This is a genomic window from Amycolatopsis sp. cmx-8-4 (assembly GCF_046548675.1).
In the GTDB taxonomy this organism is placed as follows: domain Bacteria; phylum Actinomycetota; class Actinomycetes; order Mycobacteriales; family Pseudonocardiaceae; genus Amycolatopsis.
This window is the reverse complement of sequence record NZ_JAEBDZ010000007.1, coordinates 57,672-113,872: the sequence shown is the minus strand read 5'-3', so window position 1 is coordinate 113,872 and position 56,201 is coordinate 57,672. Positions and strand designations below refer to the sequence as shown.

The 56,201-nt window shown below is 71.7% G+C and carries 52 protein-coding genes and 1 pseudogene (2 of these 53 cut by a window edge); 33 read left to right on the top strand and 20 right to left on the bottom strand.

Annotated features, from left to right (window positions below; translation table 11 throughout):
- Positions 1-225, bottom strand: the beginning of a protein-coding gene (locus ACLJQZ_RS16725) for an AMP-binding protein (RefSeq protein ID WP_410620898.1). The gene continues 399 nt to the left of window position 1, outside the view; the window shows 225 of its 624 coding nt (coding positions 1-225); its start codon is at positions 223-225; its stop codon lies beyond the left edge, outside the window.
- Between the two features lie 43 nt (positions 226-268).
- The gene (locus tag ACLJQZ_RS16720) at positions 269-859 is read right to left on the bottom strand and encodes a hypothetical protein (RefSeq protein WP_410620897.1); all 591 of its coding nucleotides are present in this window, start codon (positions 857-859) and stop codon (positions 269-271) included.
- 71 nt (positions 860-930) lie between these two features.
- Here ACLJQZ_RS16720 and ACLJQZ_RS16715 point away from each other — a divergent pair, with 71 nt between their 5' ends.
- On the top strand, positions 931-1,293 hold the full coding sequence (locus ACLJQZ_RS16715) for a DUF488 domain-containing protein (protein WP_410620896.1): 363 nt from the start codon (positions 931-933) through the stop codon (positions 1,291-1,293).
- 11 nt (positions 1,294-1,304) lie between these two features.
- Here the strand turns inward: ACLJQZ_RS16715 and ACLJQZ_RS16710 are convergent, their stop codons facing one another.
- Positions 1,305-3,695, bottom strand: a complete 2,391-nt coding sequence (locus tag ACLJQZ_RS16710; protein WP_410620895.1) for a glycoside hydrolase family 2 TIM barrel-domain containing protein — start codon at positions 3,693-3,695, stop codon at positions 1,305-1,307.
- A 107-nt stretch (positions 3,696-3,802) separates the two neighbouring features.
- The gene (locus ACLJQZ_RS16705) at positions 3,803-4,840 is read right to left on the bottom strand and encodes a LacI family DNA-binding transcriptional regulator (RefSeq protein WP_410620894.1); all 1,038 of its coding nucleotides are present in this window, start codon (positions 4,838-4,840) and stop codon (positions 3,803-3,805) included.
- A 174-nt stretch (positions 4,841-5,014) separates the two neighbouring features.
- Here ACLJQZ_RS16705 and ACLJQZ_RS16700 point away from each other — a divergent pair, with 174 nt between their 5' ends.
- From ACLJQZ_RS16700 to ACLJQZ_RS16655, 10 genes and pseudogenes are all read left to right on the top strand, one after another.
- Entirely contained in the window at positions 5,015-6,532 is a 1,518-nt protein-coding gene (locus ACLJQZ_RS16700) for a sugar ABC transporter ATP-binding protein (protein ID WP_410620893.1), read from the top strand.
- On the top strand, positions 6,529-7,569 hold the full coding sequence (locus ACLJQZ_RS16695; RefSeq protein WP_410620892.1) for an ABC transporter permease: 1,041 nt from the start codon (positions 6,529-6,531) through the stop codon (positions 7,567-7,569). The genes ACLJQZ_RS16700 and ACLJQZ_RS16695 overlap by 4 nt, the downstream gene beginning before the upstream one ends.
- Positions 7,562-8,575 (top strand): ABC transporter permease, encoded by a 1,014-nt coding sequence (locus ACLJQZ_RS16690; RefSeq protein WP_410620891.1) that lies wholly within the window; start codon positions 7,562-7,564, stop codon positions 8,573-8,575. The genes ACLJQZ_RS16695 and ACLJQZ_RS16690 overlap by 8 nt, the downstream gene beginning before the upstream one ends.
- A gap of 5 nt (positions 8,576-8,580) precedes the next feature.
- Positions 8,581-9,642: a rhamnose ABC transporter substrate-binding protein gene (rhaS, locus tag ACLJQZ_RS16685; RefSeq protein ID WP_410620890.1), complete on the top strand. Its 1,062-nt coding sequence runs from the start codon at positions 8,581-8,583 to the stop codon at positions 9,640-9,642.
- A 63-nt stretch (positions 9,643-9,705) separates the two neighbouring features.
- A complete protein-coding gene (locus ACLJQZ_RS16680) occupies positions 9,706-10,050 on the top strand; it encodes an L-rhamnose mutarotase (protein ID WP_410620889.1) in 345 nt (114 codons plus the stop codon).
- A gap of 14 nt (positions 10,051-10,064) precedes the next feature.
- On the top strand, positions 10,065-11,222 hold the full coding sequence (rhaI, locus tag ACLJQZ_RS16675) for an L-rhamnose isomerase (protein WP_410621189.1): 1,158 nt from the start codon (positions 10,065-10,067) through the stop codon (positions 11,220-11,222).
- Positions 11,223-11,224: 2 nt separating this feature from the next.
- Positions 11,225-13,243, top strand: a complete 2,019-nt coding sequence (locus ACLJQZ_RS16670) for a bifunctional aldolase/short-chain dehydrogenase (protein WP_410620888.1) — start codon at positions 11,225-11,227, stop codon at positions 13,241-13,243.
- 20 nt (positions 13,244-13,263) lie between these two features.
- The gene (locus tag ACLJQZ_RS16665) at positions 13,264-14,685 is read left to right on the top strand and encodes an arabinose isomerase (RefSeq protein WP_410620887.1); all 1,422 of its coding nucleotides are present in this window, start codon (positions 13,264-13,266) and stop codon (positions 14,683-14,685) included.
- Positions 14,686-14,729: 44 nt separating this feature from the next.
- Entirely contained in the window at positions 14,730-16,085 is a 1,356-nt protein-coding gene (locus ACLJQZ_RS16660) for a rhamnulokinase (protein ID WP_410621188.1), read from the top strand.
- Positions 16,086-16,277: 192 nt separating this feature from the next.
- Positions 16,278-16,991: pseudogene (locus ACLJQZ_RS16655) on the top strand (NPP1 family protein); the annotation flags it as partial.
- Between the two features lie 51 nt (positions 16,992-17,042).
- Here the strand turns inward: ACLJQZ_RS16655 and ACLJQZ_RS16650 are convergent.
- The 4 genes from ACLJQZ_RS16650 to ACLJQZ_RS16635 form a co-directional block, all read right to left on the bottom strand.
- Positions 17,043-17,624, bottom strand: coding sequence for a disulfide bond formation protein DsbA (locus ACLJQZ_RS16650; RefSeq protein ID WP_410621187.1), 582 nt, complete (start codon positions 17,622-17,624; stop codon positions 17,043-17,045).
- A 107-nt stretch (positions 17,625-17,731) separates the two neighbouring features.
- Positions 17,732-18,340, bottom strand: a complete 609-nt coding sequence (locus ACLJQZ_RS16645; RefSeq protein ID WP_326949436.1) for a response regulator transcription factor — start codon at positions 18,338-18,340, stop codon at positions 17,732-17,734.
- Positions 18,337-19,443 (bottom strand): sensor histidine kinase, encoded by a 1,107-nt coding sequence (locus ACLJQZ_RS16640; RefSeq protein WP_410620886.1) that lies wholly within the window; start codon positions 19,441-19,443, stop codon positions 18,337-18,339. Before ACLJQZ_RS16640 ends, ACLJQZ_RS16645 begins: the two co-directional genes overlap by 4 nt.
- A 25-nt stretch (positions 19,444-19,468) precedes the next feature.
- Entirely contained in the window at positions 19,469-19,867 is a 399-nt protein-coding gene (locus tag ACLJQZ_RS16635; RefSeq protein ID WP_410620885.1) for a hypothetical protein, read from the bottom strand.
- A 165-nt stretch (positions 19,868-20,032) separates the two neighbouring features.
- Here ACLJQZ_RS16635 and ACLJQZ_RS16630 point away from each other — a divergent pair, with 165 nt between their 5' ends.
- Positions 20,033-21,082, top strand: a complete 1,050-nt coding sequence (locus ACLJQZ_RS16630) for a LacI family DNA-binding transcriptional regulator (protein WP_410620884.1) — start codon at positions 20,033-20,035, stop codon at positions 21,080-21,082.
- 399 nt (positions 21,083-21,481) lie between these two features.
- On the opposite strand, the gene ACLJQZ_RS16625 is transcribed toward ACLJQZ_RS16630, so the two are convergent.
- Both ACLJQZ_RS16625 and ACLJQZ_RS16620 read right to left on the bottom strand, forming a co-directional pair.
- On the bottom strand, positions 21,482-22,087 hold the full coding sequence (locus ACLJQZ_RS16625; RefSeq protein ID WP_410620883.1) for a DUF305 domain-containing protein: 606 nt from the start codon (positions 22,085-22,087) through the stop codon (positions 21,482-21,484).
- Positions 22,084-23,016, bottom strand: a complete 933-nt coding sequence (locus tag ACLJQZ_RS16620; RefSeq protein WP_410620882.1) for a DUF1996 domain-containing protein — start codon at positions 23,014-23,016, stop codon at positions 22,084-22,086. Before ACLJQZ_RS16620 ends, ACLJQZ_RS16625 begins: the two co-directional genes overlap by 4 nt.
- A gap of 219 nt (positions 23,017-23,235) precedes the next feature.
- Here ACLJQZ_RS16620 and ACLJQZ_RS16615 point away from each other — a divergent pair, with 219 nt between their 5' ends.
- The 6 genes from ACLJQZ_RS16615 to ACLJQZ_RS16590 all read left to right on the top strand — a co-directional run bounded on the left by ACLJQZ_RS16615 (position 23,236) and on the right by ACLJQZ_RS16590 (position 28,868).
- Positions 23,236-25,368, top strand: a complete 2,133-nt coding sequence (locus ACLJQZ_RS16615) for a discoidin domain-containing protein (protein WP_410620881.1) — start codon at positions 23,236-23,238, stop codon at positions 25,366-25,368.
- 113 nt (positions 25,369-25,481) lie between these two features.
- Entirely contained in the window at positions 25,482-26,255 is a 774-nt protein-coding gene (locus ACLJQZ_RS16610; RefSeq protein WP_410620880.1) for a hypothetical protein, read from the top strand.
- 104 nt (positions 26,256-26,359) lie between these two features.
- Positions 26,360-26,536, top strand: a complete 177-nt coding sequence (locus ACLJQZ_RS16605; RefSeq protein WP_410620879.1) for a hypothetical protein — start codon at positions 26,360-26,362, stop codon at positions 26,534-26,536.
- 214 nt (positions 26,537-26,750) lie between these two features.
- Complete coding sequence (locus ACLJQZ_RS16600) at positions 26,751-27,185, top strand: XRE family transcriptional regulator (protein WP_326949443.1); 435 nt, start codon at positions 26,751-26,753, stop codon at positions 27,183-27,185.
- Between the two features lie 27 nt (positions 27,186-27,212).
- Positions 27,213-27,803 carry a hypothetical protein gene (locus ACLJQZ_RS16595; RefSeq protein ID WP_410620878.1) on the top strand — a complete coding sequence of 197 codons (591 nt, stop codon included), beginning with the start codon at positions 27,213-27,215 and terminating at the stop codon, positions 27,801-27,803.
- A 9-nt stretch (positions 27,804-27,812) separates the two neighbouring features.
- On the top strand, positions 27,813-28,868 hold the full coding sequence (locus ACLJQZ_RS16590; RefSeq protein ID WP_410620877.1) for a hypothetical protein: 1,056 nt from the start codon (positions 27,813-27,815) through the stop codon (positions 28,866-28,868).
- A 1-nt stretch (position 28,869) separates the two neighbouring features.
- On the opposite strand, the gene ACLJQZ_RS16585 is transcribed toward ACLJQZ_RS16590, so the two are convergent.
- Both ACLJQZ_RS16585 and ACLJQZ_RS16580 read right to left on the bottom strand, forming a co-directional pair.
- Positions 28,870-29,382 (bottom strand): 2'-5' RNA ligase family protein, encoded by a 513-nt coding sequence (locus ACLJQZ_RS16585; protein ID WP_410620876.1) that lies wholly within the window; start codon positions 29,380-29,382, stop codon positions 28,870-28,872.
- 89 nt (positions 29,383-29,471) lie between these two features.
- Positions 29,472-29,891, bottom strand: a complete 420-nt coding sequence (locus tag ACLJQZ_RS16580) for a hypothetical protein (RefSeq protein WP_410620874.1) — start codon at positions 29,889-29,891, stop codon at positions 29,472-29,474.
- A gap of 154 nt (positions 29,892-30,045) precedes the next feature.
- Between ACLJQZ_RS16580 and dinB the strand changes: the two genes are divergently transcribed.
- Positions 30,046-31,236, top strand: coding sequence for a DNA polymerase IV (dinB, locus tag ACLJQZ_RS16575; RefSeq protein WP_328648499.1), 1,191 nt, complete (start codon positions 30,046-30,048; stop codon positions 31,234-31,236).
- Positions 31,237-31,268: 32 nt separating this feature from the next.
- On the opposite strand, the gene ACLJQZ_RS16570 is transcribed toward dinB, so the two are convergent.
- Positions 31,269-32,156, bottom strand: a complete 888-nt coding sequence (locus tag ACLJQZ_RS16570) for a class I SAM-dependent methyltransferase (protein WP_410620873.1) — start codon at positions 32,154-32,156, stop codon at positions 31,269-31,271.
- A gap of 209 nt (positions 32,157-32,365) precedes the next feature.
- On the opposite strand from ACLJQZ_RS16570, the gene ACLJQZ_RS16565 reads away from it, so the two are divergent.
- Together ACLJQZ_RS16565 and ACLJQZ_RS16560 are read left to right on the top strand one after the other, a co-directional pair.
- Entirely contained in the window at positions 32,366-32,776 is a 411-nt protein-coding gene (locus ACLJQZ_RS16565; RefSeq protein WP_328648497.1) for an Lsr2 family protein, read from the top strand.
- An 856-nt stretch (positions 32,777-33,632) separates the two neighbouring features.
- Positions 33,633-34,934: an MFS transporter gene (locus tag ACLJQZ_RS16560; RefSeq protein ID WP_410620872.1), complete on the top strand. Its 1,302-nt coding sequence runs from the start codon at positions 33,633-33,635 to the stop codon at positions 34,932-34,934.
- Positions 34,935-34,974: 40 nt separating this feature from the next.
- On the opposite strand, the gene ACLJQZ_RS16555 is transcribed toward ACLJQZ_RS16560, so the two are convergent.
- The 6 genes from ACLJQZ_RS16555 to sucC form a co-directional block, all read right to left on the bottom strand.
- Positions 34,975-36,132: an NAD-dependent formate dehydrogenase gene (locus ACLJQZ_RS16555; RefSeq protein ID WP_410620871.1), complete on the bottom strand. Its 1,158-nt coding sequence runs from the start codon at positions 36,130-36,132 to the stop codon at positions 34,975-34,977.
- Positions 36,133-36,234: 102 nt separating this feature from the next.
- Entirely contained in the window at positions 36,235-37,170 is a 936-nt protein-coding gene (locus tag ACLJQZ_RS16550; protein WP_410620870.1) for a LysR family transcriptional regulator, read from the bottom strand.
- 4 nt (positions 37,171-37,174) lie between these two features.
- Positions 37,175-38,017, bottom strand: coding sequence for a LysR family transcriptional regulator (locus tag ACLJQZ_RS16545; protein ID WP_410620869.1), 843 nt, complete (start codon positions 38,015-38,017; stop codon positions 37,175-37,177).
- Positions 38,017-38,187, bottom strand: a complete 171-nt coding sequence (locus ACLJQZ_RS16540) for a hypothetical protein (protein WP_410620868.1) — start codon at positions 38,185-38,187, stop codon at positions 38,017-38,019. Before ACLJQZ_RS16540 ends, ACLJQZ_RS16545 begins: the two co-directional genes overlap by 1 nt.
- Positions 38,187-39,068 (bottom strand): succinate--CoA ligase subunit alpha, encoded by an 882-nt coding sequence (gene sucD / locus ACLJQZ_RS16535; protein WP_410620867.1) that lies wholly within the window; start codon positions 39,066-39,068, stop codon positions 38,187-38,189. Before sucD ends, ACLJQZ_RS16540 begins: the two co-directional genes overlap by 1 nt.
- A gap of 3 nt (positions 39,069-39,071) precedes the next feature.
- Positions 39,072-40,217, bottom strand: coding sequence for an ADP-forming succinate--CoA ligase subunit beta (gene sucC / locus ACLJQZ_RS16530; RefSeq protein WP_410620866.1), 1,146 nt, complete (start codon positions 40,215-40,217; stop codon positions 39,072-39,074).
- Between the two features lie 258 nt (positions 40,218-40,475).
- Between sucC and ACLJQZ_RS16525 the strand changes: the two genes are divergently transcribed.
- From ACLJQZ_RS16525 to ACLJQZ_RS16510, 4 genes are all read left to right on the top strand, one after another.
- Positions 40,476-42,206, top strand: a complete 1,731-nt coding sequence (locus tag ACLJQZ_RS16525) for a thiamine pyrophosphate-binding protein (RefSeq protein ID WP_410620865.1) — start codon at positions 40,476-40,478, stop codon at positions 42,204-42,206.
- A gap of 11 nt (positions 42,207-42,217) precedes the next feature.
- Positions 42,218-43,447 carry a formyl-CoA transferase gene (gene frc / locus ACLJQZ_RS16520; protein WP_410620864.1) on the top strand — a complete coding sequence of 410 codons (1,230 nt, stop codon included), beginning with the start codon at positions 42,218-42,220 and terminating at the stop codon, positions 43,445-43,447.
- A complete protein-coding gene (locus tag ACLJQZ_RS16515) occupies positions 43,448-45,574 on the top strand; it encodes an acetate--CoA ligase family protein (RefSeq protein WP_410620863.1) in 2,127 nt (708 codons plus the stop codon).
- A 102-nt stretch (positions 45,575-45,676) separates the two neighbouring features.
- A complete protein-coding gene (locus ACLJQZ_RS16510; RefSeq protein WP_410620862.1) occupies positions 45,677-47,056 on the top strand; it encodes an OFA family MFS transporter in 1,380 nt (459 codons plus the stop codon).
- Between the two features lie 95 nt (positions 47,057-47,151).
- Here ACLJQZ_RS16510 and ACLJQZ_RS16505 read toward each other — a convergent pair whose 3' ends face one another.
- Positions 47,152-47,889 carry a GntR family transcriptional regulator gene (locus ACLJQZ_RS16505; RefSeq protein WP_410620861.1) on the bottom strand — a complete coding sequence of 246 codons (738 nt, stop codon included), beginning with the start codon at positions 47,887-47,889 and terminating at the stop codon, positions 47,152-47,154.
- A gap of 248 nt (positions 47,890-48,137) precedes the next feature.
- On the opposite strand from ACLJQZ_RS16505, the gene ACLJQZ_RS16500 reads away from it, so the two are divergent.
- The 8 genes from ACLJQZ_RS16500 to pucD all read left to right on the top strand — a co-directional run.
- A complete protein-coding gene (locus ACLJQZ_RS16500; protein WP_410620860.1) occupies positions 48,138-49,127 on the top strand; it encodes a 2-dehydropantoate 2-reductase in 990 nt (329 codons plus the stop codon).
- Positions 49,124-49,636 carry an NAD(P)H-dependent oxidoreductase subunit E gene (locus ACLJQZ_RS16495; protein ID WP_410620859.1) on the top strand — a complete coding sequence of 171 codons (513 nt, stop codon included), beginning with the start codon at positions 49,124-49,126 and terminating at the stop codon, positions 49,634-49,636. The genes ACLJQZ_RS16500 and ACLJQZ_RS16495 overlap by 4 nt, the downstream gene beginning before the upstream one ends.
- A gap of 161 nt (positions 49,637-49,797) precedes the next feature.
- Positions 49,798-50,616, top strand: coding sequence for a hydroxypyruvate isomerase family protein (locus ACLJQZ_RS16490; protein ID WP_410620858.1), 819 nt, complete (start codon positions 49,798-49,800; stop codon positions 50,614-50,616).
- The gene (locus tag ACLJQZ_RS16485; RefSeq protein WP_410620857.1) at positions 50,613-51,500 is read left to right on the top strand and encodes a 2-hydroxy-3-oxopropionate reductase; all 888 of its coding nucleotides are present in this window, start codon (positions 50,613-50,615) and stop codon (positions 51,498-51,500) included. Before ACLJQZ_RS16490 ends, ACLJQZ_RS16485 begins: the two co-directional genes overlap by 4 nt.
- A gap of 1 nt (position 51,501) precedes the next feature.
- On the top strand, positions 51,502-53,193 hold the full coding sequence (gcl, locus tag ACLJQZ_RS16480) for a glyoxylate carboligase (RefSeq protein ID WP_326953410.1): 1,692 nt from the start codon (positions 51,502-51,504) through the stop codon (positions 53,191-53,193).
- Between the two features lie 256 nt (positions 53,194-53,449).
- Positions 53,450-54,319: an FAD binding domain-containing protein gene (locus tag ACLJQZ_RS16475; protein ID WP_410620856.1), complete on the top strand. Its 870-nt coding sequence runs from the start codon at positions 53,450-53,452 to the stop codon at positions 54,317-54,319.
- A complete protein-coding gene (locus ACLJQZ_RS16470) occupies positions 54,310-54,780 on the top strand; it encodes a (2Fe-2S)-binding protein (RefSeq protein WP_410620855.1) in 471 nt (156 codons plus the stop codon). Before ACLJQZ_RS16475 ends, ACLJQZ_RS16470 begins: the two co-directional genes overlap by 10 nt.
- Positions 54,777-56,201: the 5' portion of a xanthine dehydrogenase subunit D gene (gene pucD / locus ACLJQZ_RS16465; protein WP_410620854.1), read on the top strand. 867 nt of this gene lie beyond the right edge of the window; only the first 1,425 of its 2,292 coding nucleotides appear in the window; its start codon is at positions 54,777-54,779; its stop codon lies off the right edge, out of view. The genes ACLJQZ_RS16470 and pucD overlap by 4 nt, the downstream gene beginning before the upstream one ends.

Here is a 56,201-nt window from a genome sequence, read left to right as displayed (position 1 = left end):
GCAGTTGTGGCTCAGCAGCGCGAGCCGGTCGCCCTTGCGGAGGCCGCGCGCGGCGAGGGCGTGGGCGCAGCGGTTGGCGGCGGCTTCGAACTCGGCGAAGGTGAGCCGCGTGTCCCCGGAGACGACGGCGAGCTTGTCCGGCAGCCGCAGCGCGGTGCGGCGGAGGAGATCGCCCAGCGCGTGCTGCCGGGCGCGGTCGACGAGGGCGGCGGTGACCTGGTCCATCCCGGCAGTCTCGGTCGGGACGGACCGGCCCGCAAGCCTCGGTTCAGCGCGCGGTGTCGTCGATCTGCACGGGGTAGCCGGCGCGCAGCACGGCGATCGTCGCCGGGGGAGTGAGGACTTGGGCCGTGCCGGTGGTGGGACGCGGCCGCCGGGTGCCGTACCCCGTGGTCGTCCACTCCGTGAGGTGGTCGCCGAGGACGAGTTCCGGGTGGTCGCCGCCGAGGACGAACACGCCGTCCGGCAGGCCGGCCCAGCTCAGCTCGTGCAGCCGGCGGCGGTGGGTGCCGCGGTGGAGGCGTTCGCGGTGCAGCTGCCGGTTCATCGCCGTCGCGGACGGCTCGCCGCCCCAGGCGTCGCGGTAGGCGGTGTAGTCGCTGCGGCGGCACTCGCCGCACGGCCGGTGCCCGGCGGCGAACGAGACGGCCTCGTCGTGGAAGTACAGGTGCGTGTAGCGGCCCGGCAGCCACTGCTCGCGCCACCGGCCGCGGAACTCGAGCACGCAGGTGATCCACAGGTCACCGGCGTGGAAGCGGACGATGTCGTGGCCCTCGTGCAGCACCCCGCGGTTGCCGGTCCACGCGCCGCGCAGGGGGACGTCGACGATCCCGCCGGTCGGCGTCACGCGGTTGCGCACGGCGTTCTCCCAGGTCTCGGGCGGTGGCGTCCGGAGTGGCGGAGCGGGCGGGCGAGACGCAGAATGCGCGCATGCACCCCACGCCGGTCCGCGTGGCGCGCCTGACCGACCCGGCCGGGCCCGCCGACGGTACCCGTGTGCTCGTGGAACGGCTCTGGCCCCGGGGCGCGTCCCAGGCGGTCGAGCTGGACGGCTGGTACCGCCAGCTGGCGCCCTCGGACGAGCTGCGCACCTGGTACGGCCACGACCCGGACCGCTTCCCCGAGTTCGCGCGGCGCTACCGCGCGGAACTGCGCGAGCCGGACCGGCTGGCGGCCCTGGCGAGGCTGGTGGACCTCGCGGCGGGCGGCCCCCTGACGCTGCTGACGGCGAGCCCGACGTTGCCGCTGAGCCAGGTGGCCGTCCTCGCCACCGTGCTCACCGGCGAGGCCTGACCCGCGGGCCGTCACGGTCGGGTCGCGGCGGTGGGGGCCGGGCCCGGGGCGCGGGTCGTCACCGTGGCCGTCGTGGTGCCCAGCGTGTCGTGGCGGGCCGTCAGCGTGAGCGTTCCCGCCGGTCCCGCGAACGGGCGCAGCCACACCGCCGCCGCGCCGCCGGTCGCGGCGAGGTCGAGCGTGGTGTCGCCGACCAGCTCGGCCGGGCCCGTCAGCGCCAGCGTCACCTTGCCGCCCGCCGACGCGCGCAGGGTGCCGTAGCGGTCCGTCACCGCGACGACGACGCGGGTCGCGTCGGCGCCGTCGGACCGCAGGTCCGTGTCGTCCGGGACGCAGCTCAGCACGTCCCGGCTCCGGTCGCCGCTGTAGCGCCGGGTCACGACCAGGCGGTCACCCAGGTAGCCGTCGATCCGCAGCTCGGCCCGGGTCAGCGGGAAGTCCACCGCGAACGGCGGGTGCGCCAGGTGCGGGAAGTCCGCGCGGCGGCTGCGGGCCGTGCCCGCGTGCCGGCCGCCGAGGAACAGCTCCAGGCGGTCGCAGTTCGACCAGATCGTCGCGCCCGGCCCCGGCAGCGGCGTCCCGTTGTCCCACGCGAACCCGGCCTCGACGACCGCGCGCACCCGCGGGTCGCCCTGCGCGGCGTAGAACGCCGCGGCCGGCTTCGGGATCCGGAAGATGTCGGACACCCCGGCGAACTTCGAGCCGCCCATCGAGCGCTGCCAGCCCGACGGGTAGTCGAACGCGCACCAGGCCAGCAGCCCGCTGTAGTGGTCGTCGGCCGCGGCCAGGTCGTGAGCCTTCGCGTGCAGCTCGGCCTGCAGCTGCTGGGTCGCGTTCGGGTCGGTCCGGCGGTAAGCGCGGACGCCGGCGAGCGTGCCGATCGACTCCGTCACCAGGTACGGCACACCGGGGCGCGGCGCCTTGAGCTGGAACGGCGCGCCGCGGTGCGCGGTGTAGTCGTTGTAGGCCAAGACCTGCTCGTCGGTGCCCGGCGGCAGCGCCAGCCGCGCACCGGTGGTGCTGGCCAGCGCCCCGCTGGTCGGGCGCGACGGGTCCAGCTGCTTCGCGAGCTTGCCGGTCTTCAGGTACATCTCGGTCGTCCCGGCGGCCTCGTTGACGCGGGTGCCCCAGACGACGACGCTCGGGTGGTTGCGGTCCCGGACGACCATCGCCGAGACGTCACGCAGGTTCTGCTGCTGCCAGGCGGCGTCGCCGACGCGGCCCCAGCCCGGGATCTCCTCCCACACCAGCAGGCCCAGCTCGTCGCAGGCGTCGAGGAACGCGCTCGACTGCGGGTAGTGCGAGCAGCGGACCATCGTGCAGTTCAGCTCGCGGCGCAGGATCTCGGCGTCGCGCCGCTGGACGCGGTCGGGCATCGCGCCGCCGGCGAACGGGTACCACTGGTGGCGGTTGAGGCCGAAGAGCTTGAGCCGGCTGCCGTTGAGGAAGAAGCCGTCCGGGGTGAACTTGGCTTCGCGGAACCCGACGCGCACCACGCGCTGGTCGAGCCGCCGCGGTCCGGAGCGCACGCTCACCGTGACGTCGCACAGCGCGGGGTCCGCGACGTCCCACAGCCGGACCGCGCCGAGCCCGCCCACCTCGAACGTGACGGTCTTCGTGCCGACCGGCAGCGGCCCGACGGTCGTCGCGGCCTGGGCCAGCTCGCGCCCGGCCTGGCTCACCGACGCCGTGAGCTGCAGCGGTTCGGTGATCGCGGCCGTCGTGTCCAGTTCGCAGGTCAGGCGCAGCGATCGGGCCGGCGTGAGGACGTCGGCCGGGCAGGCGAAGACGTCGGTCAGCCGGGTGCGCGGCACCGTGCCGATCGTGGCCGGGCGGTAGATCCCGGCCGGCTGGTAGAAGTCGATCACCGACGGACCGGCCATCCGCGGCAGGTTGGGCGGGACGTCGAGCTGCCACCGTCCGTCGACCACCACGGCGAGGATGTTGTCGCCCGCCGTGACCTGCGGCAGTTCCACTTCGAAGGGCAGGTAGCCGCCGTTGTGGGAGGTGACGAGCGTGCCATTGAGGTAGACGGCCGCGTTGGTCATGACGCCGTCGAACCGGGCCCGGACGCGTTCCGACGCCATCGCCGGGGACACCGTGAAGTGCTTGCGGTAGATCCACCGGTCCTGCCACGACGCCGGGTCCCAGCCGGTCCACGACAACGGCGTCACGCAGTGGGGGAGCTGCACGGGCGAAAGGTCTTCTTCGTCGAAGTCGGCGTCGGCACAGCCGTCCTCGTACCGCCCGAACAGCCAGAAATCGCCCAGCCGCACGGCATCCGGGTCCGGTTCCCCCATCCCGGCGGACCCGGCGACGGTGGCCCCCACGACGGCGGCGCCGAGCGCGGCCCCGCTCGCGGCGAGGAATCCGCGCCGCGAGAGCCGCCGTTCGTCCGCCATGCCGACCTCCGTGCCCGGGCGAGCACCGCGGCTCGTCGGCTCCAGTGTGTCCCCACCGGACCCACTGTGGCATCGCACCTGATCAACACGCCATTACGGGGGCCAGGTCAGCGCAGGGTCGAGGTGCGCACCACCAGTTCCGGGGTGAAGACGACCTGCCGGTGCTCGTGGGCGGTTTCGGTGGTTTCGGCCAGCAGCAGCTCCGCGGCGGTGCGGCCGAGGCGGTGGCGGGGCTGGCGGACCGAGGTGAGCGGGACCGCGGCCGCCGCGGCGAACTCGATGTCGTCGTAGCCGACTATCGCCAGGTCCTCCGGGACGCGCATGCGCAGGGTGGCGCACGTCTGCAGCAGGCCGAGGGCGACCAGGTCGTTGGCGCAGAACGCGGCGGTCGGACGGATCGCCGCCGGCAGGCCCGCCAGGCGCTCGCCGGCGCCGCGGCCGTCGGCGACCGTCAGCGCCGTTGTCGTGAGGTCGACCAGGCGGTCCGGGGCCAGACCGGCGGCGGCCAGCGCGCGCAACGCGCCCTGACGCCGGTCGCGCACCTGGCCGACCGTCGTGTGGTTGCCGATGAACGCGATCCGCTCGTGGCCCTGCTCGATCAGGTGCCGGACGGCGATCTCGCCGCCGTAGACGTCGTCCACCGCGACGGAACAGTGCTCGGTGCCGTCCGGCGTGCGGTCCACGACGACCACCGGCGTCCCGCGCCGGGCGATCTCCCGCAGCAGCGGCGCGTCCGGGTCGACCGGCGTGATGAGGATGCCCTGCACGCGCTGCTGTTCGAGGCGGCCGAGGTAGGCCTCTTCCCGGGACGGCTGGTGCGCGCTGTTGCAGAGGAACAGGGAAAGGTCGCTCTCGTCGGCGGCGTCTTCCATGCCGGCCGCGACGTCGGTGAAGAACGGGTTGCTGCCGTCGAGCATCACGTAGGCCAGCACGCGGCTGCGGCCCGCCCGGAGCTGCCGCGCGGATTCGTTGCGCACGAAGCGGAGTTCGGCCATCGCGGCCTCGACCTTCGCGCGCGTGGCGGGGCTGACGCGGTCGGGCCGGTTCAGCACGTTGGACACCGTGCCGAGGGAGACGCCCGCGGCCGCGGCGACGTCCTTCATGCCCGCCGCCCTCGGCTCGGCGCCGGACTCCTGGACCGTCATCTGACCCCCTCCTGAGCACGCACCGTTGAAACGTAACATCGCCACCAACTACGTGGTCCCGAAGACGTTTGGCCACGGTTCGGTGGATGCATTGACTTGTTCTTCGGCTGCATAGTAGCGTCACCGCGCCAGGTTTGTGAAACCTTTCAATAGCCCTTCGAACCGGAGGTCGCGATGACGCGGCAGGACCCGGGCCGAGCCCCTCTGCTGGAGGTGCGCGGCGTGAGCAAGTCGTTCGGCGCCGTCGCGGCGGTCGCCGGAGTGTCGTTCCCCCTGCACGCCGGAGAGGCCCACGCGCTGGTCGGGGAGAACGGCGCCGGCAAGTCGACGATCGTCAAGATGCTGGCCGGCGTGCACAAGCCCGATGACGGCACGCTGCTGCTCGACGGCGAACCGGTCACGTTCGGCTCCCCGGCCGACGCCAAGGCCGCCGGCATCGCGGTGATCTACCAGGAACCCACGCTGTTCCCCGACCTTTCGGTCGCGGAGAACATCGTCATGGGCCGCCACCCGCGCAAGAGCCTCGGCCGCATCGACCGGGCCGCGATCCGCGCCGAAGCCGACCGGCTGTTCACGCGGCTCGGCGTCCGGATCGACCCGGCCCGCCCGGCCCGCGGGCTGTCGATCGCCGACCAGCAGATCGTCGAGATCGCCAAGGCGCTCAGCGCGGACGCCCGCGTGCTGATCATGGACGAGCCGACCGCCGCGCTCAGCCGCGTCGAGGTCGAGCGGCTGTTCACGGTCGCGCGCACACTGCGCGAGGAAGGTGCGGCGATCATGTTCATCTCGCACCGCTTCGAGGAGATCACCGAGCTCTGCCAGCGCGTCACGATCATGCGCGACGGCAAGCACGTCTCCACCGACCTCGTCGCCGACCTCACCGTCGACGAGATGGTCCACCGCATGGTCGGGCGTGACCTCGACGCGCTGTTCCCCAAGCAGGACGTCGAACCCGGCGCCGTGGTCCTCGAAGTCGAAGGCCTGGCCCGGGAAGGCGTCTTCCGCGACATCTCCTTCTCCGTGCGCGCCGGCGAGATCGTCGCGTTCGCCGGGCTCGTCGGGTCCGGCCGCTCCGAGGTCGTGCAGGCCGTGTTCGGGGTGGACGAACGCGACGCCGGAGTCGTGCGGGTGAACGGGAAGAAGCTCAAGGCGCACTCGTCGCGCGCGGCGATGAACGCCGGGATGGCGCTGGTCCCCGAGGACCGGCGCCAGCAGGGCCTGATCATGGACCTCTCGATCGAGCGCAACGTGACGCTGCCGCGCTCCGGCGCGCTCGCGAACTTCGGGTTCCTCGGCGGCGGGAGCGAACGGCAGGAGGCGCGGCACTGGACCGAGCGGCTGCGCACCAAGTACCGCCGCCTCGGCGACCCCGTCGGCACGCTGTCCGGCGGCAACCAGCAGAAGGTCGTGCTGGCCAAGTGGCTCGCGATGGCGCCGAAGGTGCTGATCGTGGACGAACCGACCCGCGGCATCGACGTCGGCACGAAGGCCGAGGTGCACCGGCTGATGTCGTCGCTCGCGGCCGAAGGCGTCGCCGTCGTCATGGTGTCGTCCGAACTGCCGGAGGTGCTGGGCATGGCCGACCGCGTGCTGGTGATGCGGGAGGGGCGGATCGTCGCCGAGCTCCCGCGCGCCGAAGCCACCGAAGACTCGGTCATGTTCGCCGCGATGGGACAGGGGGCCGCCGCGTGAACGCGACCAAGGTGGCCGCACCGCCTCGCGGACCGGTGACCGGGGACCGCCAGTCGTGGACCGCGAACGTCTTCAAGGCCCGCGAGTCCGGGATCGTGCTGGCCCTGATCGTGCTGGTCGTGTTCACCGCGACGCAGAACTCCCGGTTCCTGTCCGGGCAGAGCATCCGCGACATCCTGCTCGGCACGGCGATCCTCGCGGTGCTGGCCGTCGGGCAGGCGGTGGTGATCATCACCCGCAACATCGACCTGTCGGTCGGGTCCGTGCTCGGGCTCTCGGCGTTCGCCGTCGGCTCGCTGATGCGCGACAACCCCGGCCTGCCGGTGATCGTCGCGGTGCTCGCCGGGATCGTCGTCGGCGCGGTCTGCGGCCTGCTCAACGGCGTGCTCGTCCGGTTCGGCCAGGTGCCGGCGCTGGTCGTCACCCTCGGCACGCTCTACGCCTTCCGCGGGGTCAGCTTCTTCTGGGCCGGCGGCCAGCAGATCAACGCCGACAAGCTGCCGCAGTCCTTCCTGGACTTCGGCACGGCGTCGATCCTCGGGATCCCGTGGCTGGTGCTGATCGCGCTGGTCGTGCTGGTGCTCGCCGGGATCGTGCTGCGCAGCTACCGCGCCGGCCGCGAGCTGTACGCCATGGGCTCCAGCCCGCAGGCGGCCCAGCTCGCGGGCATCAAGGTCGGCCGCAACACCAGCGCCGCGTTCCTGGTCAGCGGCGCGCTCGCCGGCCTGGCCGGGGTTCTGTTCGCCGCGCGCTTCGGCACCGTCGACGCGGCGGCGGGCACCGGCTACGAGCTGAACGTCGTCGCCGCGGCCGTCGTCGGCGGGGTCGCGGTGTTCGGCGGCAGCGGCTCGGTCTGGGGTGCCGGTCTCGGCGCGCTCCTGCTCACGGTCATCGGCAGCGCCCTGGCCGTGCTCGACATCAATCAGTTCTGGCAGCAGGCGATCGTCGGCGCGCTGATCCTGCTCGCGATCGGCGCCGACCGGCTGGTCGCCGTCCGGGTCGCCAAAGCACTGAAGAAGAGGGATTCCCATGTCTGACACCGGGAACCGGTTCGGCAGGCTGCTCAGCTGGGACGCCGCGGTCGTGCTCGTGACGGTCGTCGTGGTGCTGGTGGCCTCCGGCGCCGTCGAGAACTTCGGCACCAGCCGCAACTTCACCTTCCTGCTGCTCGACCTGCTGCCGATCGCGCTGATCGCGCTGCCGATGACGTTCATCATCGTCACCGGCGAGATCGACCTCTCGGTGGCGAGCACGCTCGGGCTGACGTCCGCGGTGATGGGCTCGCTGTGGGACGCGGGCCTCTCGATCGAGATGATCATCCCGCTGTGCATCGTGCTCGGCGCGGTCCTCGGCGCGGTGAACGGCTTCTTCGTCACCGTCCTGAAACTGCCCGCCCTCGCCGTCACGATCGGCACGCTCGCGCTGTACCGCGGCCTGGCGTTCGTCGTCCTCGGTGACGGCGCCGTGGCCGACTTCCCGCGCGACTACACGAGCTGGGTCACCGGGACCATCGGCGACGGCCCGATCCCGAACGTCCTGATCCCGCTGATCGTGGTGGCGGCGCTGTTCGGCCTCGTGCTGCACGCGACGCCGATCGGCCGCAGCGTCTTCGCGGCCGGCGCGGGCGAGCAGGCCGCGCGGTTCGCCGGGATCCGCACCGGACGGCTGAAGTTCTGGCTCTACGTCGTCAGCGGCGCGGTCGCCGGCGTCGCCGGGGTGCTGTGGACGCTGCGCTACTCCAGCGCCCGCGCGGACAACGGCTTCGGCCTCGAACTCGCCGTCGTGGCCGCGGTCCTGCTGGGCGGCGTGTCCATCTTCGGCGGCAAGGGCACCCTGCCCGGCGTCCTCGCCGGCGTGGTGCTGCTGGCCTCCCTGCAGAACGCCCTGCGCCTGCAGGACGTCTCGAACGAAGCGCTCAACATCGTGACCGGCGTCCTCCTGATCGTGTCGGTCCTGCTCCCCAACATCGTGTCCTCGGCCCGAACGGCGCTCCGGCGGCGGAACCGGGCCACAGCTTCCGGCGCGGTATCCCCAGAAAGGTGACGAAGATGTCCCGACGGTTCATCACCGGCGCAGTGTCGGCCGGGCTGGTGCTCGTGCTGGCCGCCTGCAGCGGCACGACGAAGAACGACAGCACCGATGCCGGTGCCCAGCAGTCCACGGCGGCGGCGAACCCGAACGCTGCGGCCAAGGAGGGCGTCAAGATGGCGTTCCTCCCCAAGCAGCTCAACAACCCCTACAGCGACATCGAGGTCAGTGGCGGCAAGACCGCGCTCGACGAGCTGAAGGGCGAGTACAAGCTGGTCGGCCCGAACGACGCGAGCGCGTCGTCGCAGGTCAGCTACATCAACACGCTGATCCAGCAGCAGCAGAACGTGATCGGCATCGCCGCGAACGACCCGAACGCGGTCTGCCCGTCGCTCAACCAGGCTCGCAGCGCCGGCATCAAGGTCGTCGCCTTCGACTCCGACGCCGCCAAGGACTGCCGCGACGTCTTCATCAACCAGGCCACCACCCAGGGCATCGGCGAGGCGCTGGCCAAGCAGGCCAAGGACCTCTCCGGCGGCTCCGGCGAGATCGCGGTCCTGTCCGCGACGCCGAACGCCACCAACCAGAACGCCTGGATCGAGGTCCTCAAGAAGGAGCTCGCCAAGCCGGACTACGCGGGCCTGAAGCTGGACAAGATCGCCTACGGCAACGACGACGACCAGAAGTCGTTCCAGGAGGCCCAGGGCCTGCTGCAGTCGTTCCCGAACCTCAAGGTGATCGTCTCGCCGACCACCGTGGGTATCGCGGCCGCCGCGCGCTACGTCAGCTCGTCGAGCTACAAGAACAAGGTCGCGGTGACCGGGCTCGGCACGCCGAACCAGATGCGCGCGTTCGTCAAGGACGGCACCGTGAAGCAGTTCGCGCTGTGGAACCCGGCCGACATCGGCTACCTCGCCGCGTACGCCGGCGTCGCGCTCAGCTCCGGCCAGATCACCGGCGCCGAGGGCCAGAAGTTCAAGGCCGGCAAGCTCGGTGAGTACACCATCGGCGCGAGCGGTGAGATCGTCCTCGGCCCGCCGACGACCTTCGACGCGAACAACATCGACAAGTTCAACTTCTGAGAAGCTCCCGCGGCCGGGCCGATCGCCGCCCGGCCCGGCCGCGGGGTCCACAAAGGACAAAGAATGCCCCGTTACTGCTTCTGCCTGCAGGTGAAGCCGGACCGCGCGGCCGAGTACGCCGAACGGCACCGCGCGGTGTGGCCGGAGATGCGCCAGGCCCTGCACGACACGGGCTGGCGCAACTACTCGCTCTTCCTGCGCGAGGACGGCCTGCTCATCGGCTACGTCGAAGCCGACGACCTCGCCGCCGCGCAGGCCGCGATGGCCCGCACCGAGGTCAACACCCGCTGGCAGGCGGCGATGGCGGAGTTCTTCACCGGCCTCGACGGCGGCCCACCCGACGAGGGATTCCGGCTGCTCCCCGAGGTCTTCCACCTCGAAACCCCCTCCGTCCGGGAAGGACAGTGATCGTCTTGCGCGACATGACGGCCGTGAAACAGGCCCTGCGGGCGCAGCGCATCGAGACGCCGTCGTGGGCATACGCCAACTCGGGCACCCGCTTCAAGGTGTTCCCGCAGCCCGGCGTCCCGCGCACGGCCGAAGAGAAGATCGCCGACGCCGCGACCGTGCACCGGTTCACCGGCATCGCGCCGAGCGTGGCGCTGCACATCCCGTGGGACCGCGTCGACGACTACGGCGCCCTCACCGCGTACGCGCGCGACCTCGGCGTCGAGATCGGCGCCATCAACACCAACGTCTTCCAGGACGAGGACTACAAGCTCGGCTCGGTGACCAACCCCGAGGCCGGGATCCGCCGCAAGGCGACCGACCACCTGCTCGAGGCGATCTCCATCATGGACGCCACGGGCTCCCGCGACCTGAAGCTGTGGTTCTCCGACGGCATCAACTACCCGGGCCAGGACGACATCCGCGACCGCCAGGACCGCCTCGCCGCGGCCCTCAAGGAGACGTACGACCGGCTCGGCGACGACCAGCGGATCCTGCTGGAGTACAAGCTGTTCGAGCCCGCGTTCTACGCCACCGACGTCCCCGACTGGGGCACGTCCTACGCGCACTGCATGGAGCTGGGCGAGAAGGCCACGGTCTGCATCGACACCGGCCACCACGCGCCCGGCACGAACATCGAGTTCATCGTGGCGTTCCTGCTGCGCGCCGGGAAGCTCGGCGCGTTCGACTTCAACTCCCGCTTCTACGCCGACGACGACCTGATGGCCGGCGCGGCCGACCCGTTCCAGCTGTTCCGGATCATGTACGAGATCGTCCGCGGCGACGCCCTCGACCCGGCCTACGGCATCGCGTTCATGCTCGACCAGTGCCACAACATCGAGGCCAAGATCCCGGCGATCATCCGCTCGGTGCTCAACGTCCAGGAGGCGACGGCCAAGGCGCTGCTCGTCGACCGCGACGACCTGCGCGCCGCCCAGCAGGCGGGTGACGTGCTCGGCGCGAACGCCGTGCTGATGGACGCCTACAACACCGACGTCCGGCCGCTGCTGGCCGAGCTGCGCGAGGACGCCGGGCTCGACCCGGACCCGGTCGCGGCCTACCACCGCAGCGGGTACCAGGACAAGATCGTGGCCGAGCGGGCCGGTGGCACGCAGGCCGGATGGGGAGCATGAGCATGACCGTGCCGGAGGACTTGGTAGCGCGCAGCAACGCGCTCGGCGCCGACCCGCGGAACACCAACTACGCCGGCGGCAACACCTCCGCCAAGGGCGACGTCACCGATCCGGTCACCGGCGCGCCGACCGAGGTGCTGTGGGTCAAGGGCTCCGGCGGCGACCTCGGGACGCTCAAGGAGTCCGGGCTCGCGGTCCTGCGGCTGGACCGGCTGCGGTCGCTGGTGGACGTCTACCCGGGCGTCGAGCGCGAAGACGAGATGGTCGCCGCGTTCGACTACTGCCTGCACGGCCGGGGCGGCGCGGCCCCCTCGATCGACACCGCGATGCACGGCCTCGTCGAGGCCCCGCACGTCGACCACCTGCACCCGGACTCCGGCATCGCCCTGGCCACCGCGGCCGACGGCGCCGCGCTCACCAAGGAGTGCTTCGGCGACCGCGTCGCGTGGGTCGACTGGCGGCGTCCCGGCTTCCAGCTCGGCCTGGACATCGCCGCGGTGAAGGCGGCCAACCCCCAGGCCATCGGTGTCATCCTCGGCGGCCACGGCATCACGGCGTGGGGCGCGACCTCGGAAGAGTGCCAGCGCAACTCCCTCGACATCATCCGCACGGCCGAGGAGTTCCTGGCCGCACGCGGTTCCGCCGAGCCGTTCGGTCCCGTCGTCCCCGGCTTCGAAGCGCTGCCGTCGGTCGAACGCCGGGCTCGGGCGGCCGCGTTGGCCCCGGTGGTCCGCGGGCTCGCGTCGACCGACCAGCGCGTCGTCGGGCACTACACCGACAGCGACGCCGTCCTCGAGTTCCTGGCGCGCGAGAAGCTCGCACCCCTCGCCGCGCTCGGGACGTCCTGCCCGGACCACTTCCTCCGTACCAAGGTCCGGCCGCTGGTCGTCGACCTGCCCAGCTCGGCGCCCCTGGAGGACGTCGGCGCGCGGCTGAAGGAACTGCACGCGGAGTACCGCGACGAATACCGCGCCTACTACGAGCGGCACGCGACCCCGGACTCGCCCGCGATGCGCGGCGCCGACCCGGCGATCGTGCTGGTGCCCGGTGTCGGGATGTTCTCGTTCGGCAAGGACAAGCAGACCGCGCGGGTGGCGGGGGAGTTCTACGTCAACGCGATCAACGTCATGCGTGGCGCGGAATCCGTCTCGACGTACGCCCCGATCGCCGAGAGCGAGAAGTTCCGGATCGAGTACTGGGCTCTCGAAGAGGCCAAGCTCCAGCGGATGCCGAAGCCCAAGCCCCTCGCCGGGCGGATCGCGCTGGTGACCGGCGCCGGTTCGGGCATCGGCAAGGCCATCGCGCTGCGGCTCGCCGCCGAGGGCGCGTGCGTCGCGATCGCCGACGTGAACACCTCGGCGGCCGAAGAGGTGGCGTCGGAGATCGGCGGCCTCGCGGTCACCGCGGACGTCACCGACGCCGACGCCGTGCAGGCCGCGGTCGACGCGACCGTACTGGCGTTCGGCGGGATCGACCTGGTCGTCAACAACGCCGGGCTGTCCATCTCCAAGCCGCTGCTGGAGACCACCGAACGCGACTGGGATCTGCAGCACGACGTCATGGCCAAGGGCTCGTTCCTCGTCGCGCGCGCCGCGGCGAAGGCGATGATCGACCAGGACAACGGCGGCGACATCGTCTACATCTCGTCGAAGAACGCCGTGTTCGCGGGCCCGAACAACGTCGCCTACGGTGCGGCCAAGGCCGACCAGGCCCACCAGGTCCGCCTCCTGGCCGCCGAGCTCGGCGCCTACGGCATCCGCGTCAACGGCGTCAACCCGGACGGCGTCGTCCAGGGCTCCGGCATCTTCGCCGGCGGCTGGGGCGCGCAACGCGCCGCGGTGTACGGCGTCGAGGAGGCGAAGCTCGGCGAGTTCTACGCTCAGCGCACCATCCTCAAGCGCGAAGTGCTGCCCGAGCACGTCGCGGCGGCGGTGTTCGCCCTCACCGGCGGCGACCTCACCCACACCACCGGCCTGCACGTACCGGTGGACGCCGGGGTGGCCGCGGCGTTCCTGCGTTGATTCCGGCTGAAAGAGAATCGATGTCCCTCGACCGCATCACGCCGCGCAAGACCCGCGTCGGGCTCGTCGCGGGCGGGCTCGGCGCGTACTGGCCGCAGTTCCCGAAACTGCTGCCGCAGCTGCAGGCGTCCGCCCGGCGGGTCGCCGAACGACTGTCCGGAATGGACTGCGAGGTCGTCGACGTCGGGTTCGTGTCCGACGCCCAGGAGGGCGCGGCGGCCGCGGAGAAGCTGCGGGTCGCCGGCTGCGACCTGATCATCGGCTTCCTCACGACCTACCTGACGTCCAGCATGCTGGCGCCGGTCGCCCAGCGGTCCGGCGCGCCGGTGCTGCTGCTGAACCTGCAGCCCACCGAGGCGATGGACCACGAGTCCTTCGACACCGGCGCGTGGCTGGCCTACTGCGGCGCCTGCCCGCTGCCGGAGATGGCCAACACGTTCCGGCGGCTCGGCGTCGAGTTCCGCTCGGTGTCGGGGTACCTGGAGGACGCGCGCGCCTGGACGCGGATCGAGCGCTGGATCAAGGCGGCCGGGGTGCGGGCGGCGTTCCGCCACGGCCGCCACGGCCTGCTCGGGCACCTCTACCCGGGCATGATGGACGTCTCGACCGACCCGACACTGGTGTCCGGCCAGCTCGGCGGGCACGTCGAGGTCCTGGAGATCGACGACCTGCGCGTGCGGGTCGAGAAGGTGACCGACAGCGAGACGGCCGACCGGGTCGCCCTGGCCCGCGACGTGTTCACTGTGGACGAGTCCGTTGTGGACGAAGACTTCGCCTGGGGCGCACGGGTTTCCGTGGCCCTCGACAGGCTGGTCGAGGACTTCTCGCTCGACTCCCTGGCCTACTACCACCGCGGTCTCGACGGCGAGACCCACGAACGCGTCGGCGCCGGGTTCATCCTCGGCGCCTCGCTGCTCACCGCCCGCGGCATCCCGGCCGTCGGCGAGTACGAGCTGCGGACGTCGCTGGCCATGCTGCTGATGGACCGGCTCGGCGCAGGCGGCTCGTTCACCGAGCTGCAGGCGCTGAACTTCCACGACAACGTGGTCGAGATGGGCCACGACGGGCCGGCGCACCTCGGGATCAGCGCCCGCAAGCCGCTGCTGCGCGGCCTCGGCGTCTACCACGGCAAGCGCGGCTGGGGCGTGTCGGTCGAGTTCGACGTCAAGCAGGGGCCGGTGACGCTCTGCGGGCTGGCGCAGGCGCTCGACGGCACGTTTTCGCTCGTCGCGTCCGAAGGCACGGTCGTGCCCGGGCCGCTGCTGCGGATCGGCAACACGACGTCCCGCGTCGACTTCGGGTGCGACCCGGGGGAGTGGACCGACGCCTGGTCGGCCAGCGGCATCGCGCACCACTGGGCCCTGGGCACCGGCCACCGCGTCGCCGAGCTGACGGCGGTGGCGGACCTGCTCGGCCTGGAGCTGACCGTGGTGCGGGCGTGACGCGGGTCGCGGCCGTCGACCTCGGCGCGTCCAGCGGGCGCGTGATGGCCGGGACCGCGGGACCGGGCCGCCTCGGCCTGGAGGAGGTCCGGCGGTTCCCCAACGGCGGGGTCCGCGCGGGGCCGGCGCTGTACTGGGACGTCCTGGGGCTGTACCGGGAGACCCTCGCCGGGATCCGCGACGCCGGCGCCCTGGACGGCATCGGCATCGACTCCTGGGCCGTCGACTACGGGCTCCTCGACGCCTCCGGCGCGCTGCTCGGCAACCCCGTGCACCACCGCGACTCCCGGACCGACGGCGTGCCCGAGAAGGTGGCCGCGTCGATCTCCGCCCGGGAGCTGTACGACGTCACCGGGCTGCAGCAATTGCCGTTCAACACGCTGTACCAGCTGGTGTCCGAACCGGACCGGCTGACCGCGGCTCACACCATGCTGCTGATTCCGGACCTGCTGAACTACTGGCTGACCGGCGAGATCGGCGCCGAGCGCACCAACGCGTCGACCACCCAGCTCTACGACGTCCGCGCGCGGACCTGGGCCGCCGACCTGGCCGCGCGGGTGGGCATCCCGCCGCGGTTGCTGCCACCGCTGCGCGACCCCGGCACGGTGGTGGGCCCGGCGCGGGAGCTGTCCGGCGTGCCGGTGATCGCGGTCGGCTCGCACGACACGGCGTCGGCCGTGGTCGCCGTCCCGGCGTCACCCGGGACCAACTTCGCGTACATCTCCTGCGGCACCTGGTCGCTGGCCGGGTTGGAGCTGCCCGAACCGGAGCTGGGCGACGCGGCCCTGGCCGCGAACTTCACCAACGAAGGCGGCGTCGACGGCACGATCCGCTTCCTGCGCAACGTGATGGGCCTGTGGGTGCTGTCGGAGACGCTCCGCACGTGGTCGCGGACGGACCTCCCGGAGCTGCTGGCGGCGGCCGCCGCGGCCCCGGCGCTGGCGGCCGTGGTCGACATCGACGCCCCGGCGTTCCTGCCCCCGGGCGACATGCCCGCCCGCATCGCGGCCGCCTGCCGCGCCACCGGCCAGCGCTCGCCGTCGCGGCCGGCCGAAGTCGTCCGGTGCATTGTGGACAGTCTGGCCCTGGCCCACCGCCGCACGCTCCGCGCGGCCGCCGCGATCTCCGGCCGTTCGTTCGACGTGGTCCACATCGTCGGCGGGGGAGCCCGCAATGAACTCCTGTGCCAGCTGACGGCGGACGCGTGCGGCGTCCCGGTACTAGCGGGCCCAGTCGAAGCGGCCGCGCTGGGCAACGTCCTGGTCCAGGCCCGAGCCCTGGGCGAGGACCTCCCGGACCTGCCGTCGATGCGAGCCCTGGTCCGCGAAACCCAGGCCCTCAAGCGCTACGAGCCGACCGGCCGCGCCGACTGGGCCGCCGCCGAAGCCCGGCTCCCGTAGTCCGTGAATGGCCCATTGAGGGACTTAGAGTCCCTCAATGGGCCATTCACGGATGTGGACGGGCAGGAGTGCGCGTTCGTCCCCTTGCGACGGTTCTCGGCGGGCATACTCCCCGCGAGTACCGTTGCGGACCCCGGGTGACCTGGTGACGCTGACGTCGGAAATTGCCGATCGCGACCGAGGGAGTACGTCATGGCGCACCGATCCCGCACCCTGGCCGCTGTGGCCGCCGCCGCGCTGGGCCTCGCCGTGGCCTTCCCGGCGACGGCGTTCGCCGACCCGCCCGGCGCCCTGCCCGCCAACGCGAGCGATTTCGAAAAGACGTTCCAGCCCGCCTTCGACTACGACAAGGACGGCTGTTACCCGACCCCGGCGATCGGCCCGGACGGGACCATCGCGCCCGGCCTGTCCCTCGGCGGCGACACCAACGGCCACTGCCGCGACTCCTGGGACCTCGACAACACCAACTCCTACTCGCGCCAGAAGTGCAACAACGGCTGGTGCGCGGTGATGTACACGCTCTACTTCGAGAAGGACCAGGCCTCGCTCGGCCCCGGCAGCGCCGGGCACCGCAACGACTGGGAACACATCGTCGTGTGGGTCAAGGACAACCAGGTCGAGTACGTGGCGACGTCGCAGCACGGCGGGTTCACGGTGCACGACCGCGCGAGCATGCTGTTCGAGGGCACGCACGCGAAGGTCGTCTACCACAAGGACGGCGGCTCGACGCACTGCTTCCGCTCGGCCAACGGCAACGACGACCCGCCGGAGAACCACAAGGGCGTCTGGCAGTACCCGGCGCTGGTCGGCTGGGACGGCTACCCGGCCGGGCTCCGCGACAAGCTCGTCGCCGCCGACTTCGGCAGTGCGACCTTCGGCATCAAGGACGACCAGTTCACCGGCAACCTCGGCAAGGCCAAGCCGGGCGGCATCCCGTTCGACGAGAACGCCTGGCGCTCAGCTCGTGACCGGCCGGCCGCGGCCGCGCTTCAGCTCGAAGAAGCCCGCCGTGCCGGTCACGAGCACGACGCCGTCCCAGAGCCGCCCCGCCGCCTCGCCGCGGGGGACCGGGCTGACGACCGGGCCGAAGAACGCGTTCACCGCGCCGTCGTCTCCGGGCAGGTGAAGGGCCGGGACGCCGAGGTCCTCGCCGATCGGGTCGAGCGCCGCGCGGTTGCTCTTCAGCAGATCCGCGTCGAACTCCGTGCTGTCGGCCGCGTCCGCGAGATCGGCGGGCAGTCCCGCCTCGGCGAGGGCGGCTTCGAGGGTGTTCCGGCCGACCGGCGCCTTGTCGCGGTGCACGCGGGTGCCGAACGCGGTGTAGAACTCGCGTAGGACGTCGTTGCCGTGCGCCCGCTCGGCGGCCAGCGCGACGCGGGCCGGGCCCCAGCGCTCGTCGAGCCACTCCCGGTACCAGGCGTCCACTTCGCGGCCTTCGTTGTGCACGGCCAGGCTGAACACGTGGAACCGCGTCCGCACCTCGCGCACCTGTTCCACTTCCAGCAGCCACCGCGAGCCGATCCAGGCCCACGGGCACACCGGGTCGAACCACAGGTCGACGGTCTTCACTTCGGTCACGCCCCGCACGCTAAGCCCGGCGACCGGCCCGGCAGAAGATCCAATTCCGCGCCACCGGACCGGGCCAATCAGAGCCAGCCGCGGTCGTCGGCGATCCGGACGGCGTCGACGCGGTTGCGTCCGCCGGTCTTGGTGATCGCCGCGGAGACGTAGTTCCGCACGGTGCCTTCGGACAGGTACAGCCGGGACGCGATCTCGGCGACGGTCGCGCCGGTCCGCGCGGTGATGAGGACGTCGCGTTCGCGCGCCGTCAGCGGGGATTCGCCCGCGGCGAGGGTCGCGACCGCGAGCGCCGGGTCGACCACGCGCTCGCCCTTGACGACCCGGCGGATCGCGTCGGCGAGGGCGTCGGCCGGCGCGTCCTTGACGACGAACCCGACCGCCCCGGCCTCCATCGCGCGGCGCAGGTACCCGGCGCGGCCGAACGTCGTGAGCATGACGACGCGGCAGTCCGGCACTTGCGCGGCCAGCACGGCCGCGGCGGCCAGCCCGTCGAGCCCCGGCATCTCGATGTCGAGCAGCGCGACGTCGGGCCGGTGCTCCCGCGCGGCCGCGACGATCTCGTCGCCCCGCCCGACGGACGCGACGACCTCGAAGTCGTCCTCCAGGTCCAGGAGGGTGCCGAGGGCCTGGCGGACCATCTCCTGGTCGTCGGCCAGCAGCAGCCGGATGGTCACGGCACCTCCACCGGGGTCAGGGCCACGGCCAGCCGCCAGCCCCGCGGGCTCGCCGGCCCGGCTTCGACGCGCCCGCCCGCGTCGGCGACCCGTTCGCGCAGCCCCGCGAGCCCGCTGCCTTCGGTGGCCGGGCTGCCGACGCCGTCGTCGAGCACCTCGACCGACGACGCGGAAAGCGTGACGGCGCAGCGGGTCGCGCGGGCGTGGCGGGCCACGTTGGTGAGCCCTTCGCGCACGACCCAGCCGAACAGCTCCTGGTGGTCCGGGCCGACGACGTCGACGGCGGTGGGCAGGTCGGCGGTGACCCCGCAGGCGCGCAGCAGCTCGCGGCCGCGAGCCAGCTCCCCGGCGAGGGTGACGTCCCGGTAGCCCGACACGGCGGCCCGGACGTCGGTCAGTGCCTGGCGGGCGAGCGTCTCGACGGCGGCCATCTCCTCGCCGGCCCGCGCGGTCTCGGTACCGAGCAGCCGCCGGGCCAGCGTGCTCTTGACGGTGATCGCGGTCAGCGAGTGGCCGAGCAGGTCGTGCAGGTCCCGGGCGATCCGGGTGCGCTCGGCCTCCGACGCCAGCCGCGCGACCTCGGCGCGGGCCTCGACGAGGGCGATGTTGGCGTGGATGGCTTCGGCGAAGGCGTAGACCACGAGCACGGTGAAGAACAGGGCGATCGCCTGCGGCCAGCCCGGTTCGGCCCGCCACGACGGCACGGCCCACGGGACCAGGACGGCGGCCAGCGCGACGACGGCGCCCAGCGCCGGGGCGTAGCGGCCGATGCGCGGCGCGACCAGCGAAACGACGACCGCGGCGAGGAAGAAGGCCTCCCCGTGGGCGAAGGGGAGCGCCGCGGCGAAGAGCACCGTGCAGACGCCGAGGGACACCCAGTACCGCCGCCAGGTGCGGCTGGCGGCGGCGAAGGCGCCGACGACGTAGGCGACGGCGAAGGCGGCCACGATCACGCAGCCGGCCACCGCGGCGGCGCCGCTCGAGTGCTCCAGCACCGCCGGCACCGTGACGATCGGGAAGGCGAGCAGGCCCGCGTCGAGGACCAGCCGCCGCCAGCCGTGCACCCACCGCTGCGCGTCGGCGGGTGCCGTCGAGTCGTTCATCAGCGGCACGCTACCGCGCCCGGCCTCAGCGGGCCGCGAACCGCGACCGCAGCTCGCGGCCGTTCACCAGCACGGCGACGCCGAGCAGCAGCAGCCCGCACACCGCCTGCTCGATCCTCAGCCACACCGGGAACGCGCCCGGCAGCGCGACGATGACGGCGATCGCCACCAGCATCACGCCCGAGACGATCCGCAGCCGCAGGAACGCCTTCTTCGACCCGCGCGCCGCCCGGCGGGCGAAGGAGAGCGTCAGGAGCGCGCTGGCGACGACGATCGTGGCGCGCACCCAGACGGCGTCGGTCACCATCGAGGGGTTGTCGCGGAGCAGGACGATCGCGCCGAGCGTCAGGACGCTGACGCCGAGGTAGGTGCCGATGAGGGCGAGTACGCGGCGGAAGGCCGGCGCGGTGGTCTGGACGGTCACGGTGTTCTCCCCGGGGAGTGCGGAACGGAGTTGCTTGCCCCGGAAATGCTCGTCGCGCGGGCTCCCGGCGGGCAGTGCCGTCCCGCACCGGGCGCTCATGACATTTGTCATCGTGTTGTCGGCCCAGGACTGGGAGAGCGCTCTCACAGGTGCTACAAAGAACGGGTGACGACGCATCCGCCTCCGGCGCCACCGACCCTCGAAGACGTCGCGCGGGTCGCCGGCGTCTCGCGCGCCACGGTGTCGCGGGTGGTGAACAGCGTGCGCAACGTCGACCCGAAGCTGCGCGAAACCGTCGAACGCGCGATCGCCGACACCGGCTACGTGCCGAACCGGGCCGCGCGGTCGCTGGTCACGCGGCACACCGGCGGGATCGCGCTGGTGGTGTCCGAACCCGAGCGGCACGTCGACGCCGAGGCCTTCACCGGCGGCGTGTTCGGCGACCCGTTCTTCGGCCGGGTGGTCGAGGGCGTCGTCGCGCACCTGCGCCCGCACGGCCGGCACCCGCTGCTGATGCTCGTCGACAGCGAGGACGAACGCGCTTCGCTCGTGGCGAAGCTGCGGCAGGAGCAGGTCAGCGGAGTGCTGCTGATCTCACTGGCCCCGGACCGGGACCCGTTGCCGCTGATGCTGACCGAAGCGGGCGTCCCGACGGCGCTGTTCGCGCGGCCCGCCCGCCCGGCACCGGTGTGCTACGTCGACGTCGCGCATCAGGACGGCGCCCGGATCGCGGCGGACCGGCTCGTCTCCCGCGGTTGCCGGCGGGTCGCGACGATCGCCGGCCCGGGCGGCACCCCGGCGGGCCACGACCGGCTGGCGGGCTTCCGCGACGCGATGGCCCGCCACGGCCACGCGTACGTGGCGGTCGCCGAGGGCGACTTCACCCAGCACGGCGGCGAGCTCGCGATGGAGCGGCTGCTGGCGGCCGAGCCGGACCTGGACGGCGTGTTCGTCGCCAATGATCTGATGGCCTACGGCGCGCTGTCGGTGCTTTCCGAGGCCGGGCGCCGGGTCCCGGACGACATCGCGGTCATCGGTTTCGACGACAGCCGCGTGGCGCTGAGCTGCCGCCCCCGCCTGACGACGATCCGCCAGCCGGTCGAGGCCATGGGCGCGGCGATGGCGCGGATGGTCCTGGACCGCATGGCGAACCCCGCGCTGCGGGCGGAATCGGTGATCTTCGACCCGGAACTGGTAGTCCGAGACTCCGCCTGACCCGCCGCCCACGTACCCAGCCAGTCGGCCCCCGTACCCAGAGAGTCGACTCACGTACCCAGACAGTCGGTTCGCGTACCCAGCCGGACGACACGCTGCCCGAGTTCGCCTTGCCGTGTCGTCCCTCCAATCACACGTGTCGACTCCCCAAACACGCGAGCCGACCCTCCAGGCACGTGAGCCGACCGTCCAGGTACGCGAGCCGCCCCTGTGGGTACGTGAGTCGTCCGTTCCGGTACGCGCGTCGGCAGGGGGAACCTTGGTGTGATGGCAACTCGGCGACGAGTGACGGGTTGCCGTCACTCGTCGCCGAGTACCTGCACCGGAGTCCGCGCACCCGGCCGAGCCGCTCCCGTGGCCGGCCGGGGCCCGGCAGTGGGGCCGGGCGGCGGTCTCCGGTCAGCTCGTCCGGTCCAGGACCTCCGCTTCCCGCGTCGCGGCGGTGGCGAGGTCCCGGGCCAGCGCCTGGGTCGCCGGGTCGGCGCCCGAGGTCTGTTCGCCCTTCGCCAGCACTACGATCTGCTTCGAGTGCGCCCGCAGCAACGCGACGAGCCGCTGGTCGAAGTCGCCGCCGTGGCTGGTCCGGAGCGCGACCAGGTCGGCTTCGGTGATCATCCCCGGCATCTGGTGTCCACTGTGGATGTTCCCGGCCGGCAGCCCCGCCCGGTCACGAGCCGCCCGCAGGCGGGTCAGGAACCCGTCCTGGGCCGGCTCGAGCGCCGAAGCGGCGGACCGCACGGCGGTGCTCGCCGCGTGGTCCGTCGCCAGGTGGGCCGCGGTGACGGCGTTCTCCGTCATCGGCACGGTCAGCTGCAACCACGCGATGTCGGTCGGGTTGAACGCCCCGGAGCCGGCACCCGCCCCGGAGCCGGCACCCGCCCCGGAGCCGGCACCCGCCCCGGGGCCGGGCGGCGGCGCCGGGGCCGCCGGCACGGCGGTGGTGGCACACCCGCCCATGGACATCGCCACCACCACCGCCGCGACGACCGGCGCCGGTCGCCTCACGGCCGGCCGGGCAGCCGGTAGTTCGGACCGAGGACGCCCCCGCGGTCCGGCTTGTAGACGTCGAACCCGCGCGGGTCGCACTGGAGCCCGCCGTTGATGCAGTGCGTGACCAGCGCGGCGAGGGTGGGCGGGTCCCACGCGTTGAAGAAGTCGTAGTGCCACGAATACCCGCGCCCGCTGGCCAGGTGGACGCCGGACATGTCACCGCTGACCGGGAACGCGATCTTGAACTCCAGCATCGGCACCGCGACCGGGTGGTCGGCCGGGCACGTCAGCGTCGTCTTGTCCGGGTACGCCATGTGGCTCTTGTGATCGGCGGAGTCCAGGTGGACGCCGTCCCAGCAGCTCGGGGCCTGGTACCGGATGTTCAGCTGGCTGCCCGGCGTGCACTGCACCGGGATGTCCCAGTTGTGGAAGCTGTCCCCGCACTCCCAGCCCTCGATCGCGCCGGGCGCGTTCTGGAACTGGTCCTGCGTCGCCGTGACCGTCCCGGCGACGTAGCGCAGGCCGGGCGGGAACGGCACGACCTTGGTGTAGTCGAGGATGCCGGACTTGTAGTACACGACCTGCGCGAAGTTCGGCAGGATCACCTGGTTGCCGTTGTAGACCGTCGGGAACCAGTACGCCGACAGGTCGTCCGGCGCCAGGCAGGTCGTGTTGCCGACCCCCGACTGCTGCAACGACGCCAGCGTCGTGTTCGCGTTGGTGGTCTTGTTGCCGATGAACGTGTGGTCGTGCGACGCGCCGGGCAGCCCGGGGAAGACGATCGGGTCGTCCGGCTGGTGGTGGCTGGGGGAGCAGTTGACCTGGAATTCGTGGTGCGTGACCAGGTTGTCGGCTCCGGCGGGCGACGACGTCGCCGCCGTCAGGAAGGCGCCTGCCAGCACGGTGGCGGCGGTGCAGGCGAGGAGCGCGGCTTTCGATGCCAAGGGTCCTCCACGGTGAGGGTGCCTGAGGAATGGGAGAGCGCTCTCCAAGAGCATGCGCACCGTGCTGCCACCCTGTCAAGGAGTACCCGCATCCCGCCGCGGACGGGCATTGTCCGTTTCCAGACGGGAAGCTTGACAATGCGGGCCGCCGTGACGAACGATCGGCCGTGCCGGAGAGCGCTCTCCAACCTCCGTCCCCCCTTTCGCGCGGGAGTCATCGTGGACCGACCGTTGCCCCTTCGTGCCGTCCCGGCACTCGTGGTCCTGCTGGTAGTGGGCCTGCTAGCCGGCCCGACCCCGGCACACGCCGCGACGTTGCTATCCCAAGGCAGACCCGTGACCGCCTCCAGCAGCGAAGGCGCGTCGACGCCGGCGTCCGCCGCGGTCGACGGCGACGCGGGCACCCGCTGGGCCAGCGCCTGGAGCGACCCGCAGTGGCTGCAGGTCGACCTCGGCACCGCCGCCGACATCAGCCAGGTGACCCTGAACTGGGAATCCGCCTACGCGACGGCGTACGAGATCCAGGTGTCCGACAACGCGTCGTCGTGGACCTCGATCTACAGCACGACGACGGCGACCGGTGGCGTGCAGAACCTCGCCGTCAGCGGCCACGGCCGGTACGTGCGCTTCTACGGCACCCACCGGGTCGGCGGCTACGGCTACTCGCTCTGGGAGTTCCAGGTCAGCGGCACCCCGGGCACGACGACGCCGGGCGGCCCCGGCGTCACGAAGGTGACCGGCAGCCAGGGCAACTGGCAGCTGAGCGTCGACGGCCGGCCGTGGACCGTCAAGGGCCTCACCTGGGGCCCGCCGGTCAGCGAAGCCGCGTCGCGGATGCCGGAGCTGCACTCGATCGGCGTCAACACCGTCCGCACCTGGGGCACCGACGGCAGCAGCCAGCCGCTGCTGGACGCCGCCGCGGCCAACGGGATCAAGGTCGTCGCCGGCTTCTGGCTGCAGCCCGGCGGCGGGCCGGGCAGCGGCGGCTGCGTCGACTACACCACCGACACGACCTACAAAAACACGATGCTCGGCGAGATCCAGAAGTGGGTCAACGCCTACAAGGGCAACGCCGGCGTGCTCATGTGGAACGTCGGCAACGAGTCGATCCTCGGCATGCAGAACTGCTACTCCGGCACGCTGCTGGAGCAGAACCGCATCGCCTACGCCCGGTTCGTCGACCAGGCCGCGCAGGCGATCCACGCGATCGACGCCAACCACCCGGTCACCTCGACCGACGCCTGGACCGGCGCGTGGCCGTACTACAAGGCCTACACGCCGAACCTCGACCTGTACTCCGTGAACTCCTACGCGCAGGTCTGCCAGGTCAAGCAGGACTGGATCAACGGCGGTTACACGAAGCCCTACATCATCACCGAGACCGGCCCGGCCGGCGAGTGGGAGGTCCCGAACGACGTCAACGGCGTCCCGACCGAGCCGACCGACCAGCAGAAGCGCGACGGCTACACGAACGCCTGGAACTGCGTCCTGGCCCACCCGGGCGTGGCGCTCGGCGCGACGCTGTTCCACTACGGCAGCGAAGGCGACTTCGGCGGCGTCTGGTTCAACATCACGACGGGCAACGAGAAGCGGCTGTCCTGGTACGCCGTCCGCAAGATCTACAGTGGACAGACCGGCGGCAACACGCCCCCGGTGATCTCGTCGATGAACCTCAGCCGCACCACCGACGTCCCGGCCGGCGGTACCTTCACGGTGACGGCGAACGTGTCCGATCCGGACGGTGACCCGATCACCTACACCATGGGCTACAACAGCAAGTACATCAACAACGCGGCCGGTCTGATCCCGGCGCAGTTCACCGGCAACGGCACGTTCACCGTGACCGCGCCGCAGGACCTGGGCGTCTGGAAGATCTACCTCTACGCCCGCGACGGGCACGGCAACGTCGGCATCGAGACGCGCTCGCTGCGCGTGGTCGCGCCGCCGGTGCCGGGCACCAACCTGGCCCGCGGCGCGGCGACCACGGCGTCGACCTACCAGGCCGACGGCCCCGGCGCGCCCTACCCGCCGCAGGCCGCGACCGACGGCAACCAGGCGACGCGCTGGGCGAGCGCGTGGGCCGACCCGCAGTGGCTGCAGGTCGACCTGGGCAGCCGGCAGGCGTTCAACCACGTCCAGCTGGTCTGGGAGTCGGCGTTCGGCAAGGCGTACGAGATCCAGGTCAGCGACGACGGCGCGAACTGGCGCTCGGTCTATGGCACCACGACCGGTGACGGCGGCGCCGACGACCTCGCGGTCTCGGCCACGGCCCGGTACGTGCGGGTGAACGCCACCCAGCGCGGGACGGCGTACGGGTATTCGGTTTACGAGTTCGGCGTCTACCGGAGCTGACGACAGACAGTGGTGGCCCCTCCCGCGCCGGGAGGGGCCACCGCCGTCGGATCCGTTGCGACGGCGGCACTTTTGCCGCACCACGCGGGGTGGCGCATCGCTAAGGTGCCCGCATGGCGGACGCCGTGACCCGTACCGTGCCGCTTTCCCGCGCCCGCCGGTGGACCTGGGTGCTCGTGGCCGTCGCGGTCCTGTTCGCGGCGTGGCACGTCTACGGCATCACCGTCGCACCGGCGCGCCCCTTCTTCTGGATCGGCCTCGCCTTCGACGTCCTCGTCGGCACCGTCGCCTGGTTCTTCGGCCGGGCCTGGCCGCCCGAAGCCCGGTTCGAGCCGGACGCTCTCGTCCTCGACCGGACCCGCCTGCCGTACGCCCACATCACCGGCGTCCGGCGCGACGAGGTCTCGGCCAAGCCGTTCTGGCTCGCGTTCTGGCTGCCGACGTCGTTGCTGGGCGGCCTGATCGTCGCGCTCCGCCCCGCCGCCGGCTTCGACCGCGAAGTCGTCGAAATCCAGACCCCGGCCGGCCGCGTGCGCGCCCGCTGGCGGGACGACCGGGCCGCGGAGACCTTCCTCGCCGCCCTGCGGGAGCACCGGCCGGACCTCGACGTCCGGTTCGGCCTGGACGCCGGGCTCTTCGCGCGCGACTACACGGCCCGGCTCGGCGTCGGCGGCGGGTTGCTGGCCTTCGGCCTCTCCCTGTGGCTCTTCCTCGGCGCCTGGTTCGGGCTGCAGCTCACCGACCAGTCCCTGGACCGCGGCCCGTTCCCGCTCGAAGCGACGTCGGGCGCGCTGCGCGAGCTGACGGCCGGCCTGACCGGCTTCGCGCCGCTGCCCGGGGTCACCCGGGCTTCACCGAGTGGGAGTGCGACCGCGACAACGACCTGATCCTCGGCCCGGATCCGGACGCGACCGACCTGCACCTGCAGCTGATCCGCGAGGACCTGCCGGAGGCCGACGCCGTCGAAGCCCGGTTGCGCCGGGCGGCCGGGATGGACGCCGGCGACTACCTCACCCGGATCGGCCCGGACAGCACCGACGTCGAGGTGGACATCCCCGAGGACCGCGGGCTGTACGTGGAGATCTCCACCGGCTGCGTCGCTCGCGACGGCCTGCCGCGACTGCGGGACGACCTCACGAAGCTGGCCCAGGCGATGGGCGCGCGCTGAACGGGGAAGGGCGGGCGCGGGGCCGCGGGTTAGGCGCGTGGCCACCCCCAGCGGCCACGTGAGTCACCTCGCGGCCGCCGAGCCGGCCCGGGCTGGTGTTCCGTTTCCGAAACACCTACCGTCGGTATCGTAGTCTTTCCGGTACATGCTGTGTCAAGTTTTCGGGACAGCTAGGCTAGCTGTTGTCACGTTTCACGGTTGAGGGTGGTGTGCGGTGAGTGAGGAGCGCAGTTTCGCCGAACGGCTGGCGCACTTGATCGCGACCGTGCACCCGCCGGACCGCAAGCCCTACTCCTACCGGGAGATCGCGCACGGCGTCGCGGAGCAGACCGGCGTCACGATGTCGGCGACCCACGTGCAGCAGCTCGCCGTCGGCGCGCGCAAGGACCCCAAGCGGTCCCACATCCAGGCGCTGGCCCAGTTCTTCGGCGTGCCGGTGACCTACTTCTTCGACGACGAGGTCGCCGGCGAGGTCGACAAGCAGGTCGAGGACGTCGTGGCCTGGCGCGACGGCGAGGCCCGGAAGATGGCGCAGCGGGCGATGCAGCTCTCGCCGCGCGACCGCGAGACCGTGACCGCCCTGATGGACCAGCTCGGCAGCTACGACGAGACCCGCCGCCGCGAGGGCCGGCGCCGGAAGCCGGAGTGACGTGCGTGCGGTGAACGGTCGGCTACGATGACGTCGTCCGTGATCGCGCCCCGGTGCACCCGGCTGGCGCCCGCTCAGCGGGGAGGACCCATCGACGCGCACGGCCTGACCCGGCTGCGAGCCGGGGCCCGCGCCCGGGTGCTGGAGGTGATCGCCGCCGTCCCGCTGCCGCGGCCGTGGTCGATGAACCGCTGGGTCGACGGCCTGGAGGCGTGGCGCGGCCGCGAAATCGACCTCGTGCCGGTCGAGTACCGGCCCGGCCAGCCGTCCGGCGCCTGGCAGGCCCGCCCGGCCTACGACCTGATCGCCTACACCGAGCACACGTCGGCGCTGCACCAGGACCACATCATCGCCCACGAGCTCGCCCACATGCTGTGCGCGCACACCGGCAGCTGCCTGATGTCGGAGTCCGAAGCCGCCGAGCTCGCCCCCGATCTGGCGCCGCGGGCGCTGTCGCACCTGCTCACGCGCGTGACGAGCGGCCGCGACGAGTACGAGGCCGAACTGATCGCCGTGCTGCTGATGAGCGCGGCGACGAGCGAACCGCTCGCCGTCCAGCCCGGTGCGTCCGGCCGTGCGGCGGACCAGGCGCGGCGGCTGGCGGCGCTGCTGGGATAGTCCGGTCCCGTGATCGACATTCTGTTCCTCGGGGTCGGGCTCTTCGCGCTGGCCGTCGGGATCTGGCGCGCGGTGCGGGCGCGGCGGACCGGCGCCGGTGCGGGGCTGGCCGTTTCGCTCATCGCGCTCGGCGCGGCGTTCTGCTTCCTCTCCAATCGTGCGCAGGTGCTGGAGAGCGAGCTGTACCCGAGCCTCGGCCGGCTGCTCTCGAACCTCGCGACCATGGTCGCGGCCTACGGGATCGGGCTGACCGTCGCGGAGATCAGCGGCACCCGCGACCGCGGCCGGCGCACCCGGCTCGTTGCCCTGGCCACGGCGTTGACCCTGCTGGTGGTGACGTTCTTCAGCTCGCCGGACCTGCCACGCGGCATCGGGTTGTTCGACGAGCTGTACCGGACGCACCCGACGCTCGTCGTCTACGTCTTCGCCTACACCGTCTACCTCGGGTTCGCGGTGCTCGACATCGGGATCGTGTCGGCGGTGACGATCCGGGCGAGCGGCGGCGCGTTGCGCGCCGGGCTCGCCTTGCTGCTGCTGGCGTCCGCGTTCGCCGTCGCCTACCTCGGCGGGAAGGTCGTCGCGACGATCCGGGCACTGCAGGCCGACCACCCGGCCAAGGCGTTGTGCGCCGGGCCGTTCTCGACGCTGCCGTGCGCGCTCGACGTCGGCTTCCCGGCGGTGTCGGTGCTGCTGATCGTGCTGGGGCTGACGATCCCGTCGATCCCGGGACTGGCGGCCGGCCGCCGCGACGCGCGGACCCTGCGCGTGCTGCGGCCGCTGCGTGAGCACCTCACCCGCCGGTTCCCGGAGATCGTCCGCATCGACCCGGGCGGCCCGTCGCGCCGCGAACGGCTGCTGACGGCGATGAGCGAGACCAACGACGGCCTGATCCTCGCCGGGGTGACGCCGGAGCTGGCGGCCCCGGCGGCCGCGCGGCTGGTGCGCGACCTGCCGGACGAGCCGGGGGAGACCGCGCCGCCGGTCGCCGGTGCGGAACCGTTCGCCGCGGACGTCGCGCGGCTGCGGGCGATCGCGAAGGCCTACCGGAGCGGCTCCACCGGGTGAGTCACGCGCCGAACGGCGCGGTGAGCCGGGTTTCCCAGCCCTGGTCGTCGAGGGCGACCAGGTGCAGGGCCTCCGCGCGGGCGGCCAGCGGGAGCAGCGGCCGGACCTCGGCCGCGACCCGCTCGAGGTCGGCGTCGGTCCCGCCCATCGCGACAGTCAGGTGAGCGTCGGGAGCCGGGCCGAACCGGCCGCCGTAGGGCGGGACGTCCGGCCAACGCGCGCAGACCGCGTCCGCGATCGCCTGCAGCGCGGGCACGGGGATCGCCGAGAAACCCGGCGCGGTGACCAGCTCGGTGAGCGGGACGCCGACCGGCGCGGCGGCTGCGGCCAGCGCGCGCACGGCGTCGAGGACCTCGTCGGTCACCTCGGGCGCGGGGAGGAACGGGTACAGCGCCGTGACGTGCGCCGGCAGGCCGGGGCGGACCAGCTCGGGGGCGGTGCGCCGGGCCGCGGCGAGCACGGGCTCGGCGGCGGGCAGCAGGATCACCAGCGCGGTGGTTCCGGGTCGGGGCACCTTCGCATCATGGCAGTGCGCCCGGTCGGGCCGCCGCCCGCGGCAGCACAGGCGCGCGGACCAGCGGGGTCCCTCGGAACGGAACCCGCTCAGGCGGCGGCGCTTTCCGGGAACCGGCTCGCGCGGGACAGGGCCAGGCTGCGGCGGCACAGTGCGACCAGCTCGTCGTTCGCGCGGCTGCGCGGGCTGTGGCCGCAGAGCCCGCAGCGGATGGCGACCTCGCCGGTGAGCTCGTCCACCGCGACCAGGGCCTGGTGGTCGCACCGGCGGCACCAGCGGTAGCCGATCGCGGAGTTGGCGTGCACCGGGGACGAGACGCATTCGTGCAGCCAGCGGCGGTGCGTCCGGCAGGTGACCCGGTCGGTCGGGTCGAGCCCGCCGGTGTCCTCCACCCGGTCCTCGCGGGCCAGCGTCGAGGCCAGCAGCGGCTGGCGCGGGGCGGCCGGCCTGTCCTGCGGGTTCGGCCCGGCCCACGCGTGGTGGTCGCCGCAGCGGCACTTCTCGGTCATGTCGCTCCCAAGTTCCGGTAAGTCGATGTCTTCGAGTGTGGGCGCGGTCACGCACGCGGACTACCGGGAAAACGCTCAGTTTCGCCCAACGGCGCGACGGTGACGGCGGACGGACGAGCGGATTTCGGCGCGCGGGTATGCGAACATATGTTCTATGACCGCCGAGGGCCCCATCCTCCACGCCGACCTCGACTCCTTCTACGCGTCGGTCGAGCAGCGCGACGACCCGGGGCTCAAGGGCCGGCCGGTCATCGTCGGCGGCGGGGTGGTGCTGGCCGCGAGTTACGAGGCCAAGGCCTACGGCGTGCGCACCGCGATGGGCGGCGCGCAGGCCCGGCGGCTGTGCCCGCACGCCGTCGTCGTGCCGCCGCGGATGTCGGCCTACTCGGCCGCGAGCAAGGCGGTGTTCGAGGTCTTCCGCGACACCACCCCGCTGGTGGAGGGCATTTCCATCGACGAGGCCTTCCTCGACGTCGGCGGATTGGCCAAGATCGCCGGACGGCCGAGCGCGGTCGCCGAACGGCTGCGGCAGGCGGTCGCCGAGCGGGCCGGGCTGCCGATCACCGTCGGCGTCGCGCGGACGAAGTTCCTCGCCAAGGTCGCCAGCCGGGTGGCGAAACCGGACGGCCTGCTCGTCGTGCCGCACGACGCGGAGCTGGCGTTCCTGCACCCGCTGCCGGTCGGGGCGCTGTGGGGCGTCGGGAAGGTGACCGAGGAGAAGCTGCGGGCGTGCGGGATCACCACGGTGGGCCAGCTGGCCGCGTCCGAGCCGGTGGACCTCGCCGGCCTGCTGGGCCGCGGTGCCGGGCGGCACCTGCACGCGCTGGCGCACAACCGCGACCCGCGGGTGGTCGAGACCGGCGTGCGGCGCCGGTCGATCGGCGCCCAGCGGGCCCTCGGGCGCGGCCGGCGGACCCCGGCCGAGCTCGACGTCGTCCTCGTGGCCCTGATCGACCGCATCGCCCGGCGGCTGCGCGCCGCCCACCGCATCTGCCGCACGGTGACGATCCGCCTGCGCTTCGCCGACTTCACCCGGGCGACGCGCTCGTGCACGCTGACCGAGCCGACCGAGGGCACCGGCCGGCTGCTCGCCGCGGCGCGCGAGCTCCTGGAGGCCGCGCTGCCGCTGATCGCCGACCGCGGGATCACGCTGCTCGGCGCGTCCCTGTCCAACCTGACCGGTGACGACCACGTCCAGCTGGCCCTCCCGTTCGAACGCCAGCGGGCCACCCAGCTCGACACGGCCGTGGACTCGGTGCGGGACCGGTTCGGGAAAGCGGCCGTCACCCGCGCGGTTCTGCTGGGCCGTCCGGCCGAGCCGGAGATGCCGCTGCTGCCCGATTGACAGAGAAGAGCGACGGTGCGTCGGGAAAGTGTTCAGCTTTCCCGGGGCGGTGCGGGAATGCGCGCGTGGGTCAGGTGGGAAAGCCGGCTCGGCTTCAGCGCGTCGTCGCGATTCCACTCGTTCGCGCCCACGCTGCCGCGCTGACCGGTCTGTTCGATCACTTCGAAACCCGTGTCGCGCAGGAGATCCGCCATGGCGGCGGGGGAGAGGAACGTCCGCCAGGGCTCACCTTCTGCTGCGGCCATCGGCGCGACGGCTTCGGCGTAACCGTTTCCGGCCGCGTCGCGCAGTTCCGCGGGGAGCAGGTGGTCGGCCACGATTTCCGACCCGGGAGCGAGGCCGCCGAGCTCGGTCAAGGTCGTCAGAATCGCCGCTCTGGTCAGGTACATGGTGACTCCGAGCCAGCTGACGAACACGGGACGGCGCAGGTCGAGTCCACTCTGGACGAGCCGGTCGGCGAGCCTGTCGGTTTCGAAGTCGACCGCGACGAAGATCACCGACGGCGGCTCGGTGATGCCCGCGGCTTCCAGGAGTGCGCGTTTGGCCGCTTGGGTCGCGGCCCGGTCGACCTCGAACACGCGGAACCGGCCGGGCGGTGTCCGATAAGCGAACGAATCGAGTCCGGCGCCGAGAATCACATACTGGTATATACCGGAATTGGTGCGCAGAAGACGCTCTTCGGTGAACCGGCTGCGGCAGACGGCCTCGGCTCGCGCGCCGGCGAGGATGGGATGGCTACCGTGGAGCCGGTGATACGCCAGCAGTTCCTCGGCGCGGGCGCCGAGCAGCGGTGCGGCGAGCGGGTCCGAGAAGAGGGGCGGCGCGGCGTCGACCAGCAAATGTGCGGCCCGTGCGGCGGCCGCCGTGAACGCCGTGCGGCTGACACCGGGCGCATTGCCGGGGGAATCGGGCGAAGTCATGCCGCAACGGTACCGATTTGATTTCGAGCATATCACGAAAACAAAAAGTCTACAAGATCACGCCCATTTCGACTAGGTTGCGATCACGTCTGTACGCGGGCGGTCCCTGTCGCTCGAGCGGCCATTGTGGACGCCCCGCGTGCTTGGCGGGATTCGACAGGTTAGGGTCTGTCCGACCGTGTTCTGGAGAAGATGAGGAACGACGAACCATGGCGCAACGGGTGCACGTCGAGATGGTGGACGACCTCGACGGGAGCGAGGCGAACCAGACCGTCCCCTTCGCCCTCGACGGGGTGAGCTTCGAGATCGACCTCTCCGAGGAGAACGCTTCGGCGCTGCGGGACGAGCTCGCCCGCTACGTCGGCGCCGCACGGCGCATCGGCGGCCGCAAGGTCCGCCTCGCGACCGGCCAGTCGCTGACGGGCGCGTCGGGCTCGGGCACCGACCGCGAGCGCAACCGGCAGATCCGGGAGTGGGCGCAGGACAACGGCTACGAGGTCGCCGAGCGCGGCCGGCTCTCCAGCGAGATCATCGCCGGTTTCGAGGAGCACCAGGCCGCCGCGGCCGAACCGGTGGAAGCCAAGCCGGCCCGCAAGCGCGCGACCCGCAAGAAGGCCTGACGCGGATCGCCTGCCGCGCAACGGGTCCGGCGCCTGGGGGCGCCGGCCACCCGAAGTGCGGCCGCACTGCGGAAGTTCCGGACGCCGGGTGCCGCCCCGGAGAAGCGCTGCCCGCAGCGCGGATCCCGGTCGGCACCCGGCGAACTGCTTGTCTCATCCCGCTGGATGATTGAGTTGAGCGCCGGGCAAGTCGCTCGGTCCGGCGCAAGTCGTTCGGCCGAAGAGAGTTTGCCGCGATGGTGTCCGGTCGGCAGGCTGAGTGTTCCGCTGATCGAGTCGCCGGTGTAGGTCGTGGAGATTCGGCGCGATGGTGTCCGGCGGGCAAGCTGAGCGCCTCGCCGACCGGGTGCCGCTGCAGGCCGAGGCGGCCGTTGTCAAACCCGCTCCTGAGCCCCGCCCCCCACGGTTGCCCCGCTCCGGCCTTCGTGCCCGGACCGAAGCCTGCCGCTTCCTCGGCGTGACCACATCGGACCCCCTGCCGGTCCGGCCTGCGATGATCGGCCGGAAAACCCGTACTTCCCAGGCGCCCAAAGGCTTGTCGGAGGGGGTCTCCGCTGGCCAGACTGTCAGTGCTCCACGCGGCCGGTACCGCGCCGGAGCACCGGCCCGGTGGCCGCCTCCTCCCTCGATGGCCACCGGGCCGCCTTTCCGTCCGGCGCCAGGCGCGGGCCACCCCGGAATCCCCGCACCGCACCGAATCGCGTGCGGAAACCCGGGCCCGCGGCGCCTCCTGCCCGCGAATCCGCAGTCCGAACCGCCGATCGGGTCCGGTGGGTGGACATCGCCGCCGTCAGAGGTGCACACTCTGGCTACTCCATACTGCATACAATCAGCAGTCGAACGGGTGGTGGTCGTGATGTCCCAAGTCCGCGAGCTCCGGGACGTCTACGGACGGCGGTACCGGGTCGGGGAGACCGACCTCGAGCTGCTCGGCCGGCCGCGCGGCCGGATCACCTGGCTCGCCGCGGCGGGGATGCTCGCCGCCGGGGTGCAGCAGTACGGCTTCGGCGCGATGGTGCCCGAGCTGAGCCGGGCGCACGGCTGGACGTTCGGCGCGATCGTCCTCACCTTCGCGCTGTGGGCCGTCTGTCAGGCCGGGATCGCCTTCCCCGCCGCGTGGCTGCGCGAACGCGGCACACTGCCCGCGCCCGCCGCGATGACGCTCGGCGCGGTCCTGTGCGCCGCCGGGCTGGTCACGCTCGGGCACGCGGGCAGCCTGCTCACCGTGTTCCTCGGCTACTCCGTGCTCGGCGGCCTCGGCACCGGCCTCGTCTACGCCACCTGCGTCGGCGCTGTGCTGGCGTGGTTCCCGGACCGCTCCGGCCCGAACGCGGGTGTCGTCAGCGGCGCGTTCGCGTGGGGAAGCGTGCCGTTCGTCGTGCTGGCCGCCCTGCTGCCGGACGTCCGCCCGGTGCTGCTCGACGCGACCGCCGCCGTGGTGCTCGTCGTGATCGCCGGGTGCGGCGCCCTGCTGCGCTACCCGCCGCGGCACTGGTGGCCCGCGACGCCTGAGCCGCGCGCGTGGGCCCTGGACAAGAGGCACAACCGGCACCCGGCGATCCGGCACTACCGGCCCGCCGAGCTCTTCCGCTGCGGCACCACCCTCGCGCTGTACCTCGTGGTCGTGCTCGCCGCCGCCGTGCTGCTGTTCGACCTCGCGTACCTGGCGACGTTCGTCGCCGAGCGCAGCGGACCCGGCCTCGCCGCCGCCGCGCTGGCCCTGCTCGCCGCGGCCACCGGGTCGGGCCGGCTGCTCATCGGCCGGCTCGCCGACCGGCTCGGCCGCCGCCGGATCCTGCGCCTCGCCCTGCTCGCCGGCGGCGTCGCGCAGTTCGTCCTCTACTACTCGGGCGAGCACCGCCACGCCGTCGGCCTGCTGCTCGGTGTCACGCTGGCCGGGCTCGGCAACGGCTGCTGCTACACGCTGCTGGTCGGCCTGGTGCGCGAGTACTTCGGTGAGGAGTCGGCCCTGCAGAACTTCGGGATCCTCTACAGCGCCAAGGCCGTCGGCGCCGTCGCCGGGGTCGGGGTCGGGCTCGCCGCGGTCGGCCCGCTGGGCGCGTTCGCCGTCGCCGGGGTGCTGAGCCTCGCCGGGGCGCTGCTCACCGGACGTCTCACCCAGCCCGGCCGGCCGAAGTCCCTGCTGCCCGCGGCGTAGGCCCGGTGGGCGGGGACGGTCCCCGCCCACCGGACGCGGCTCAGCGCGTCGAGTAGGAGTGCGCGCCGGTGCCGGCGAGCTTGCCGCCGTCGACGATCAGGTACTCGTCGCGGATCGGCGACTCCCCGAAGTAGTCCTCGAGGATCTCGCGCGTCCCGGCCGCGTAGCGCGCCTGTGCCGAGAGCGACGACCCGGAGATGTGCGGGGTCATACCCTGGTGCGGCATCGTCCGCCACGGGTGGTCGGCCGGCGCGGGCTGCGGGTACCAGACGTCGCCCGCGTACCCGGCGAGCTGCCCGCTCTCGAGCGCGCGGACCACGGCGTCGCGGTCGGCGATCTTCGCCCGCGCCGTGTTGATCAGGTACGCGCCGCGCTTCATCGACGCGATCAGCTCGTCCCCGAACAGGCCCTCGGTCTCCGGGTGCAGCGGCGCGTTGATCGTCACGACGTCGCAGTGCGGCACCATCTCCGCGGCGCTCGGGTGGAAGGTCAGGTTCAGCTCCCGCTCGACCTCGGCCGGCAGCCGGTGCCGGTCGGTGTAGTGCAGGTGGACGTCGAACGGCGCCAGCCGCCGCAGCACGGCGGTGCCGATCCGCCCGGCCGCGACGGTGCCGATGTGCATGCCCTCGACGTCGTAGGAGCGCGCGACGCAGTCGGCGATGTTCCAGCCGCCGTCCAGTACGACCTGGTGCGACGGCAGGTAGTTGCGCACCTGCGCGAGGATCATCATCACGACGTGCTCGGCGACGCTGATGCTGTTGCAGTAGGTGACTTCGGCGACCGTGACGCCGTGGGCGATGGCCGCGTCGAGGTCGACGTGGTCCGAACCGATCCCGGCCGTGACGGCCAGCTTCAGCTTCGGCGCCCGGGCGATCCGCTCGGCCGTGAGGTAAGCGGGCCAGAACGGCTGGGAGATCACGATCTCGGCGTCGGCGAGCTCGCGGTCGAACTCCGAGCCGTCGCCGTCCTTGTCCGAGGTGACGACGAGCGTGTGTCCCTGCGACTCCAGGAACTTCCGCAGCCCGAGCTCACCGGAGACGCTGCCGAGCAGCTGTCCGGGCGTGAAGTCCACACCCCGCGGGGTGGGCAGGGTCTGGCCGCCGGGGTAGCCGTCCAGGTGCGGCAGGCCGTCACGCGGGTAGGTCTTCGGGTAGCCGTCCACCGGGTCGTCGTAGAGCACGCACAGCACCTTTGCCACGGCGTCACACTCCAAGTTTTCGTTGCGGGACAAGTACTTTCACCGTCCTCCGCGCGCGCGAGCGGGTCAACGTGAAGGTTTCTATCCCGGGATAGGCGCCGGCTATCGGGCCTGTTCGGCGAGGTGCCGGTGCAGCAGCGCGTCGAGGGTGCCGCGGACGTCGACGCCGCGGGCGACCTCGAGCAGCGCGCGGGCGAGGATCGGCTCGGGCGAACCCGCCGTCACCACCAGGCCGATCCGGTGTGACCGCGACGGCGTTTCGAGCGGCACCACGCGCATGCCCGGCGGCACACCGAACAGGTGCAGCCAGGCGTGGGAGATGACGCTCGACCAGTGGTGCGTGGCGACGTGCGAGTAGAGCGCGGAGACGGTGTCCGTCTCGATCGCCGGCACGACGGTGGCGCCGGCCTCGGCGAACAGCGCGTCGAGCACGCGGCGGTTGCGCATGTGCGGCATGAGCAGGCACAGCGGCAGCGTGGCGACCTCGGCCCAGCGCACCAGCCGGCGTCCGGCCAGCTCACCGTCGGACGGCGTCAGCAGCAGGTAGCGCTCCTCGTAGAGCGGGACGCAGCGCAGCCCGTGCGGTGGTTCGCCGTCCACATAGGTCAGTCCGGCGTCGAGCTCGAACGCGGTCAACCGGCGGGCGATCTCGTCGGAGGACAACGACTCCAGCGTCACCCGGGCGTGTGGGTGCCGCTCGCAGAAGGGGGCGGTGAGCATCGACATGGCGGTGAGCGCGGTGGGGATGGCGCCGACGCGCAGTACCCCCGAGAGACTGTCGCGCATCGTCGAGAGGTCCTCGTTGAGCGCGTCGCGCTCGGCCAGGATCCGCTGTGCCCACACCAGGACGCGTTCGCCTTCGGGCGTCAACCCGGCATACCGCGCGCCGCGCTGGACGACCTGGGTGCCGAGCTCGCGTTCGAGCTTCCGGATCCCGGCCGAGAGCGACGGCTGGGACACGTGACACGCCTCGGCGGCCCGCGCGAAGTGTCCCTCGCGGGCCAGCGCGACGAGGTATTCGAGCTGGCGCAGCAGCATGCGTTCAGCCTAGGTGGGCGAGCACGGCGGCGACGGGCGCCGGCGGCTCTTCGCGGTGGCTCGCGGCGAGCTGCCAGAGCGGAGGAGCGGCGAACCGCCGCGCGGTGACCTCGGGAAACCGCGCCGCGGCCGACGCCGGCAGGACACAGGCGGCCAGCCCGGCCCGCACCAGTGAAGCGGCGGCGGTGAGGTCGTCGGCCTCCAGGCTGACCCGGCGGTCCGCGAACGCGCGGTCGACGGCTTCCCGGATCGCCCACCCGGCCGGGAAGTCGACGAGCGAGAGCCCGGCGAGGTCACCGGGCGCGGAGCGGGAGCCGCCGGGGGCGGTGGCGAGGACGAGTTCTTCACCCGCCAGGGGAGTGGTGAGCAGGCCACCGCCGGAATCCGGCGGCGGCGCGACCCCGGACCCGGCGGCGGTGAGCACCGCCAGCGCGATGTCCACTGTGGACTCGGCGAGTGCGCACCCCAGCCGGTCCGGTGGCAGCTGGCGGACCTCGACGACCAGGCCCGGATGCGCCTGCCGTAGTGCGGAAAGGACCCGGTGCAGGTCGAGCAGCAATCCGGGGACCAGGCCCAGCCGGACCCGGCCGTGGACGGGGGAGATCGCCGCGCGGGCGCGTTCCACCGCTTCGAGGGCCGCCCGCGCGGCGGGCACGAAGGCCTCGCCGGCGGGCGTCAGCGCCACGCGGTGCGTGGTGCGGTGGAACAGCGGCGTGCCGAGGTCGCGTTCCAGCGCCCGCACGACGGTGGACACCGTCGACTGCACGGTGTGCAGGCGCAGTGCGGCCGCCGTGAAGCCGCCTTCCTCGGCGACGGCCACCACGACCGCGAGCTGGCGCAGGTCCATCACGTCACCTCGTCCAGCGCGCCGGTCCGCTGGTCGAGGACGAATCCGCGCATCGCGCCGGTGTGCCGCCGCGCGAACTCCGTGTCGGTGAAGGTCCGCCTTCCGCAGTCGTGGTGGTGCAGCAGCACGATCTCGCGGGTGCCGAGCAGGTGTCGCGGGTTCGCCGGCATCAGCCGAGGATTTCGCGGGCGAGGGTCGCGGTCTCGCTCGGCGTCCGCCCGACGCGGATCCCGGCCGCCTCCAGTGCCGTCTTCTTCGCCTCGGCCGTGCCGGACGAGCCGGACACGATCGCGCCCGCGTGGCCCATGGTCTTGCCTTCGGGCGCGGTGAACCCGGCGACGTAACCCACGACCGGTTTGGACACGTGGGCGCGCACGTACTCCGCGGCCCGCTCTTCGGCGTCGCCGCCGATCTCGCCGATCAGCACGATCAGGTCGGTGTCCGGGTCCTTCTCGAACGCCTCGACGGCGTCGATGTGCGTCGTCCCGATGATCGGGTCGCCGCCGATCCCGACGCACGTCGAGAACCCGATGTCGCGCAGCTCGTGCATGAGCTGGTAGGTCAGCGTGCCGGACTTCGAGACGAGCCCGATCCGCCCCGGCCCGGTGATGTCGGCGGGGATGATCCCGGCGTTCGACCTGCCGGGGGAGATGACGCCGGGGCAGTTCGGCCCGATGATCCGGGTCCGCCCGCCCGCGGCGACGGCGTGCGCCCACAGCCGCGCGGTGTCGTGCACCGGGACGCCTTCGGTGATCACCACCGCGAGGCCGATCCCGGCGTCGACGGCTTCGATCACGGCGTCCTCGACGAACGGCGGCGGCACGAACAGCACGCAGACGTCGGCGCCGGTCCCGGCCATCGCGTCGGCGACACTGCCGAAGACCGGCAGCGTCGCGGAGGCGATCTCGACGTGCTGCCCGGCTTTGCGCGGGTTCACCCCACCGACGACGTTCGTACCGGCGGCGAGCATCCGTGCGGTGTGCTTCGCGCCCTCGGTGCCGGTGATGCCCGAGACGACGATCCGGCTGTTCTCGTCCAGGAAGATGGCCACGGTTCAGACCTCCGCGATCGCGAGCCGCGCCGCTTCGCGGGCGGCGTCGTCCATGGTGGCCACCACGGTGACCAGCGGGTGCGCGGCTTGTTCGAGGATCCGCCGGCCCTCGGCCACGTTGTTGCCGTCGAGCCGCACGACGAGTGGTTTCGTGGCCCGGTCACCGAGGATCTCCAGCGAGCGCACGATCCCGGTCGCGACGGCGTCGCAGGCGGTGATGCCGCCGAAGACGTTGACGAACACGCTCCGGACCTGCGGATCGCCGAGGATGACGCTCAGCCCGGCGACCATCACCTCGGCCGAGGCGCCGCCGCCGATGTCGAGGAAGTTCGCCGGGCCGCGTGCGCCGGCGTCCGCGGCGGCCGCAGCGACGACGTCCAAAGTGGACATGACGAGCCCGGCGCCGTTCCCGATCACGCCGATGTCGCCGTCCAGTTTGACGTAGTTGAGGCCTTGCGACCGCGCCGCTCGTTCCAGCGGGTCGCCGTCGTGCGGGTCGTCGAAGGACGCCGAGTGGCGGAAGTCCGCGTTGTCGTCGAGGGTGATCTTGCCGTCCAGCGCGACGATCCCGGTGGTGGTGCGGGCCAGCGGGTTGACCTCGACGAGCGTGGCGTCCTCGCCGACGAAGACGTCCCACAGCTTCCGGACGACCTCCGCGGCCTCCTCCCGGACGTCGGCGGGGAATGCCGCGGCCACCGCGGAAGCGTCCACTCCGTGCACGGCGTTCACCGGAACCCGCAGCAGCGCTTCGGGTTTCGTCGCGGCGACCTCCTCGATGTCCATGCCGCCTTCGGTCGACGCCATGGCCAGGAACGTGCGGCCGGCGCGGTCGAGCAGGAAGGAGACGTAGTACTCCTCGGCGATCTCGCTCGCCTCGGTGACGAGCACCCGGTGCACGGTGTGCCCCTTGATGTCCATGCCGAGGATGTCGTCGGCGGCCTGCTCGGCGTCGTCGGCCGTGCGCACGACGCGGACGCCGCCCGCCTTGCCGCGGCCGCCGGTCTTCACCTGGGCCTTGACCACCACCGGCCCGCCGAGGGACACGGCGGCGTCGCGGGCGGCGGCGGGATCGGCGGCGACGCGGCCGCGGGGGACGGGCACGCCGTGTTTCTCGAAGAGATCTCGGGCTTCGTGTTCGAAGAGGTCCATGCGGGGGCGTCCTTCCGCGGCGGTGCAGAACAAGGAGGTCCGCCGTGTCCGGGCAGGCGATCGCACCCCTCGGGGCCGGCGAAAAACCCTGCGGATGGGCCTGGACACGGGCTGCTAGAAGGGTGACTATATGCCTACCCCATACGGTATGCAATCTACAGTCTGCCGCGACGAGGCCGCTGACCTCGGAGAAAGGGGAGCGGCGACGAGCGAACGCCGGGCCAGAGAGACCCGGCGTGGACCAGAGGAGTCGAGCGAATGACAACCACAGGCACCACCGCGGGGGAGAGCGCCCGGGCGACGAACGGCGCCGAACCCGCGCCGGCGGAGATCTCGGGCGGCCACCTGGTGGCCAAGGCCCTCAAGGCCGAAGGCGTCGACACCATCTTCACGCTCTGCGGCGGCCACATCATCGACATCTACGACGGCTGCGTCGACGAGGGCATCAAGGTCATCGACGTCCGGCACGAGCAGGTCGCCGCCCACGCGGCCGACGGTTACGCCCGGATCACCGGCAAACCCGGCTGCGCGGTGGTCACCGCCGGTCCCGGCACGACCGACGCGGTCACCGGCGTCGCCAACGCCCTGCGGGCGGAGAGCCCGATGCTGCTGATCGGCGGCCAGGGCGCGCTCACCCAGCACAAGATGGGGTCCCTGCAGGACCTCCCGCACGTGGACATGATGACGCCGATCACCAAGTTCGCCGCCACCGTGCCGCACACCGCCCGCGTCGCCGACCTGGTGTCGATGGCGTTCCGCGAGGCCTACGCCGGCGCGCCCGGGCCGTCGTTCCTGGAGATCCCGCGCGACGTCCTCGACGCGCGCGTCCCCCTGGAGAAGGCGCGCATCCCCGAAGCCGGCCGCTACCGGGCGTCCACCCGCAACGCCGGTGACCCCGCCGACATCGAGAAGCTGGCCGACCTGCTGGTGCACGCCAGGAAACCGGCGATCCTGCTCGGCAGCCAGGTCTGGACGACCCGCGCCACCGAACCCGCCGTGGACCTGGTGCGCACGCTCAACATCCCGGCGTACATGAACGGCGCCGGCCGCGGCACGCTGCCGCCGGGCGACCCGCACCACTTTCAGCTGTCGCGGCGGTACGCCTTCGACAACGCCGACGTCATCGTCATCGTCGGCACCCCGTTCGACTTCCGGATGGGCTACGGCAAGCGGCTGTCGCCGGACGCCACCGTCGTCCAGATCGACCTCGACTACCGGACCGTCGGCAAGAACCGGGACATCGACCTCGGCATCGTCGGCGACGCCGGCCAGGTCCTCGCCGCCGTCGCCGAGGCCGCGTCCGGCCGTTCCGACAACGGCTCGGTCGGGCGCAAGGTCTGGCTCGAGGAACTGCAGGCCGTCGAGGAGAAGGCGAAGCAGAAGCGGTTGCCGCTGCAGCACTCCGACGCGACGCCGATCCACCCGTACCGCCTCGTCCACGAGATCAACGAGTTCCTCACCGAGGACTCGATCTACATCGGCGACGGCGGCGACATCGTCACGTTCTCCGGCCAGGTCGTCCAGCCCAAGTCGCCCGGTCACTGGATGGACCCCGGTCCACTCGGGACACTCGGCGTCGGCATCCCGTTCGTGCTGGCCGCCAAGCACGCCCGGCCCGACAAGGAGGTCGTCGCCCTCTTCGGCGACGGCGCGTTCAGCCTCACCGGCTGGGACTTCGAAACGCTCGTGCGGTTCGACCTGCCGTTCGTCGGGATCGTCGGCAACAACTCGTCGATGAACCAGATCCGCTACGGCCAGGCCGCGAAGTACGGCCTCCCGCGCGAGCGCGTCGGCAACACCCTCGGCGACGTCCGGTACGACGAGTTCGCCCGGATGCTCGGCGGCTACGGCGAAGAGGTCCGCGACCCGGCCGACATCGCCCCGGCGCTGCAGCGGGCCCGCGAGTCGGGCAAGCCGTCGCTGATCAACGTCTGGGTCGACCCGGACGTGTACGCCCCCGGAACCATGAACCAGACCATGTACAAGTGAGCGGAGACAAGATGGGTAAGGCACTGGAGGGCGTCCGTGTCCTCGACATGACGCACGTGCAGTCCGGTCCGTCGTCCACGCAGCTGCTCGCCTGGCTCGGCGCGGACGTGATCAAGCTGGAGACCCCCGGCCGGGGCGACATCACGCGCGGCCAGCTGCGCGACCTGCCCGGGGTGGACAGCCTCTACTTCACGATGCTGAACGCCAACAAGCGCAGCATCACCCTCAACATGAAGAGCGACGAGGGCAAGGAAGTCTTCGAGAAGCTCGTCTCCGGCGTGGACGTCCTGGTCGAGAACTTCGGCCCGGGTGTCGTCGACCGGTTCGGCTACCCGTGGGAGAAGCTGGCCGCGCTCAACCCGCGGCTGATCTACGCCTCCATCAAGGGGTTCGGCCCCGGCCGCTACGCCGACTTCAAGGCGTACGAGGTGATCGCGCAGGCCATGGGCGGCGCGATGAGCACCACCGGCTTCGAGGACGGCCCGCCGACGGCGACCGGCGCGCAGATCGGCGACTCCGGCACCGGCATCCACCTGGTGGCCGCCATCCTCGCCGCGCTGTACCAGCGGACGTCCACCGGCCGCGGCCAGCGCGTCCAGGTCGCCATGCAGGACGCCGTGCTCAACCTGTGCCGGGTCAAGCTGCGCGACCAGCAGCGGCTGGCGCACGGGCCGCTCGGCGAGTACCCGAACGACCACTTCGGCGACGAGGTCCCGCGCTCGGGCAACGCGTCCGGCGGCGGCCAGCCGGGCTGGGCGGTGAAGTGCGCGCCGGGCGGCCCGAACGACTACATCTACGTCATCATCCAGCCGGTCGGCTGGGCCCCGCTCGCGCGTCTGCTCGGCAAACCGGAGCTGGCCGAAGACCCGGCCTGGTCCACCCCGGAGGTCCGGCTGTCCAAACTGGACAAGGTGTTCGCGCTGGTCGAGGAGTGGACCGAGACGCACACCAAGTGGGAGGTGATGGAGGCACTCAACGCCCACAGCATCCCGTGCGGCCCGATCCTGTCGACGCAGGAGCTGATCGAGGACGAAACCCTCGCCGCGCTCGGCTCCGTCGTCGAGGTCGCACACCCGGAGCGGGGCAGCTTCAAGACCGTCGGCTGCCCGCTCAAGCTGTCCGACTCGCCCGTCGAGATCGAACGGTCGCCGTTGCTGAGCGAGCACACCGACGAAGTGCTCGGCGAACTCGGCTACGGCGAGGCCGAGCTGGACAAGCTTCGTTCGGCCGGGGTGATCTGAGTGGCGGATCGCGCGGCGGTCGAGAAGATCCTCGAACAGGCGGCGGCCGAGGGACGGTCCTCACTGACCGCGCCCGAGGGGCGTGCGGTGTGCGAGGCGTACGGCATCCCGACGCCGGCGGAGCGGCTGGCGGCCACGGCCGAGGAAGCCGTGACGCAAGCCCTGGAGATCGGGCTGCCGGTGGTGCTCAAGATCGTCTCACCGGACATCCTGCACAAGACCGAGGCCGGCGGTGTCCTCGTCGGCCTGAAAGATCCGGAGGCGGTGTCGGCCGGGTTCGCGAAGATCGTCGAGAACGCCAAGGCGTACAACGCCGACGCGGAGATCCTCGGCGTCCAGGTGCAGCGGATGCTGACCGAGGGCCAGGAGGTGATCATCGGGTCGGTCACGGACCCGACGTTCGGCAAGATCGTCGCCTTCGGTCTGGGCGGTGTGCTCGTCGAAGTCCTCAAGGACGTCACGTTCCGGCTGGCGCCGACCAGCACCGAGGAAGCGCTTTCGATGCTCGACGGCATCCAGGCCGCGGAGATCCTGCGCGGGGTCCGCGGCGCCGAACCGGTCGACCGGGACGCGCTCGCCGGCGTCATCCACGCCCTCGGGCAGCTGGTCACCGACTTCCCGCAGCTGTCCGAAGTGGACCTGAACCCGGTGCTGGCCACGCCGTCGGGCGCCACCGCCGTCGACGTCCGGATCCTCGTCGACCCGGACGCGGCGAAGGAGCCGGTGCGGTTCACCCAGGAGGAGATCCTCGTGTCGATGACGCGGATCATGAAACCGGCGTCGATCGCGGTGATCGGCGCGTCCGCCGAGGCCGGGAAGATCGGCAACTCGGTGATGAAGAACCTGGTCAACGGCGGGTACGCGGGGGAGATCCACCCGATCAACCCCAAGGCCACCGAGATCCTCGACCGCAAGGCCTACGCGAGCATCGCCGATGTCCCCGGTGACGTCGACGTCGCGATCTTCACCATCCCGGCGAAGTTCGTCGCGGCCGCGCTGGAGGAGGCGGGGGCGAAGGGCGTCGCCGGCGCCATCCTCATCCCGTCCGGCTTCGGCGAGACCGGCAACATCGCGCTGCAGGACGAGGTCGTGGCGATCGCGCGCAAGCACGGCGTCCGCGTGCTCGGGCCGAACATCTACGGCTACTACTACACGCCGGAGAACCTCTCGGCGACGTTCTGCACGCCGTACGACGTCAAAGGAGGCGTGGCGCTCTCGTCGCAGAGCGGCGGTATCGGGATGGCGATCCTCGGGTTCAGCCGCTCGGCGAAGATGGGCGTGTCCTCGATCGTCGGTGTGGGGAACAAGGCCGACATCGACGAAGACGATCTGCTCACCTTCTTCGAGCAGGACGAGCACACCGAGCTGATCGCCATGCACCTCGAGGATCTGAAGGACGGCCGGTCGTTCGCGGAGACGGCGAAGCGGGTGTCGCGGCGCAAGCCGGTGGTCGTGCTCAAGGCGGGCCGGACGTCGCAGGGCGCGAAGGCGGCGAGCTCCCACACCGGCGCGCTGGCCGGGAACGACAAGGTCTACGACGACATCCTGCGCCAGAGCGGCGTCATCCGGGCGCCCGGGCTCAACGACATGCTCGAGTACGCCCGGGGCATCCCGCTGCTGCCGACGCCGAAGGGCGAGAACGTCGTCATCATCACCGGCGCGGGCGGATCCGGCGTGCTGCTCTCGGACGCCTGCGTCGACAACGGCCTCAGCCTGATGGAGATCCCGCCGGACCTCGACACGGCGTTCCGCAAGTTCATCCCGCCGTTCGGCGCGGCGGGCAACCCGGTGGACATCACCGGCGGCGAGCCGCCCTCGACCTACCGCAACACGATCGCGCTGGGCCTCGAGGACGACCGCATCCACGCCCTGATCCTGGGCTACTGGCACACCATCGTCACCCCGCCCATGGTGTTCGCCGAGCTGGTTTCCGACGTCGTCGCCGAGTACCGCGCGAAGGGCATCCACAAGCCCGTCGTCGCGTCGCTCTCGGGTGACGTCGAAGTCGAGGAAGCCAGCGACTACCTCTACCAGCACGGGGTCGTGGCGTATCCGTACACGACCGAGAAGCCGGTCGCGGTGCTCGGCGCGAAGTACCGCTGGGCCCGGGCCGCGGGACTGCTTTGAAGTACTCCACAGGGGCTGTCCGACCGACGAGGAAAGGACGAAGATCCACCGCACGACTGCACGCAGAGGGACATGAGTCAACGGTGACGAAAGAGAACTCTTATGACCGCAGCGACGTACCAGGAGATCGTTGACGAGAACGGACGGGTCTACCGAGTAGGCGAGACGCCGCAGGACATCATGGGGCGCTCGCGAAGCTGGATGGTGTGGCTGCCCTGGATCGCCATGATGGCGGTCAGTGTCTTCGAATACGGCTGGGGCGCCGTCGAAGGCACATTGGAAGAGAAGTACGGCTGGTCGCTCAGCGACGCGTTCTGGCTGGCCAGCATCTGGGCCGTGTTCCAGGCCGGGGTCGCGTTCCCGGCGGGCCGGCTGCGCGAGAAGAACATCATGTCGGCGAAGACGGCCATGCTGGCCGGCGCGGTGTGCAGCGGCATCGGCTACTTCACCATCTCCCACAGCGGCAACCTGGCCGTGGCCTTCATCGGCTACGCCGTGCTCGGCGGCACCGGCGCCGGGCTGGTGTACGCGACCTGCATCAACATGGTCGGCAAGTGGTACCCCGAGAAACGGGGTGCGAGGACGGGCTTCGTCAACGGCGGGTTCGCCTACGGCGCCGTCCCGTTCATCTACGTGTTCGCCGCGTTCCTCACCCCGACGAACTACACGGTGGTCCTCGACGTCATCGGCGTCTACATGCTGCTCGTCGTCGGGGTCTGCGGGTTCCTGTTCAAGGACCCGCCGAAGAGCTGGTGGCCCCGGGAGGTCGACCCGAAGAACTGGGCCGCGAACCGGCGGACCAAGAGCGGCGGCCTGGCCAAGAACCCGCCCGCGGTGAAGCAGTTCTCCCCGATGGAGGCTATCCGCACCGGCATGCTCCCGCTGATGTGGGTGTGCCTGGTGATCATCGGCGGGGTTTCCCTGTTCGGCATCAACTTCCAGGTCCCGTTCGCCAAGGAGAGCGGGTTCGGGGCGTTCGTCGCGGCGTCGTCGGCCGGGGTGCTCTCGATCGTCAACGGCACCGGCCGCGCCGTGGTCGGCTGGGTGTCGGACCGGATCGGCCGGCGGCAGACGCTCACCGTCGTGCTGGTGATCGCCGGTGGCGCGCAGTTCGGCATGATGTACGCCGGCAACACGCACAACCTGGTCCTGTTCATGGTGTTCGCGTTCCTGACCGGGTTCGGCGGCGGGGCGTTCTACCCGCTGTTCGCGGCGCTCGTGCCGGACTACTTCGGCGAGAACAACAACGCGTCGAACTACGGCCTGGTCTACAGCGCGAAACTGATCGGTGGCGTCGGCGGCGGTGGCCTCGCCGCGGGGGTCATCAGCGCGTGGGGCTACACCGGCGCGTACATCCTCGCCGGGTGCATCGCGCTGCTGTCCGCGGTGCTGACGCTGTTCCTGCGCCAGCCCAAGCGGACGCACCACCAGCTCGCCGAAACCGAGCTGGTGGCGCGACCTTCCGCCACTACGGGCGGCTGATCCGGACACCCGGCTTTCGGGGTTCCAAGGGGCTTGCCCCCTGGCGGGGTCCGGGGTTCGACCCCGGAAGATCCAGCGCCCCGGTCCTGCGGACATCAGGACCGGGGCGCGTCCGGACGTTCGTGGTAGGCCTGGCGGGTCCGTTCGGTGTGCTTGGTCATGATCTTCTCGGCCGCTTCCTCGTCTTCCATCGCGATCGCGGTGATCAGCTCTTCGTGCTCGTGCCAGGCGTCCTGCCCGCGGGGCCGGGCGATCGGCGTGTAGTACCAGCGGACCCGGCGGTCGACGAGGCCGATGAGCTCGGCCAGGACGGCGTTGCCGGACAGCTCGGTGATGAACGCGTGGAGGGCGGCGTTGGCAGCCACCAAGCCTTCGGTGTCTTCGGCCTTGAGCGCCTTGACGCCGATGTTCTGCAGTTCCCACAGGCGTTTGACGTCGTCCGCGGTGGCCCGGCCGGCGGCCAGTTTCGCGGAGTGCGTCTCCAGCACGCTGCGGACGCTCAGCAGCTGGTCGGCCTCTTCGTCGGTGGGCAGGTGCACGAACGCGCCCTGGGCGGGGCGGAGGTCGACCCAGCCTTCGCTCTGCAGCCGCTGCAGGGCCTCGCGGACGGGCTGGCGGCTGACCCCCAGGTACTCGGCGAGATCGGCCTCGACCAGGTGCTGCCCGGGTTCGAGGGTGCGGTTGATGATCAGCTCGGCGAGGGCCTCGTAGACGACCTGGCGCAGCGGCGCCGGCCGTTCGACGCGCTTGGCGGGGGTCGAGCCGAGCGCGCCCTTGGCCGTGCGGCGGCCGGTCGGGCCGCGCTCGGGGAGCGGGGAAGCGGGCTGGCTCACGGGACACCTCGAGACGGAGTGGAACACGGCGGTCTGCGCTCAGGATACAGGTTTTGGTATGCAAAATCCCGGAATCTCACCCGGAGCGGGTGTTTTCGGTCGAGGTGGATCAGCGGTCACCAGCGGAAATGACCGATTGTGCCGGATTGTCACGCTTCGCTGCGCCGCCTGAGTGGTTTACCTGGTCTCGATCGTGGATCCAGGATACTGTATGCAATCACGTGCTCGACCGAAGTGGGAGGCGCATCATGAAGGTGGCAATTCTCGGAGCCGGAGCGATCGGCGCCTACGTCGGGGCCGCGTTGCACCGCGGTGGGACCGAGGTGCACCTGATCGCCCGGCGGGCCCACCTCTCGGCGATGCGGGAGCACGGCGTCCGCGTGCTGAGCCCGCGTGGCGACTTCACCGCGCACCCGCACGTCACCGACGACCCGGCCGAAGTCGGCGAGGTCGACTACGTCTTCCTTGGCCTGAAAGCGAATTCCTACGCCACGAGCGGTCCGCTCCTCGCCCCGCTGATGGGCCCGGAGACGGCGGTCGTCGCCGCGCAGAACGGTATTCCGTGGTGGTACTTCCACGGCCTGAAGGGACATCCGCTCGAAGGCCGTCGCGTCGAGACGGTCGACCCGGGCGGCGAGGTGACCGCCGTGCTGGAGATGCGGCGCGCGATCGGCTGCGTCGTCTACTGCTCGACGGTGATCGAGGAACCCGGCGTGATCCGGCACCTGGAAGGCACCCGGTTCTCCCTCGGCGAGCCGGACGGCGAGATCTCCGCGCGCTGCACGGACTTGAGCGCGGCGATGGTCGCCGGCGGCCTCAAGGCACCGGTGGAACCCGCACTGCGCAACGACATCTGGGTCAAGCTGATGGGCAACGTCGCGTTCAACCCGCTCTCGGCCCTGACCCGGGCGACCATGGCGCAGATGTGCGAGCACGACGACACGCGCGCGCTGGTCGCCACGATGATGACCGAGGCACTGGAGATCGCCCGCGCCGCGGGCAGCGACCCGCAGGTGTCGGTGGAGAAGCGCATCGACGGCGCCTGGCGCGTCGGCCACCACAAGACGTCGATGCTGCAGGACCTCGAAGCCGGCAAGCCCCTGGAGATCGACGCGATCATCGGCGCGGTTGTCGAGCTGGCCGAACTGACCGGCGTCGCGGCACCCGCGCTGCGCCACGTCCACGCCGCCATCGGCCTGCTCGACCGCACGGTCAACGCCCCGATCCCGGTCGGATGATGCTCGAGTTCCCCGACGTCCGCCAGGCGCGCGAGGAACGCGAGGTGATCGGCGGGTTCGCCGGACGCGACCAGCTGCTGCCCGTCCTGCACGCGGTCACCGACCGGATCGGCTGGATCAGCCCGCACGCCCTGAGTCTCATCGCGTCGACGTGGGGAGTACAGCCGGCCGAGGTGGCGACGGTCGTCCGCTCGCACCCGCGGTTCTCGCTGGATGAGCGCCCGGGACGGCAGCTGCGCGTGTGCACGGACGTCGTCTGCCGGGACGCCGGAGCGGACACCGTGTGCGACGTCCTCACCGAGCACGTCGGCGCCGCGGGGAAGGCGGTCGCCGGGGTCATGTGGCTGCGCAGCCCGTGCTTCGGCGCCTGCGAAGAAGCCCCCGCGGCGCTGGCGTTCCAAGCCGGCGACCCGCCGATGACCGAACGGCTCGCCCCGGCGACCGGCGCGTCGGCGGTACTGAGCACCCGGCGCCCGTTGGTGCCCGAGTCCGATGTGGACGGCTCCTAGGCGTACGCGTCCGAGGTTTCGTCGACAGGGGTTCGGTAGTGCCTCGGGCGCCGTCCGCGCCGCGATCGAGGGCAAGCCGCCACCCGTTGACCCCGACGCAGGTCGCGGGCTATTCTCGATATGCGAAAGAAAAATTCCGGATAGCGAAATTTGAGGACGCGATGCCAGAAGAGGGGCACACCCTGCCGTACGTCGCCAACCTGTCGATCCTGTTCAAGGAGGTACCGCTGCTCGAGCGGGCGGGAGCGGCGCGCGCGGCGGGCTTCACCGACGTCGAGTACTGGTGGCCGTTCGACGTGGCGGTCCCGGAGCGGGACGACGTCGACGCCTTCGTCGCGTCGCTTGAAAACGCGGGTGTCCGGCTGCGCGGGCTGAACTTCTACGCCGGCGACATGGCGGCGGGGGAGCGCGGCCTGGTGTCGTGGCTCGGCCGGGAGGCCGAGTTCGCCGACAGTCTCGTCGTCGCGCTCGGCATCGCCGAACGCACCGGGTGCCGCAGCTTCAACGCGCTCTACGGCAACCGGCTCGACGGCGAGGACCCCGCCAAGCAGGACGACCTGGCGCTGGTCAACCTCGCGAACGCGGCCGAGGGCGCGGCGAAGATCGGCGCGCAGCTGGTCCTCGAACCGCTCTCCGGCGCGGACCGCTACCCGCTCAAGACCGCCGCGGACGCCGTGGCCGTGCTCGACGACCTCGGGCGCGGCAATGTGCGGTTGCTGGCCGACCTGTACCACCTGGCAGTCAACGGCGACGACCTGGACGCCTTGTCGACGACGCACATCGCCCGGATCGGGCACGTGCAGATCGCCGACGCGCCCGGGCGTCACCAGCCCGGCACCGGGACCGTCGACCTCGGCGGCCACCTCGTGAAGCTGCAAAAGGCGGGTTACGACGGGTTCGTCGGGATCGAGTACGTCCCGGAACCCGACACCCTCGCCTCGCTGGACTGGCTGCCGATCACCCGAAGGGGACGAGCATGAAACTGGGATTCATCGGACTGGGCGTGATGGGCGCGCCGATGGCCGCGCACCTGGTCGCGGCCGGGCACGACGTCAGCGGCTTCGACGTCACCGCCGCGGCCGGCGAAAAGCTGCAGGCCGCCGGCGGGCGAGCCGCCACCGACGTGGCCGACGCGGTGGCCGGGGCGGACGTCGTGATCACGATGCTGCCGAACCACCCGCAGGTCGAAGCCGTCGCGCTCGGCGAAGGCGGGGTCCTCGCCACCGCCGCGCCGGGCACGCTGCTGATCGACATGAGCACCATCCGGCCGGAGACGTCGATCGAGGTCGCGAACGTCGCGCGGGACAAGCAGATCCGTGTCCTCGACGCGCCGGTGTCCGGCGGCCAGGCCGGCGCCGAGCAGGCCGCGCTGTCCATCATGGTCGGTGGTGACGCGGCCGACTTCGACGCCGCGAAGCCGCTGTTCGACGCGCTCGGCAAGACGATCGTGCACGTCGGCCCGCACGGCGCCGGCCAGGTCGTGAAGGCCGCCAACCAGCTCGTGGTGGGCGGGATCTACGGCCTGGTCGCCGAGGCGATCGTGCTGCTGGAAGCGTCCGGAGTGGATGCCGCCACCGGGCTCGACGTGCTCGCCGGGGGACTGGCCGGTAGCCGGATCCTCGAGCTCAAGCGCAAGTCCATGGTGGACCGCCAGTTCGCGCCCGGGTTCCGGATCGACCTGCACCACAAGGACATGGGGATCGCGCTGGCCGCCGCCCGGCAGGCCGACGTCGCGCTCCCGCTGACGGGCCTGGTCGCCCAGCTCGTCGCCGCCGGCCGTGCCATGGGGTACGGCTCCCTGGACCACTCGGCCCTGCTCAAGGTCGTCGAACAGTTGTCGGGCCGCGTCCCGGCGGAGGTGTGACATGCCCCGGATCCCCGTCATGCAGGCAGTCGTCGACGTCCTGGAGAGCGAAGGCGTCGACACCGTCTTCGGCTGCCCCGGCGCCGCGATCCTGCCCCTGTATAACGCCCTACAAGGCCGTGCGATCGAGCATCTGATCGTCCGGCACGAAGAAGGGGCCACGCACATGGCCGACGGCTGGTCGCGCACGACCGGCAACGTCGGCGTGGCGATCGGCACGTCCGGCCCGGCCGGCACCAACATGATCACCGGCCTCTACACCGCGCACGCGGACTCGATCCCGATCATCTGCATCACCGGGCAGGCGGCGTCGGACAAGCTGCACACCGAGGCGTTCCAGGCGGTCGACATCGTCGAGATCGCCAAGCCGGTCACCAAGTGGGCGGTGCAGGTCAAGGAAGCGGCGCAGCTGCCGTGGATCTTCCGCGAGGCGTTCCGGATCGCCCGCTCGGGCCGCCCCGGCCCGGTGCTCATCGACCTGCCGATCGACGTCCAGAAGCAGGACATCGAGTGGGACTCCTCGATCGACTCGGCCCTGCCGGTCCCGACGATCAGCCCGGCGCCCGCGCGCGTCGAGCGTGCCCTCGACCTGCTGCTCGCCGCCGAACGGCCGCTGATCCTGGCCGGCGGCGGGGTCGTGCTCGGCGAGGCGAGCGAGCAACTGCGCGCCGCGGCCGAGCGGCTCGACGTCCCGGTGCAGGTCACGCTGATGGGCAAGGGGAGCTTCCCCGAGGACCACGAGCTGTTCGCCGGGATGGCCGGCATCCAGACGTCGCAGCGCTACGCGAACGCCGCCTTCCTGGAAGCCGACCTGGTCCTGGCGCTCGGCGCCCGCTTCGGCGACCGGCACACCGGCGAGCTGTCGGTGTACCGGGGCGACCGGAAGTTCATCCACGTCGACATCGAGCCGACGCAGCTGGGCAAGGTGTTCGGCCCGGACCTCGGGATCGTCTCGGACACCGGCGAGTTCCTCGACGCGCTGCTGGCGGCGCTCGAGAAGCGCGAGTTGAAGGCCCGTCGTGAGTGGGTCGGCCGGATCGCGGAGCTGAAGGAAGCGCTTCCCCGCCGGGAGGACTTCGACACCCTGCCGATCAAGGCACCCCGGGTGTTCAAGGAGATCAACGAAACCTTCGGCGAGGACACGTACTTCGTCACGGCGATCGGGCTCTACCAGATCTGGTCGGGCCAGTTCCAGAAGGCGCACAAGCCGCGTCACTACCAGGTGTGCGGTCAGGCCGGCCCGCTCGGCTGGGAGATCCCGGCCGCGATCGGCGTCAAGAAGGCGCGGCCCGAGGCCGAGGTCGTCGGCGTGGTCGGCGACTACTCGTTCCAGTTCCTGGTCGAGGAGCTGGCCGTGGCCGCGCAGTACGACGTCGGGTTCGTCCTGATCATGCTCAACAACGAGTACCTCGGCCTGATCCGCCAGGCCGAGACCGGCTACGACATGAACTTCGAGGTCGACATCCACTACGACGCGATCGGCACGGACAACGTGAAGATCATGGAGGCCTACGGCTGCTCGGGCACCCGCGTGCACGAGCCCGGCGAGATCCGGACGTCGCTGGAGTGGGCGCGCAAGGAGGCCGAGCGCACCAGCCGCCCGGTCCTGGTGGAGATCATGATCGAACGCGAGGGCAACGCCGCGATGGGCGCCGCGCTCGACTCCGTCCGCGAGTTCGAACCGGCGGGCTGAGCAGTCTGCCGCAGCTCGTCGTGAGTGCGTAACAGTGTTCTAACACTGTTACGCACTCACGACCCCCAGCGTGACCCAGGCCGCCGTGCGAGACTCCGACCTCGCACGGCGGCCTTTCCGCGTCCGCGGGACGGCAGTTGTCGGAAAGTACAAACGCGGGCCCGAAATTCACCCCTCTTTCAGGGGTTTTGCCGTGGTCCCGGCCACACCCGAGCGTGTGTACTTCTTGCCGAAGCACCCCGAAAGGACGTCCACAGTGGAATTCCTCCGACCCGCCTCGCTGGCCGACGCGCTCGCCGCGAAAGCCGCGAACCCCGGCGCGGTCCCCCTCGCCGGCGGCACGGACGTGATGGTCGAGATCAACTTCGACCACCGCAGGCCCGGCGCCCTGCTCGACCTCGGCCGCGTGGCCGAGCTGCACGAGCACGGCACCGACGGTGCCCGGATCCGGATCGGCGCCGCCGTGCCCTACACCCGGATCATCACCGAACTGGGCGAACGGCTGCCCGGCCTCGCGATGGCGTCGCGGACCGTCGGCTCACCGCAGATCCGCAACCGCGGCTCCGTGGGCGGCAACCTGGGGGCGGCTTCCCCCGCGGGCGACGCGCACCCGGCGCTGCTCGCGGCCGGCGCGGAGGTCGAGATCGCCTCCGTACGCGGCACCCGGGTCGTCGCGGTGAAGGACTTCTACACCGGCGTCAAGCGCAACGTCTTGGAGCCGGACGAACTCATCACGGGCGTGTTGCTGGCCCCGGCCACCGGGCCCCAGCAGTTCAGCAAGATCGGCACCCGCAACGCGATGGTCATCGCCGTCGCCGCCTTCGGGCTGGCGCTGCACCCGGCCGAGAAGCGCGTGGGCACCGGCATCGGCTCGGCCGCGCCGACGCCCCGCCGCGCGTTCGACGCCGAAGAGTTCCTGGCCGGCGAGCTGGACTGGGAGTCGCCCCGGGCGTTGACCGACTCGGTGAAACGCCGCTTCGGGGACCTGGTCGCGGCGGCCGCCGCGCCGATCGACGACGTCCGGGGGAGTGCCGCCTACCGCCGGCACGCGCTGAGCGTCATGGCGCGCCGGACGCTGACCTGGGCCTGGGGCGAATACTGCGAAGGGAGCGCCAAGTGCGCGTGAACGTCACCGTCAACGGCGAACCCCGCCGGGCGGACAACGTCTGGGAAGGCGAAAGCCTGCTCTACGTCCTGCGCGAGCGGCTCGGCCTGCCGGGCTCGAAGAACGCCTGCGAGCAGGGTGAATGCGGCTCGTGCACGGTCTACGTCGACGGCGTCCCGGCGTGCGCCTGCCTGGTCGCGGCCGGGCAGGCCGAGGGCCGCGACGTCGTCACCGTCGAAGGCCTCGCCGACGGCGACACGCTCGACCCGGTCCAAGAGTCCTTTGTGGAGCACAGTGCCGTCCAATGTGGCTTCTGCACCCCGGGCCTGCTGGTGGCCGCGCACGACCTCATCGAGCGCGTCCCCGACCCCAGTGACGTCGAGATTCGTGAGGCGCTGGCCGGGAACCTCTGCCGCTGCACCGGCTACGAGAAGATCCTCGACGCCGTCCGTGACGCGGCCGCGAAGAAGGCGCTCCGATGAGCGCCCCGGCCCGGTCGCCGCAGGAGCTGCACGACACGATCACCGGCGGCATCGGCGAGAGCCCGCTGCGCCCGGACGGCACCCTGAAGGTGCGCGGCGAGTTCGCCTACTCGTCCGACCTGTGGCACGAGGACATGCTGTGGGGCGCGACCCTGCGCAGCCCGCACCCGCACGCCCGGATCGTCCGCCTCGACGTCTCCCGCGCGCTGGCCCAGCCGGGCGTGCACGCGGTGCTCACCCACGAGGACGTCCCGGGCGAGAACGTCTACGGCCTCAAGTTCCAGGACACCCCGGCGCTGGCCGGCGACCTGGTGCGCTACCAGGGCGAGCCGGTCGCGATCCTCGCCGCCGACCACCCGGAGATCGCCCGGCAGGCGCTCAAGGAGATCGTCGTCGAGTACGACGTCCTCGAGCCGATCACCGACCCGGAACGGGCCGCGCACGACGACACCTTGGCGAAGCTGCACCCCGACGGGAACGTGGTCCGCCACCAGCGGATCGTCAAGGGCGACCCGGCCGCGACGGCGGAGGTCGTGGTGTCCGGCGTCTACGAGATCGGCATGCAGGACCAGGCGTTTCTCGGCCCCGAGTCGGGCCTCGCGGTCCCGGCCGAGGACGGCGGCGTCGACCTCTACCTCGCCACCCAATGGCTGCACGTGGACCAGCGTCAGACAGCGAAGGCCCTGGGCCTGCCCCTGGAGAAGGTCCGGCTGACGCTGTCCGGCGTCGGCGGCGCGTTCGGCGGCCGCGAGGACCTGTCGATGCAGATCCACTCGTGCATGCTCGCGCTGCGCACCGGCCGCCCGGTGAAGATGAGCTACAACCGGCTGGAGTCGTTCTTCGGGCACGTCCACCGCCACCCGGCGAAGATGTACTACGAGCACGGCGCCACGCGTGACGGCAAGCTCGTCTACGTCCGCGCGAAGATGTACTTCGACGGCGGCGCGTACGCGTCGAAGACCCCGGTCGTGGTCGGCAACGGCACCACGCTGAGCGTCGGCCCGTACGACGTGCCCAACGCGCACATCGAGGGCTGGGGCGTCTACACCAACAACCCGACCTGCGGTGCGATGCGCGGGCTCGGCGCGGTGCAGCCGACGTACGCCTACGAGTCCCAGATGGACAAACTGGCCGCCGCGCTCGGCCTGGACCCGGCCGAACTGCGGATCCGCAACGCGCTGAGCGAAGGGTCCACTGTGGTCACCGGCCAGGTGGTCGACTTCCCGGCGCCGGTGGCCGAGCTGGTCCAGCGGGTCCGCGACCTGCCGCTGCCGCCGGAGCCCACGGGCGAGCGCGACATCCGGGACCTGCCCGGCGGCGCGTCCAACACGACCCACGGCGAAGGCGTCGTGCGCGGCGTCGGCTACGGCGTCACGATCAAGAACATCTCCTACGCCGAAGGCCTCGACGACTACTCGACC

What these genes read in the sequence shown, in the direction of transcription:
- ACLJQZ_RS16715 (WP_410620896.1), top strand. Translation starts at nt 931, where the DNA reads ATGCACCCCACGCCGGTCCGCGTGGCGCGCCTGACCGACCCGGCCGGG.
- ACLJQZ_RS16710 (WP_410620895.1), bottom strand. Translation starts at nt 3,695, where the DNA reads ATGGCGGACGAACGGCGGCTCTCGCGGCGCGGATTCCTCGCCGCGAGC.
- ACLJQZ_RS16705 (WP_410620894.1), bottom strand. Translation starts at nt 4,840, where the DNA reads ATGACGGTCCAGGAGTCCGGCGCCGAGCCGAGGGCGGCGGGCATGAAG.
- ACLJQZ_RS16700 (WP_410620893.1), top strand. Translation starts at nt 5,015, where the DNA reads ATGACGCGGCAGGACCCGGGCCGAGCCCCTCTGCTGGAGGTGCGCGGC.
- ACLJQZ_RS16690 (WP_410620891.1), top strand. Translation starts at nt 7,562, where the DNA reads ATGTCTGACACCGGGAACCGGTTCGGCAGGCTGCTCAGCTGGGACGCC.
- rhaS (WP_410620890.1), top strand. Translation starts at nt 8,581, where the DNA reads ATGTCCCGACGGTTCATCACCGGCGCAGTGTCGGCCGGGCTGGTGCTC.
- ACLJQZ_RS16680 (WP_410620889.1), top strand. Translation starts at nt 9,706, where the DNA reads ATGCCCCGTTACTGCTTCTGCCTGCAGGTGAAGCCGGACCGCGCGGCC.
- rhaI (WP_410621189.1), top strand. Translation starts at nt 10,065, where the DNA reads ATGACGGCCGTGAAACAGGCCCTGCGGGCGCAGCGCATCGAGACGCCG.
- ACLJQZ_RS16670 (WP_410620888.1), top strand. Translation starts at nt 11,225, where the DNA reads ATGACCGTGCCGGAGGACTTGGTAGCGCGCAGCAACGCGCTCGGCGCC.
- ACLJQZ_RS16665 (WP_410620887.1), top strand. Translation starts at nt 13,264, where the DNA reads ATGTCCCTCGACCGCATCACGCCGCGCAAGACCCGCGTCGGGCTCGTC.
- ACLJQZ_RS16660 (WP_410621188.1), top strand. Translation starts at nt 14,730, where the DNA reads ATGGCCGGGACCGCGGGACCGGGCCGCCTCGGCCTGGAGGAGGTCCGG.
- ACLJQZ_RS16640 (WP_410620886.1), bottom strand. Translation starts at nt 19,443, where the DNA reads ATGAACGACTCGACGGCACCCGCCGACGCGCAGCGGTGGGTGCACGGC.
- ACLJQZ_RS16610 (WP_410620880.1), top strand. Translation starts at nt 25,482, where the DNA reads ATGGCGGACGCCGTGACCCGTACCGTGCCGCTTTCCCGCGCCCGCCGG.
- ACLJQZ_RS16605 (WP_410620879.1), top strand. Translation starts at nt 26,360, where the DNA reads ATGGACGCCGGCGACTACCTCACCCGGATCGGCCCGGACAGCACCGAC.
- ACLJQZ_RS16595 (WP_410620878.1), top strand. Translation starts at nt 27,213, where the DNA reads ATGACGTCGTCCGTGATCGCGCCCCGGTGCACCCGGCTGGCGCCCGCT.
- ACLJQZ_RS16580 (WP_410620874.1), bottom strand. Translation starts at nt 29,891, where the DNA reads ATGACCGAGAAGTGCCGCTGCGGCGACCACCACGCGTGGGCCGGGCCG.
- dinB (WP_328648499.1), top strand. Translation starts at nt 30,046, where the DNA reads ATGACCGCCGAGGGCCCCATCCTCCACGCCGACCTCGACTCCTTCTAC.
- ACLJQZ_RS16570 (WP_410620873.1), bottom strand. Translation starts at nt 32,156, where the DNA reads ATGACTTCGCCCGATTCCCCCGGCAATGCGCCCGGTGTCAGCCGCACG.
- ACLJQZ_RS16565 (WP_328648497.1), top strand. Translation starts at nt 32,366, where the DNA reads ATGGCGCAACGGGTGCACGTCGAGATGGTGGACGACCTCGACGGGAGC.
- ACLJQZ_RS16560 (WP_410620872.1), top strand. Translation starts at nt 33,633, where the DNA reads ATGTCCCAAGTCCGCGAGCTCCGGGACGTCTACGGACGGCGGTACCGG.
- ACLJQZ_RS16550 (WP_410620870.1), bottom strand. Translation starts at nt 37,170, where the DNA reads ATGCTGCTGCGCCAGCTCGAATACCTCGTCGCGCTGGCCCGCGAGGGA.
- ACLJQZ_RS16545 (WP_410620869.1), bottom strand. Translation starts at nt 38,017, where the DNA reads ATGGACCTGCGCCAGCTCGCGGTCGTGGTGGCCGTCGCCGAGGAAGGC.
- ACLJQZ_RS16540 (WP_410620868.1), bottom strand. Translation starts at nt 38,187, where the DNA reads ATGCCGGCGAACCCGCGACACCTGCTCGGCACCCGCGAGATCGTGCTG.
- sucC (WP_410620866.1), bottom strand. Translation starts at nt 40,217, where the DNA reads ATGGACCTCTTCGAACACGAAGCCCGAGATCTCTTCGAGAAACACGGC.
- ACLJQZ_RS16525 (WP_410620865.1), top strand. Translation starts at nt 40,476, where the DNA reads ATGACAACCACAGGCACCACCGCGGGGGAGAGCGCCCGGGCGACGAAC.
- frc (WP_410620864.1), top strand. Translation starts at nt 42,218, where the DNA reads ATGGGTAAGGCACTGGAGGGCGTCCGTGTCCTCGACATGACGCACGTG.
- ACLJQZ_RS16510 (WP_410620862.1), top strand. Translation starts at nt 45,677, where the DNA reads ATGACCGCAGCGACGTACCAGGAGATCGTTGACGAGAACGGACGGGTC.
- ACLJQZ_RS16500 (WP_410620860.1), top strand. Translation starts at nt 48,138, where the DNA reads ATGAAGGTGGCAATTCTCGGAGCCGGAGCGATCGGCGCCTACGTCGGG.
- ACLJQZ_RS16495 (WP_410620859.1), top strand. Translation starts at nt 49,124, where the DNA reads ATGATGCTCGAGTTCCCCGACGTCCGCCAGGCGCGCGAGGAACGCGAG.
- ACLJQZ_RS16490 (WP_410620858.1), top strand. Translation starts at nt 49,798, where the DNA reads ATGCCAGAAGAGGGGCACACCCTGCCGTACGTCGCCAACCTGTCGATC.
- ACLJQZ_RS16485 (WP_410620857.1), top strand. Translation starts at nt 50,613, where the DNA reads ATGAAACTGGGATTCATCGGACTGGGCGTGATGGGCGCGCCGATGGCC.
- gcl (WP_326953410.1), top strand. Translation starts at nt 51,502, where the DNA reads ATGCCCCGGATCCCCGTCATGCAGGCAGTCGTCGACGTCCTGGAGAGC.